The sequence below is a fragment of the Variovorax davisae genome (assembly GCF_030316845.1).
GTDB lineage: Bacteria > Pseudomonadota > Gammaproteobacteria > Burkholderiales > Burkholderiaceae_C > Variovorax > Variovorax davisae.
Genome location: NZ_JASZYS010000013.1, coordinates 1 through 55,455 on the forward strand (window position 1 = coordinate 1; position 55,455 = coordinate 55,455).

54 protein-coding genes (1 of these 54 only partly in view) are annotated in these 55,455 nt (G+C 70.7%); 35 read left to right on the top strand and 19 right to left on the bottom strand.

The annotated features are described in order from the left end of the window. Positions 1-116: 116 nt before the first annotated feature. From QTI33_RS25710 to QTI33_RS25740, 7 genes are all read left to right on the top strand, one after another. Complete coding sequence (locus QTI33_RS25710) at positions 117-566, top strand: DUF1810 domain-containing protein (RefSeq protein ID WP_286509198.1); 450 nt, start codon at positions 117-119, stop codon at positions 564-566. A gap of 34 nt (positions 567-600) precedes the next feature. Beyond that, complete coding sequence (locus tag QTI33_RS25715; RefSeq protein ID WP_286509199.1) at positions 601-1,005, top strand: hypothetical protein; 405 nt, start codon at positions 601-603, stop codon at positions 1,003-1,005. Positions 1,006-1,140: 135 nt separating this feature from the next. Next, complete coding sequence (locus tag QTI33_RS25720) at positions 1,141-1,386, top strand: hypothetical protein (protein WP_286509200.1); 246 nt, start codon at positions 1,141-1,143, stop codon at positions 1,384-1,386. Then, positions 1,383-2,762, top strand: a complete 1,380-nt coding sequence (locus tag QTI33_RS25725) for a TolC family protein (protein WP_286509201.1) — start codon at positions 1,383-1,385, stop codon at positions 2,760-2,762. Before QTI33_RS25720 ends, QTI33_RS25725 begins: the two co-directional genes overlap by 4 nt. 5 nt (positions 2,763-2,767) lie before the next feature. Beyond that, positions 2,768-4,180: a multicopper oxidase family protein gene (locus QTI33_RS25730; RefSeq protein WP_286509202.1), complete on the top strand. Its 1,413-nt coding sequence runs from the start codon at positions 2,768-2,770 to the stop codon at positions 4,178-4,180. Positions 4,181-4,208: 28 nt separating this feature from the next. Further along, positions 4,209-4,562 (top strand): copper-binding protein, encoded by a 354-nt coding sequence (locus tag QTI33_RS25735; protein WP_286509203.1) that lies wholly within the window; start codon positions 4,209-4,211, stop codon positions 4,560-4,562. A gap of 23 nt (positions 4,563-4,585) precedes the next feature. Further along, the gene (locus QTI33_RS25740; RefSeq protein WP_286509204.1) at positions 4,586-5,365 is read left to right on the top strand and encodes an exodeoxyribonuclease III; all 780 of its coding nucleotides are present in this window, start codon (positions 4,586-4,588) and stop codon (positions 5,363-5,365) included. 64 nt (positions 5,366-5,429) lie between these two features. On the opposite strand, the gene QTI33_RS25745 is transcribed toward QTI33_RS25740, so the two are convergent. Next, positions 5,430-6,338, bottom strand: coding sequence for a hypothetical protein (locus QTI33_RS25745; protein ID WP_286509205.1), 909 nt, complete (start codon positions 6,336-6,338; stop codon positions 5,430-5,432). A gap of 140 nt (positions 6,339-6,478) precedes the next feature. On the opposite strand from QTI33_RS25745, the gene trxC reads away from it, so the two are divergent. Together trxC and QTI33_RS25755 are read left to right on the top strand one after the other, a co-directional pair. After that, positions 6,479-6,916, top strand: coding sequence for a thioredoxin TrxC (gene trxC, locus QTI33_RS25750; RefSeq protein WP_286509206.1), 438 nt, complete (start codon positions 6,479-6,481; stop codon positions 6,914-6,916). A 98-nt stretch (positions 6,917-7,014) separates the two neighbouring features. Further along, the gene (locus QTI33_RS25755) at positions 7,015-7,572 is read left to right on the top strand and encodes a hypothetical protein (RefSeq protein WP_286509207.1); all 558 of its coding nucleotides are present in this window, start codon (positions 7,015-7,017) and stop codon (positions 7,570-7,572) included. Here QTI33_RS25755 and QTI33_RS25760 read toward each other — a convergent pair. The 3 genes from QTI33_RS25760 to QTI33_RS25770 are packed head-to-tail and all read right to left on the bottom strand — an operon-like array spanning position 7,494 to position 9,244. Then, on the bottom strand, positions 7,494-7,925 hold the full coding sequence (locus QTI33_RS25760) for a hypothetical protein (protein WP_286509208.1): 432 nt from the start codon (positions 7,923-7,925) through the stop codon (positions 7,494-7,496). The two genes, QTI33_RS25755 and QTI33_RS25760, sit on opposite strands and share 79 nt — an antisense overlap. A gap of 46 nt (positions 7,926-7,971) precedes the next feature. Beyond that, positions 7,972-8,352, bottom strand: coding sequence for a glutaredoxin domain-containing protein (locus QTI33_RS25765; protein ID WP_286509209.1), 381 nt, complete (start codon positions 8,350-8,352; stop codon positions 7,972-7,974). Between the two features lie 43 nt (positions 8,353-8,395). Continuing rightward, positions 8,396-9,244, bottom strand: a complete 849-nt coding sequence (locus tag QTI33_RS25770) for an IclR family transcriptional regulator (protein ID WP_286509210.1) — start codon at positions 9,242-9,244, stop codon at positions 8,396-8,398. Positions 9,245-9,342: 98 nt separating this feature from the next. Here QTI33_RS25770 and QTI33_RS25775 point away from each other — a divergent pair, with 98 nt between their 5' ends. The 3 genes from QTI33_RS25775 (at position 9,343) to QTI33_RS25785 (ending at position 14,553) form a co-directional block, all read left to right on the top strand. Continuing rightward, positions 9,343-10,311 carry a Bug family tripartite tricarboxylate transporter substrate binding protein gene (locus QTI33_RS25775; RefSeq protein WP_286509211.1) on the top strand — a complete coding sequence of 323 codons (969 nt, stop codon included), beginning with the start codon at positions 9,343-9,345 and terminating at the stop codon, positions 10,309-10,311. A gap of 11 nt (positions 10,312-10,322) precedes the next feature. Further along, positions 10,323-12,671, top strand: a complete 2,349-nt coding sequence (locus QTI33_RS25780) for a cytochrome P450/oxidoreductase (RefSeq protein WP_286509212.1) — start codon at positions 10,323-10,325, stop codon at positions 12,669-12,671. 172 nt (positions 12,672-12,843) lie between these two features. Beyond that, positions 12,844-14,553, top strand: coding sequence for a uracil-xanthine permease family protein (locus QTI33_RS25785; RefSeq protein WP_286509213.1), 1,710 nt, complete (start codon positions 12,844-12,846; stop codon positions 14,551-14,553). A gap of 18 nt (positions 14,554-14,571) precedes the next feature. Here the strand turns inward: QTI33_RS25785 and QTI33_RS25790 are convergent, their stop codons facing one another. Both QTI33_RS25790 and QTI33_RS25795 read right to left on the bottom strand, forming a co-directional pair. Continuing rightward, positions 14,572-15,720: a Kelch repeat-containing protein gene (locus QTI33_RS25790; RefSeq protein WP_286509214.1), complete on the bottom strand. Its 1,149-nt coding sequence runs from the start codon at positions 15,718-15,720 to the stop codon at positions 14,572-14,574. A 25-nt stretch (positions 15,721-15,745) separates the two neighbouring features. Then, complete coding sequence (locus tag QTI33_RS25795) at positions 15,746-16,720, bottom strand: Bug family tripartite tricarboxylate transporter substrate binding protein (RefSeq protein ID WP_286509215.1); 975 nt, start codon at positions 16,718-16,720, stop codon at positions 15,746-15,748. A gap of 234 nt (positions 16,721-16,954) precedes the next feature. Here QTI33_RS25795 and QTI33_RS25800 point away from each other — a divergent pair, with 234 nt between their 5' ends. The 11 genes from QTI33_RS25800 to QTI33_RS25850 all read left to right on the top strand — a co-directional run bounded on the left by QTI33_RS25800 (position 16,955) and on the right by QTI33_RS25850 (position 27,647). Then, entirely contained in the window at positions 16,955-17,674 is a 720-nt protein-coding gene (locus QTI33_RS25800; RefSeq protein ID WP_286509216.1) for an IclR family transcriptional regulator, read from the top strand. 92 nt (positions 17,675-17,766) lie between these two features. Beyond that, the gene (locus QTI33_RS25805; protein ID WP_286509217.1) at positions 17,767-18,543 is read left to right on the top strand and encodes a PAS domain-containing transcriptional regulator; all 777 of its coding nucleotides are present in this window, start codon (positions 17,767-17,769) and stop codon (positions 18,541-18,543) included. Between the two features lie 65 nt (positions 18,544-18,608). Further along, a complete protein-coding gene (locus QTI33_RS25810) occupies positions 18,609-19,361 on the top strand; it encodes a GNAT family N-acetyltransferase (protein WP_286509218.1) in 753 nt (250 codons plus the stop codon). Positions 19,362-19,558: 197 nt separating this feature from the next. Beyond that, on the top strand, positions 19,559-20,422 hold the full coding sequence (locus QTI33_RS25815; RefSeq protein WP_286509219.1) for an FAD binding domain-containing protein: 864 nt from the start codon (positions 19,559-19,561) through the stop codon (positions 20,420-20,422). A gap of 22 nt (positions 20,423-20,444) precedes the next feature. After that, a complete protein-coding gene (locus QTI33_RS25820) occupies positions 20,445-20,936 on the top strand; it encodes a (2Fe-2S)-binding protein (RefSeq protein ID WP_286509220.1) in 492 nt (163 codons plus the stop codon). Further along, on the top strand, positions 20,933-23,347 hold the full coding sequence (locus tag QTI33_RS25825; RefSeq protein WP_286509221.1) for an aerobic carbon-monoxide dehydrogenase large subunit: 2,415 nt from the start codon (positions 20,933-20,935) through the stop codon (positions 23,345-23,347). Before QTI33_RS25820 ends, QTI33_RS25825 begins: the two co-directional genes overlap by 4 nt. Before the next feature lie 8 nt (positions 23,348-23,355). Next, entirely contained in the window at positions 23,356-23,964 is a 609-nt protein-coding gene (locus QTI33_RS25830) for an SRPBCC family protein (protein WP_286509222.1), read from the top strand. Positions 23,965-23,971: 7 nt separating this feature from the next. Beyond that, positions 23,972-24,889 (top strand): AAA family ATPase, encoded by a 918-nt coding sequence (locus QTI33_RS25835; protein WP_286509223.1) that lies wholly within the window; start codon positions 23,972-23,974, stop codon positions 24,887-24,889. Beyond that, positions 24,886-26,052 carry a VWA domain-containing protein gene (locus QTI33_RS25840; protein WP_286509224.1) on the top strand — a complete coding sequence of 389 codons (1,167 nt, stop codon included), beginning with the start codon at positions 24,886-24,888 and terminating at the stop codon, positions 26,050-26,052. Before QTI33_RS25835 ends, QTI33_RS25840 begins: the two co-directional genes overlap by 4 nt. A 31-nt stretch (positions 26,053-26,083) precedes the next feature. Beyond that, the gene (locus QTI33_RS25845; protein WP_286509225.1) at positions 26,084-26,971 is read left to right on the top strand and encodes an XdhC family protein; all 888 of its coding nucleotides are present in this window, start codon (positions 26,084-26,086) and stop codon (positions 26,969-26,971) included. Between the two features lies 1 nt (position 26,972). Next, positions 26,973-27,647, top strand: coding sequence for a nucleotidyltransferase family protein (locus tag QTI33_RS25850; RefSeq protein WP_286509226.1), 675 nt, complete (start codon positions 26,973-26,975; stop codon positions 27,645-27,647). 158 nt (positions 27,648-27,805) lie between these two features. Here QTI33_RS25850 and QTI33_RS25855 read toward each other — a convergent pair whose 3' ends face one another. Next, positions 27,806-29,452 (bottom strand): alpha/beta hydrolase, encoded by a 1,647-nt coding sequence (locus QTI33_RS25855; protein ID WP_286509227.1) that lies wholly within the window; start codon positions 29,450-29,452, stop codon positions 27,806-27,808. A gap of 164 nt (positions 29,453-29,616) precedes the next feature. Here QTI33_RS25855 and QTI33_RS25860 point away from each other — a divergent pair, with 164 nt between their 5' ends. From QTI33_RS25860 to QTI33_RS25885, 6 genes are all read left to right on the top strand, one after another. Then, positions 29,617-32,859: a tetratricopeptide repeat protein gene (locus tag QTI33_RS25860; protein WP_286509228.1), complete on the top strand. Its 3,243-nt coding sequence runs from the start codon at positions 29,617-29,619 to the stop codon at positions 32,857-32,859. A 138-nt stretch (positions 32,860-32,997) separates the two neighbouring features. After that, entirely contained in the window at positions 32,998-33,651 is a 654-nt protein-coding gene (locus QTI33_RS25865; protein ID WP_286509229.1) for a hydrolase, read from the top strand. A 16-nt stretch (positions 33,652-33,667) separates the two neighbouring features. Then, positions 33,668-33,961, top strand: coding sequence for a XapX domain-containing protein (locus tag QTI33_RS25870; protein ID WP_286509230.1), 294 nt, complete (start codon positions 33,668-33,670; stop codon positions 33,959-33,961). Positions 33,962-34,065: 104 nt separating this feature from the next. After that, the gene (locus tag QTI33_RS25875) at positions 34,066-35,955 is read left to right on the top strand and encodes an amidohydrolase (protein WP_286509393.1); all 1,890 of its coding nucleotides are present in this window, start codon (positions 34,066-34,068) and stop codon (positions 35,953-35,955) included. After that, on the top strand, positions 35,955-36,356 hold the full coding sequence (locus QTI33_RS25880) for a DoxX family protein (protein ID WP_286509231.1): 402 nt from the start codon (positions 35,955-35,957) through the stop codon (positions 36,354-36,356). The genes QTI33_RS25875 and QTI33_RS25880 overlap by 1 nt, the downstream gene beginning before the upstream one ends. After that, positions 36,343-37,980, top strand: coding sequence for an MFS transporter (locus tag QTI33_RS25885; protein WP_286509232.1), 1,638 nt, complete (start codon positions 36,343-36,345; stop codon positions 37,978-37,980). Before QTI33_RS25880 ends, QTI33_RS25885 begins: the two co-directional genes overlap by 14 nt. On the opposite strand, the gene QTI33_RS25890 is transcribed toward QTI33_RS25885, so the two are convergent. Together QTI33_RS25890 and QTI33_RS25895 are read right to left on the bottom strand one after the other, a co-directional pair. After that, positions 37,977-38,258: a hypothetical protein gene (locus QTI33_RS25890; protein WP_286509233.1), complete on the bottom strand. Its 282-nt coding sequence runs from the start codon at positions 38,256-38,258 to the stop codon at positions 37,977-37,979. The genes QTI33_RS25885 and QTI33_RS25890 overlap by 4 nt on opposite strands. A gap of 107 nt (positions 38,259-38,365) precedes the next feature. After that, complete coding sequence (locus QTI33_RS25895) at positions 38,366-39,319, bottom strand: GlxA family transcriptional regulator (protein ID WP_286509234.1); 954 nt, start codon at positions 39,317-39,319, stop codon at positions 38,366-38,368. 106 nt (positions 39,320-39,425) lie between these two features. On the opposite strand from QTI33_RS25895, the gene QTI33_RS25900 reads away from it, so the two are divergent. After that, positions 39,426-40,421, top strand: a complete 996-nt coding sequence (locus QTI33_RS25900) for an SLAC1 anion channel family protein (RefSeq protein ID WP_286509235.1) — start codon at positions 39,426-39,428, stop codon at positions 40,419-40,421. Positions 40,422-40,532: 111 nt separating this feature from the next. Then, positions 40,533-41,261 (top strand): oxygen-binding di-iron domain-containing protein, encoded by a 729-nt coding sequence (locus QTI33_RS25905; protein ID WP_286509236.1) that lies wholly within the window; start codon positions 40,533-40,535, stop codon positions 41,259-41,261. Between the two features lie 15 nt (positions 41,262-41,276). Here the strand turns inward: QTI33_RS25905 and QTI33_RS25910 are convergent, their stop codons facing one another. Beyond that, positions 41,277-42,308: an RNA methyltransferase gene (locus tag QTI33_RS25910; protein ID WP_286509237.1), complete on the bottom strand. Its 1,032-nt coding sequence runs from the start codon at positions 42,306-42,308 to the stop codon at positions 41,277-41,279. An 87-nt stretch (positions 42,309-42,395) separates the two neighbouring features. On the opposite strand from QTI33_RS25910, the gene QTI33_RS25915 reads away from it, so the two are divergent. Next, on the top strand, positions 42,396-42,764 hold the full coding sequence (locus QTI33_RS25915; RefSeq protein ID WP_286509238.1) for a hypothetical protein: 369 nt from the start codon (positions 42,396-42,398) through the stop codon (positions 42,762-42,764). Positions 42,765-42,788: 24 nt separating this feature from the next. Here QTI33_RS25915 and QTI33_RS25920 read toward each other — a convergent pair whose 3' ends face one another. Beyond that, positions 42,789-43,076: an acylphosphatase gene (locus QTI33_RS25920; RefSeq protein ID WP_286509239.1), complete on the bottom strand. Its 288-nt coding sequence runs from the start codon at positions 43,074-43,076 to the stop codon at positions 42,789-42,791. A 13-nt stretch (positions 43,077-43,089) separates the two neighbouring features. After that, positions 43,090-43,809 (bottom strand): pirin family protein, encoded by a 720-nt coding sequence (locus tag QTI33_RS25925; protein ID WP_286509240.1) that lies wholly within the window; start codon positions 43,807-43,809, stop codon positions 43,090-43,092. 139 nt (positions 43,810-43,948) lie between these two features. Between QTI33_RS25925 and QTI33_RS25930 the strand changes: the two genes are divergently transcribed. Beyond that, positions 43,949-44,857, top strand: a complete 909-nt coding sequence (locus QTI33_RS25930; protein ID WP_286509241.1) for a LysR family transcriptional regulator — start codon at positions 43,949-43,951, stop codon at positions 44,855-44,857. Positions 44,858-44,863: 6 nt separating this feature from the next. On the opposite strand, the gene QTI33_RS25935 is transcribed toward QTI33_RS25930, so the two are convergent. Genes QTI33_RS25935 through QTI33_RS25945 form a run of 3 tightly spaced genes read right to left on the bottom strand, consistent with a single transcriptional unit; the run spans position 44,864 to position 47,837 of the window. Continuing rightward, complete coding sequence (locus QTI33_RS25935) at positions 44,864-45,769, bottom strand: helix-turn-helix transcriptional regulator (RefSeq protein WP_286509242.1); 906 nt, start codon at positions 45,767-45,769, stop codon at positions 44,864-44,866. After that, positions 45,769-46,854: a maleylacetate reductase gene (locus QTI33_RS25940; RefSeq protein WP_286509243.1), complete on the bottom strand. Its 1,086-nt coding sequence runs from the start codon at positions 46,852-46,854 to the stop codon at positions 45,769-45,771. The genes QTI33_RS25935 and QTI33_RS25940 overlap by 1 nt, the downstream gene beginning before the upstream one ends. Further along, a complete protein-coding gene (locus QTI33_RS25945) occupies positions 46,851-47,837 on the bottom strand; it encodes a tripartite tricarboxylate transporter substrate binding protein (RefSeq protein WP_286509244.1) in 987 nt (328 codons plus the stop codon). Before QTI33_RS25945 ends, QTI33_RS25940 begins: the two co-directional genes overlap by 4 nt. A gap of 101 nt (positions 47,838-47,938) precedes the next feature. On the opposite strand from QTI33_RS25945, the gene QTI33_RS25950 reads away from it, so the two are divergent. Then, positions 47,939-48,871: a LysR family transcriptional regulator gene (locus QTI33_RS25950; RefSeq protein WP_286509245.1), complete on the top strand. Its 933-nt coding sequence runs from the start codon at positions 47,939-47,941 to the stop codon at positions 48,869-48,871. Positions 48,872-48,890: 19 nt separating this feature from the next. Here QTI33_RS25950 and QTI33_RS25955 read toward each other — a convergent pair whose 3' ends face one another. Continuing rightward, positions 48,891-51,026 (bottom strand): putative bifunctional diguanylate cyclase/phosphodiesterase, encoded by a 2,136-nt coding sequence (locus QTI33_RS25955; RefSeq protein WP_286509246.1) that lies wholly within the window; start codon positions 51,024-51,026, stop codon positions 48,891-48,893. A gap of 141 nt (positions 51,027-51,167) precedes the next feature. On the opposite strand from QTI33_RS25955, the gene QTI33_RS25960 reads away from it, so the two are divergent. Then, complete coding sequence (locus tag QTI33_RS25960; protein ID WP_286509247.1) at positions 51,168-52,355, top strand: lipocalin-like domain-containing protein; 1,188 nt, start codon at positions 51,168-51,170, stop codon at positions 52,353-52,355. 5 nt (positions 52,356-52,360) lie between these two features. Here QTI33_RS25960 and QTI33_RS25965 read toward each other — a convergent pair whose 3' ends face one another. The 3 genes in view from QTI33_RS25965 to QTI33_RS25975 are tightly spaced (at most 26 nt apart) and all read right to left on the bottom strand, a layout consistent with a single transcriptional unit that may run on beyond the window. After that, positions 52,361-53,686 (bottom strand): aspartate aminotransferase family protein, encoded by a 1,326-nt coding sequence (locus tag QTI33_RS25965; protein ID WP_286509248.1) that lies wholly within the window; start codon positions 53,684-53,686, stop codon positions 52,361-52,363. A gap of 26 nt (positions 53,687-53,712) precedes the next feature. Further along, complete coding sequence (locus QTI33_RS25970; protein ID WP_286509249.1) at positions 53,713-55,257, bottom strand: amidase; 1,545 nt, start codon at positions 55,255-55,257, stop codon at positions 53,713-53,715. Positions 55,258-55,261: 4 nt separating this feature from the next. Continuing rightward, positions 55,262-55,455 carry the 3' end of a Bug family tripartite tricarboxylate transporter substrate binding protein gene (locus QTI33_RS25975; RefSeq protein WP_286509250.1) on the bottom strand. 790 nt of this gene lie beyond the right edge of the window, so 194 of the gene's 984 nt are visible here — the last part of the coding sequence; its start codon lies beyond the right edge, outside the window; the stop codon is at positions 55,262-55,264.

The following is a 55,455-nucleotide window of genomic DNA, read 5'->3' on the forward strand; positions in this document are numbered from 1 at the left end:
CCAAGCTGCGCGAGAAGGTCAAGCCGGTGATCGACAAGCACGCCGCCGCGGTCGGCGAGCCGACCGTCAAGGAGCTGATGGCGGAGATCGCCAAGGTGCGCAAGTAGGGGGCGGCCATGCCGGCGCCGCCGCGTCCTGCCGCCGACGGCCTGCAGCGCTTCGTCGAGGCGCAGGCGCCGGTCTACGACGCCGTCTGCCGCGAACTGAGGGCAGGGCGCAAGACCAGCCACTGGATGTGGTTCGTCTTTCCCCAGCTGCGCGTGCTGGGGCGCAGCGCCACCGCCCATTTCTTCGGCCTCGAGGACCTTGCCGAGGCGCAGGCCTATGCCGCGCATCCGCTGCTCGGCCCGCGCCTGGTCGAATGCAGCGGGCTCGTGCTCGCCACCTCGGGCCGCAGTGCACGCGGGATCTTCGGCACGCCGGACGATCTCAAGCTGTGCTCGTGCATGACGCTGTTCGAGATGGCCGCGCCCGCGCCTGTCTTCGCGCTTGTGATCGAGCGCCTGTATGCCGGCGGCCGGGACCCGCTCACGCTGGCCGCACTCGGGGCCGGCGATCCCCCCTGAAAGGGCCCTGCGCCTTGCCTCTAGAATGCGCTGCATGCACCGGCTGCGCCTGTTCGCCCTCTGGATCGTGATGCTCGCCGTGCCCTTCCAGGGGTACGCGGCGGTCGCCATGGTCTTCTGCGGACCGGTGTCTTCGGGCGCCATGGCGGCGGTGGCCACCCAGGCTGCCGGCGCGCATGACCATGCCGCCCACCACCACGGCGACGGGCACGACGACGCCCAGCATGCCGCGCATGGCAGCACCGACAAGGGCTCCTCCGGCGCGCAGCCCGATGGCATGCACAAGTGCGGCACCTGCGGCGCCTGCCATGCCTGCGCGCTGATCGGCAGCTTGCCGTTGGCCGTGTTCCACGACCTCCCCGCCGCCGGCCTGGCGGAGCCGGCGATCGCGTGGACCGCGGTCGTCCCGCACGTTCTCGACAAGCCTCCTCGCGCCTAGGGCGGAAACGCCCCGAGACCTGTTCGTGCGGCCGTGATTTCCACGGTCTGGCGGACGTTCGTTCATGCATCGCCTGCGTCGCGCCCTTGCGGGGGCCGCTTCGACGCGATCCGTCCATGACCTTGCGAGGACTCCATGCCCCATTCATCGCCGGCCCGTTGGCTGGCCGTTCCCTGGGCCGTCGCGGCGTTGTCCGCCATGGCTCAACCGGTGCCCGCGCCGGCCGGCACACCGCCCACCGCGAACCCGCCGATCCCGACCTACAAGTCCGCGTTCGAGGGCTATCGGCCCTTCGCCGACGGAAAGCCCATCCCCTGGAAGGAGGCCAACGAGCGCGTGCGGCGCGGCCAAGCGGCGCCGCCGGCGAAGGCGCGGCCATGAAGCACGCGATTCGCCGCCCGGCCATGGTGGTCGCGGCGTCCCTGCTCGTCGGCTGCGCTTCGGTCGGCATCGACGACGCGCTGCAGGAGGCCAACACCCGGGCCGGGCCTTTCACCGAGGGCCGGCTGGAACTCGGCCGCACGCAGGATCAGCGCGCGCGACGGTCGGCCCTGACGCAGGCGCTGCTGTCCAGGCCGCTGTCGCAGAACGACGCGGTGCAGGTCGCCCTGGCCAACAGCCCCGCCGTCCAGGCGCTGATCGCCGAGCACTGGGCCGCCATCGCGGCGGCCGACCAGAGCGGCCGGATGCCGAACCCGATCTTCAAGTTCGAGCGTCTGCGCATCGACAGCGAACTCGAACTGGGACGCCTGCTGTCCTTCGGCCTGGTCGACCTGATCCTGCTGCCGCAGCGGCTGGAGGTCTCGCGCAGCCGGTCGAGCGAGGCCAGGACGCAGCTCACCGGCGCCGTGGTCGAGCAGGTCACGCAGGTGAGGCAGGCCTGGGTCCGCGCGGTCGCCGCGCAGCAGGCGCTTCGCTACGCCGAACAGGTCCAGCGCTCGGCCGAGGCCAGTGCCGAGCTGGCGCGCCGGATGCAGCAGGTGGGCAATTTCAGCAAGCTGCAGCGCGCGCGCCAGCAGGTCTTCTATGCCGACGCCACCACCCGGCTGGCCGCCGCGATGCACGCCGCCACCGCCACGCGCGAGGAACTGGTTCGCGCGCTGGGCCTGGACGATGCCCAGGCGGCCGGGCTGGCGCTGCCCGAGCGATTGCCCGAGCTTCCGAAAGCGCCCCGCGATCCGGCCGACGTGGCCGCGACCGCGACCGCGCAGCGTCTCGACGTCCAGCTCGCGCGCGCCCGGCTCGACGTCGCGGGCAAGTCGCAGGGGATCAACCTGCTGTCGACCTTCACCGAGGCCGAGATCGGCGGCCGGCACGACACGGTGTTCGACGACGCCCAGGGCACGCAGCGCACGCGCCGCGGCTGGGAGCTCGACATCCGGCTGCCCTTGTTCGACTGGGGCACGGCGCAGCGCGATGCGCTGAATGCGCAGTCGCTGACGGCGGCCAACCGCTACGACGCCACGGTGCGGGGGGCGTCCTCGCAGCTGCGCGAGAGCTACTCGGGCTACCGCACGGCCTACGACATCGCGAAGCACTACCGCGACGAGGTCGTCCCGCTGCGCCAGACGATCGCCGACGAGAACCTGCTTCGCTACAACGGGATGCTGATCGGCGTCTTCGAGCTGCTGGCCGAGGCCCGCGACCAGGTCGCGAGCGTGACCGGCGCCATCCAGGCCCAGCAGCAGTTCTGGCTCGCGGACGCTGCCCTGGCCGCCTCGGTCATCGGCAAGCCGACGGCCCCTTCCACCCCCTGAACGACATGACCCACAGACGCAACTTCCTGAGCGGCGCCGGTGCCATCACCGGCGCCATCGCCGCCGCGAGCGTGAGCCGGGTGGCGATGGCCGCACTGCCCGAACCCGCGATCCAGACCCGGCCCGACACCATGCCGCCGCTGGCGCCTGCCAGCGGACGCCCCTACGACCCGGTGGTCACGCTCAACGGCTGGACGCTGCCCTGGCGCATGAACAACGGCGTCAAGGAATTCCACCTGGTCGCCGAGCCCGTGGTGCGCGAGATGGCGCCCGGTTTCAAGGCCAACCTCTGGGGCTACAACGGCCAGTCGCCCGGGCCCACGATCGAGGTCGTGGAAGGCGACCGGGTGCGGATCTTCGTCACCAACAAGCTGCCCGAGCACACCAGCGTCCATTGGCACGGCCAGCGGCTGCCCAACGGCATGGACGGCGTCACGGGGCTGACGCAGCCGCCGATCCGGCCGGGCAAGACCTTCGTCTACGAATTCGTCGCCCGCCGGCCGGGCACCTTCATGTACCACCCGCATGCGGACGAGATGGTGCAGATGGCGATGGGGATGATGGGCTTCTGGGTCACCCACCCGAAAGCCGGGCATCCGCTGATCGACAGGGTCGACCGCGACTTCGTCTTCCTGCTCAATGCCTACGACGTCGAGCCCGGCAGCGCGACGCCGAAGGTCATGACGATGCTGGACTTCAATCTCTGGTCGTGGAACAGCCGGGTCTTTCCGGGCATCGATTCGCTCAACGTCCGGCAGGGCGACCGCGTGCGCATCCGGGTCGGCAACCTGACGATGACCAACCATCCGATCCACCTGCACGGCCATGAATTCCAGGTCACGGGCACCGACGGCGGGCCGACCCCGAAGAGCACGCGCCTGCACGAGGTGACGACCGACATCGCGGTCGGCCAGATGCGCCAGATCGAATTCCTGGCCGACGAGGAAGGCGACTGGGCCTTGCACTGCCACAAGAGCCACCACACGATGAACGCCATGGGCCATGACGTGCCGACCCTGATCGGCGTCGAGCACCAGGACATCGCCCGCCGGATCACGGACCTGGTGCCCGACTACATGGCGATGGGCGAGCGCGGCATGGCCGACATGGGCGACATGGAGATGCCGATCCCCGACAACACCGCGCCCATGATGACCGGCCAGGGGCCGTTCGGTGCGGTCGAGATGGGCGGCATGTTCAGCGTCGTCAAGGTGCGCAAGGGCCAGAAGGCCGGCGACTTCACCGATCCCGGCTGGTTCAGGCACCCCAAGGGCACCGTGGCCTACGAGCTGGACGGCCCCCCGCCCGAGGCGCCGCGCGCACGCGGCGCCGGCCAGGCCGCCATGCCGGCGCGGAACCTGCCCGCCCGCGACATCGAGGTCCGGATCCGCAAGCCCACGGGCCACGCGGGCCACTGACACCTCTCTCTTCATGCCAAGGAATCCAATGACTCACGCACTCCGAAACATCGCGCTCGCCGCACTCCTCGCCCTGGCGGCCGCAGGCGCCGGCGCCTCCGGCAGCCATGCCGACGACCACCACGCCGACGACGCGAGCGGGCAGGCCGCCGCGCCGACGGAGCTGTCCGACGGGGAGATCCGCAAGGTCGATCCGGACAGCGCGAAACTCACGATCAAGCACGGTCCGCTCAAGGGCCTGGACATGCCCGGCATGACGATGGTGTTCCAGGTCAAGGACGGCGCGATGCTCGACCGGCTCCAGGTCGGCGACAAGGTCCGGTTCCGGGCCGAGCGGATCAGCGGCAGGCTCACCGTGACCGAGATCGAATCCGTGCACTGATTCGAGTGACATGATGGCGGACCATGAAGATCGCCACCTTCAACGTCAACGGCGTCAACGGCCGCCTCGCGCGGCTGCTCGAATGGCTGGCCGAGTCGAAGCCCGACGTGGCCTGCCTGCAGGAGCTGAAATCGCCGGACGCCAGCTTTCCGGCGGCGGCGATCCGCGCCGCCGGCTACGGCGTGGTCTTCCACGGCCAGCCGGCCTGGAACGGCGTCGCGATCCTGGCGCGCGGGCGCGAGCCGATCGAGACCGGCCGCGGCCTGCCCGGCATGGCGGACGACCCGCAGAGCCGCTACCTCGAGGCCGTGGTCGACGGCGTGGTGATCGGCTGCCTCTACCTGCCCAACGGCAACCCGCAGCCGGGCCCGAAGTTCGACTACAAGCTGGCCTGGTTCGCTCGCCTCGAAGCCCATGCGAAGCAGCTCTTCGGCTGCGGCCTGCCGGTGGTGCTGGCGGGCGACTACAACGTGGTGCCGACCGATGCCGACATCTACAACCCGGCGTCGTGGCGCGACGACGCGCTGCTGCAGCCTGAAAGCCGGGCCGCCTTCCAGGCGCTGCTCGACCAGGGCTGGACCGATGCCATCCGGGCGCTGCACCCGCAGGAACGCATCTACACCTTCTGGGACTACTGGCGCCAGCGCTGGCCGCGCAACGCGGGCCTGCGCATCGACCACCTGCTGCTGAACCCGGAATCGGCGCCGCTCTTGCGGGCGGCTGGCGTGGACCGGGAAGTGCGCGGGCGGCCCGGTGCCAGCGACCATGCGCCGGCCTGGGTCGAACTCGCGCTGCCGCGCTGAAGGCGCCGGCCGTGGCGGAGTTGCGATGGGCCGCCGCGGCCGGGTGGCGCCGATCAGCCAGCGATCAGCGGTAGCCGGTGTCGCTCGCGTTGTGGATGATCCAGACCAGGTTGCCGCCGGAGATGTTGCCCAGGTTGCCGCCGGCGAAGATCAGCCGCCCCTGGCCCTTGTAGGCGAGTTCGATCCGCGTGCGGTCGCCGCCGAAATAGAACGGAATGAAGGCCTTGCCGGTGACGTAGGCGCCCGAATCGGTCGGCTGGCCCGCGATGTCGGTGACCTGCTTCAGGCTCATGCCGATCTGCAGCTGGGTGAACTTGGTGTTCGGCGCCGGGTTGCCGGTGATCTCGCCCTCGTAGTCGTTCATGCCCTTCACGGTGCGGCCGCTGCCGGCCTCGATCTTGCTCGAGTCGATGACGTTGCCCTGGGCGTCCATGCCGGGCTTGGCGCCGGCGCGGGCGGCGGGTGCGGCCGCCGGTGCCGCTGCGGCGGCTGCGGGCGCCGCGGCCGCGGGCGCGGCCTTCGGTGCAGGTGCCGGTGCCGGTGCCGCCGCGACCGCCGCCGGGCCGCAGCGGTCGAGCTGCAGCAGGGCGCGCTTGGTGTCGGCCGACCAGTCGACGCCGACGATGCGGGCGGACACCTGGCCACCTGCGAAGGACTCGCCGTCGTCGCAACGGAAGCGCACCGGATCGGCCGGCCGCACCGCGAAGTCGTCGCCCGCGCCCTTGACCTTGGCGACGCGCGCGCTCAGGTCCTTGCCGACCAGCGCCTTGTCGAGCTTGGCCTCGTCGCCGCGCGCACCGCGAACCAGCTTCAGGACCTGGTCGTAGGTGGTCTTGCCGGTGCTTGGCACCTCGGGCTTGGCCGGGGCGGGCGCCGGGGCGGCGGCGACGGGCTCGGGCTTGGCCGCGGCCGCGGGCTCGGCCTGGTTCTTGGACTGGCCGGCGCAACCGGCCAGGACGGAGAGGGCAGCCACGACGGCGAGGGCGGACGAAGAGGTTCTCAAGATCACGAAATAAGACTCCTGTAACTAAGTGTTCATTATTTCAGGTCTTGCAGCCGACGGATCGCGTCCCCAGCTGACTTCGATCCGCCCCGCCCACCGATGGAGATTCCATGACCGACAAGCTGCACATCGTCTGCCCGCACTGCCACACCACGAACCGCGTGCAGGCGGCGCAGCTGGCCAGCGCGCCCGACTGCGGCCATTGCCACCAGCCGCTGTTCGCCGGCCGGTCGACCGCGCTGGACGAGGCCGCCTTCGATCGCCACATCGCGCGCAACGAGATCCCGGTGCTGGTCGATTTCTGGGCGCCCTGGTGCGGCCCGTGCCGCCAGATGGCGCCGGGCTTCGAGCAGGCGGCGGCCCGGCTGGAGCCGCGGGTGCGGCTGGCCAAGGTCGATACCGAGGCGGTTCCGGCCCTGGGCGCACGATTCGACATCCGCAGCATTCCGACCCTGGCGCTCTTCAAGGGCGGGCGCGAGGTGGCGCGCCAGGCCGGGGCCATGGGCGCGGCCGACATCGTTCGCTGGGCCGAAGCGCACAGCCGCTGAGCCGGCGCCAGTGCCGCAGGCGACAGCGCGGGCGCCTCGCCGCCTTGAAAGCCGGATGGCGGCGAGTACAGTTCGTACACGGCCATCCGTCTCAATTCATGACCTTCCAGCGCTTGCACCTGACCGGCCCGCAGGGCCGTCCCTACGTTCTGGGCGAGCGCATCGAGGTGTATGACGGGCCCATGCTGATCGGGCGGGTCCAGTCGGTCACGCCGAGCCCGGGCGGCGACGAAGTGCGGATCGAGAATTTCCTGACCACCGACTTTGCCGATTTCCGCGCCAAGGCGCTGCCGAAGCTGGTGCTGGCCGAGGTGGTGAGCTTCATCGCCGAGCGCTATGCCTCGATCCATGCCATCGGCATCGAACTCAGCCGCGACATCGAGGGCTACGAAGGGCGGGAGGCGACGCTGGCCAGTGCCCGCGCCGAGATCCTGCAAAGCATCGGCACCAGCGGCGTGCGGATCCATCCCAAGCCGCATCCCGGCCAGGCCGGCCATTTCGCGGTGACGGGCGTGTGGCGCTACGACAAGGCGAGCGTCTCGGCGCTGGCTGCCGTGCTGCAGGCCCAGCGGGCCGCCTACCGCGAGCGGACGGAGGAAGCCGCGAAGCCGGTGACGCGGCCGACGCTGAGGCAGTTGCTGCGGAAGGATCGCTGAGCGCTCCGCGCCAGGAGGCGGCGGCGCAGGTCGCCGTCTTCCATGGCGTCGGCGAGGGTGGCGTGCAGGTCCCGGGTGTCGAGGTCGAGCAGGGCCTCGATGCAGGTGGCTTGCGCCCGCGAGCAGCGCGCCGGGGTCCAGTCGCAGAGGATCTGCGTCGCGCGGCTGCGGTCGCGGGCAGCCAGCCTGTGCAGTGCGAGGATCCACTCGGCCTGCTGTTGCGTGAAGGTCGCCGGGATGTCGAAGGCCGCGGCGCTGGCGATCGCCGCAGACGATGCGACATGCTTCGGCCCGCGCAAGACGCCGAAGCCGAACAAGCTGCCGAGCGAAGAGAGGGGGGAGGTGTTCTGCATGCCTCGATCGTAGGAACCGCGGCCGATCGGGGCCATGAGAGCCGTCTCAAAAGCGCGCGCCCTGGTCGAGCATCGCCTTCAGCCCGCCGCTGTCGATCAACTGCTGCAGGTCGTTGGCGCCGCCGATCAGAACGCCCTTGACGAAGATCATCGGAAAGGTCGGCCAGCCGGTCCACATCTTGAGCGCGTTGCGATCGCGCCAGCGGCTCAGGTAGCTGCCGTACTGGAGGTAGCGGTGGGGCAGCCCGGCGTCTTCGAGCAGCTTGCGCGCCTTGCGCGGGAACGGGTTGATCGCCATGCCGACCACGACGATGTCGCTGGCAGCGATGGCCGCCATCACCTCGCGCACGATGGCCTGCCGGCTTTCGGCCAGCCGGGTGCGGATGGCGGGGTGGATGTGGGCTTCGTCGAGGACGGGGCGGGGCATGGAGGAGTTCTTCCAGGGTTGGCGACGGGCGGCTGATTCTGCGTCATCCGGCCGCGGGCGCCGGCCCGACGTAGCCCAGCTTGAGGCTCGTGGCATGCGCTTCGCGGCACACGGCGAGGGCGATGCTGCCATCGACCGAGGGATCGAAGCCGCCGCTGGCGCCCAGGGCCGTGATCACCGCGCAAACGCGGCCGGTGAAGTCGAACACCGGCGCGGCCACCGCGCTGATGCCGCGCAGGTAGGTGTCCCGCACGCTCGCGCAGCGCGCGGCGCGGACCTCGCGCTGCAGCGTGCCGACCGGGTCGGGTGCGGGCAGCAGCGCGCGCATGTCGTCGGTGGCGGCGGCCAGTTCCGCCTCGGCCATCTGGCGCACGCTGGCTTCGTCCAGCAGGCCCAGGAACACGCGCCCGGTCGCCGACCACAGCATCGACATCACCGAGCCGGCGCGGACGTTCACGGTGACCGGCAGGCCCGGCTCCTCGATCCGCATGATGGTCGGCCCCCGGTTGCCCATGACGGCGACAAAACAGGTGATCTCGAGGCGCTCGCGCAACCGGATCAGCGCCGGTTCCGCATGCCGGATCGGTTCGGCCTGGCGCATCGCTGCCAGACCGATGCGGATCAGCTCGGGGCCCAGGAAGTAGCGTTGGGTCGCCGGATCCTGGTCGACCAGACCCTCCTGCATCAGGCTCACCAGGTAGCGGTGCACCTTGGCAGGGCTTTCACCGACACGGGCCGCCAGCGCGGTCAGGCTCGCATCGCCGCCGATGTGGGCCAGACCCTTGAGCACCACCATGCCGGTCTGCGCCGACTGCACGCTCTGACGGCGGTCGGGCAGGCGCGGCATGGCCGGCTCGGCGGAAGGCGGGCGGGGGTCGGGGCTGGATTTCATGGCGGGACGATCCTAACCATCGCGCTCGGCCGGGGAAAACCCGGAGTTGGCGATTACGCATAGCGTATAACAATTACGCGACATTTTGGAGACCCCACATGAAGCACGTTCTCGCCGTGGCCCTGGCTGCCCTGTCGCTGGTGGCGACCCCGTCGACCGCCCAGCAGGCCTTTCCGACCAAGCCGATCCGCTGGCTGGTGCCGTATGCGGCCGGCGGCGGTTCGGACTTCCTGGCCCGTACGATCGGCCAACGGCTGTCGACCCAGGTCGGCCAGCCGGTGCTGGTCGACAACAAGCCCGGTGGCAACACGGCGCTCGCGGCGGCCGAGATCGCGCGTGCGGCGGCGGATGGCTACACCGTGCTGTCGGCCGACAACGGCACCATGGTCTTCAACCCGGCGCTCTACAAGAGCCTCTCCTACAGCCCCGCCAAGGACCTGGCGCCGGTGACGCTGATGGGACGCTTCCCGATGATCCTGGTGGTCGGCCCGGCCAGCGACGCGACCGGCGCCAGGGACTTCATCGCCAAGGCCAAGGCCAAGCCCGGCGGCACCAATTTCGCGTCCGCGGGCGCCGGCAGTCCGCACCACCTGGCGATGGAACTGCTCAAGGTGGAAGCTGGCCTGTTCATGGTCCACGTGCCCTACCGGGGCGCCGCGCCCGCCTTGGCCGACGTGGTCGGCGGGCAGGTGCCGGCGATGATGGTCGACCTGGCGGCGGGCGCGGGCTTCATCAAGGGCGGCAAGGTCAGGCCGCTGGCGGTGGCCAACCCGACCCGGCTGCCGCAACTGCCCGACGTGCCGACCTTCGCCGAATTGGGCTTCAAGAACGTCGAGGCGGCCGCGCTGGTCGGCATGGTGGTGCCGGCGGCGACCCCGCCCGAGGTCATCGACACGCTCAACAAGCAGGTGGTGGCCGCCATCCGCGACCCGGCGGTCCACCAGCGGATGGTCGACTTCGGCGTCGAGCCGGTTGGCAACACGCCGGCCCAGTTCGCCGCGCTGCTGCAGAGCGAGACCGCGCGCTGGCAGAAGCTCATCCGCGACCTCAAGATCACGCTGGACTGAGGACGACCCCGATGACCACCCCGCCATCCGCGGCGCCTGCCACCGGCTGCCCCTTCGCGTCCTCGCCGCTGTCGACCCACACCACGCCGACCGGTTGCCCGGTCAGCCAGCGCGCCGCAGAATTCGATCCCTTCGAGGACGCCTACCAGCAGGATCCGCCCGAGTCGCTGCGCTGGGCGCGCGAGCAGGAGCCGATCTTCTGGAGTCCGCGGCTGGGCTATTGGGTGGTCACGCGCTACGAGGACATCAAGTCGATCTTTCGCGACAACATCACCTTCAGCCCGTCGATCGCGCTCGAGAAGATCACCCCGACCGGCGAAGAGGCCAACGCGGTGCTGGCTTCCTACGGGTTCGCGCTGAACCGCACCCTGGTCAACGAGGACGAGCCGGCCCACATGCCGCGCCGGCGCCTGTTGATGGAGCCGTTCACGCCCGACGAACTGCGCCATCACGAACCGCTGGTGCGCAAGCTGGCGCGCGAGTACGTCGACCGCTTCATCGACGACGGCCGCGCCGACCTGGTCGACCAGATGCTGTGGGAGGTGCCGCTGACGGTGGCGCTGCATTTCCTCGGCGTGCCCGAGGAGGACATGGACACGCTGCGCAAGTACTCGATCGCCCACACGGTCAACACCTGGGGCCGGCCGAAGCCGGAAGAGCAGGTGGCGGTGGCGCATGCGGTCGGCAACTTCTGGCAGTTCGCGGGCCAGGTGCTCGACAAGATGCGCCAGGACCCGTCGGGCCCGGGCTGGATGCGCTACGGCATCCGCAAGCAGGTCGACCATCCGGAGGTGGTGACCGACTCGTACCTGCATTCGATGATGATGGCCGGCATCGTGGCGGCGCACGAAACCACCGCCAATGCCACGGCCAATGCGATGAAGCTGCTGCTGCAGCACCCCGACACCTGGCGCGAGATCTGCGAGGACCCGAGCCTGATCTCCAACGCGGTCGAGGAATGCCTGCGCCACAACGGCTCGGTGGCGGCCTGGCGGCGGCTGGTCACGAAGGAGGTCGAGGTCGGTGGCGCCCGGCTGCCTGCGGGCTCGAAGCTGTTGATCGTGACCTCGTCGGCCAACCACGACCCGCACCAGTTCGCCGATGCCGACCTGTTCGACATCCGGCGCGACAACGCCAGCGAGCATCTCACCTTCGGCTATGGCTCGCACCAGTGCATGGGCAAGAACCTGGCGCGCATGGAGATGCAGATCTTCCTGGAGGAGTTCACGCGCAGGCTGCCGCACATGCGCCTGGCCGAGCAGGCCTTCAGCTATGTGCCGAACACCTCGTTCCGGGGGCCGGAGCACCTGTGGGTCGAGTGGGATCCTGCGCTCAACCCGGAGCGAGCCCGCCCGACACTGCTGCAGGCGCAGACGCCGGTGCGCATCGGCGAGCCGTCGCGCCAGGCCGGGGCCCGCACGGTGATCGTCGACAGCGCGACGCCGGTGGCCGAAGGCATCGTCAGGCTGCGCCTGGTCGCGCCGGACGGCAAGGCACTGCCGCGCTGGACGCCCGGCGCGCACATCGATGTCGAATGCGGCGGCCCCGAGTTGTCGCGCCAGTACTCGCTGTGCGGCGACCCGGACGACACGCGGGCCCTGGAGATCGCGGTGCTGCGCGAAGCCGAAAGCCGCGGCGGCTCGGCCTGGATCCACGGCCAGGTCCAGGCCGGTGACCGGCTGCGCATCCGCGGGCCGCGCAACCACTTCCGGCTCGACGAAGGGGCGCGCCGGCTGATCCTGATCGCCGGCGGCATCGGCATCACGCCGGTGAGCGCCATGGCGCGCCGGGCCCGCGCGCTCGGGCTCGACTACGCGCTGCACTACAGCGGGCGCCGGCGCGCCACCATGGCCTTCGTCGACGAGCTGGCTGCCTTGCACGGCGAGCGCCTTCATCTGCATGTCGGCGACGAAGGCCGGCGCTGCGACTTCGATGCCCTGCTGGCGCGTCCCGAGCCCGGGACCCAGGTCTATGCCTGCGGCCCGCAGCGCATGCTCGACGCCCTGGAGGCCGGCTGCGCCGGTTGGCCCGAGGATGCGCTGCGGATCGAGCACTTCGCATCGACCGTGGGCACGCTGGACCCGAGCCGCGAGCACGCGTTCGAAGTGGAGCTCAAGGATTCGGGCATCACGGTCATGGTGGCGGCCGATCGCACCGTGCTGAGCGCGCTGCGCGCCGCCAACGTCGACATCCCGAGCGATTGCGAGGAAGGCCTGTGCGGGACCTGCGAGGTGCGCGTGCTCGGCGGCGAGGTCGACCATCGCGACCTGGTGCTGACCCGCGCCGAGCGCGAGGCCCAGTCGCGCATGATGACCTGCTGCTCGCGGGCGCGCGGCGGGAAGCTGGTGCTGGAACTCTGAGCGCCGGACCCGCGTGGCGTGGGGCACGAGCCGATTCCATCGGCAGCGGGCCGAGCGTCTCCCGCCGTCTCGCCCGCTATGATGCGCGCGGCCCTCGGCAAACCAAGCCCGGCGGCCGCGCGTCTCAACCATCGGCTCGACGGACACATCGAGCCTCCAGGATTGGAAGCCGATGTCGCACAAGCCTGCCGGGCTCATCTATGGCGTCGACGACACGCCGCCGCTGGGCGTCAACATCCTCAGCGGACTGCAGCATGTCGGGCTGATGTCGATCTACCTGGTCTACCCGGTGCTGATCGCGCAGGCGGCCGGTGCATCGGCCGAGGTCGCGGCCTCGCTGGTCAGCGCCACGCTGATCGCGCTGGCCGTCGCGACCCTGCTGCAGGTCATCACGATCGGGCCGATCGGCTCGGGCTTCCTGTGCCAGCCGACCTCCAGCGTGGTCTACATCGTGCCTTCGCTGGTGGCGGCGCGCAGCGGCAACCTCGCCGCGGTCTTCGGGATGACCATGCTGGCCGGCCTGTTCGAGGTCGCGCTGGCGCGCGTGCTGCCGCGCCTGCGTCCGGTCTTCACGCCCGAGATCACCGGCCTGGTGGTGCTGCTGACCGGCGTCTCGGTGGGCGTGGTCGGCCTGCGCACCGCGCTCGGCGGCGGCCCAGCCGCCACCGACCCGGCCGAGGTCGACTTGCTGCTGGGCCTGGGCACGCTCGGCCTGATGGTGGCGCTGAACGTGTGGGGCCGCGGTGCGCTGCGGGTGTTCAGCGTCCTGATCGGGCTGCTGGCGGGCTGCGCGGCCGGCTGGATGCTGGGGCGCTTCGAGGCCCAGGAGGTCGCCCGCCTGTCCGCCGCGCCCCTGTTCGCGACGCCCCTGCTGGGCCACGTGGGCTGGTCCTTCGATGCCGCCCTGGTGCTGCCGTTCCTGATCGGCGCGGTGGCCGCGGTGCTGAAGGTGATCGGCAATGTCACGACCTCGCAGAAGGCCAACCAGGTGGGCTGGGTGCGCGCCGACATGCGTTCCATCAGCCGCGGCGTGCTGGCCGACGGGCTCGGCTCGGTCGTCGCCGGCGCGATCGGCGCGCCGGGCATCAATTCATCGAGCAGCGCGGTCGGCCTGGCGACGGCCACCGGGGTGGCCAGCCGGTGCGTCGGCTGGTCGGTGGCCGCCATCCTGCTGGTGTTCGCCTTCGTGCCGAAGCTGGGCATGCTGTTCAACCTGGTGCCGCGGCCGGTGCTCGGCGCGGCGCTGGTGTTCTCGTCGACCTTCATCGTCACCAACGGCCTGGTCATCATGACCTCTCGCCTGCTCGACGCGCGCAAGACTCTGGTGATCGGGCTGGCGATCGTCTTCGGCCTGGCGGTGGAGATCTTCCCGGGCCTGCTGGTGGTGCTGCCGCCGGCGCTGCGGCCGTCGTTCGGCAACTCGCTGGTGTTCGGCACGCTGGTGGGCCTCGGCCTCAATCTGCTGTTCCGCATCGGGCTGCGGCGCAGCGTCTCGATGAGCGTGGCGCCCGAAGCGATCGACCCGGAGGCGCTGGAGGAGTTCCTCGACGGCCAGGGCGCGGCCTGGGGGGCGCGCGCCGACGTGATCGAGCGGGCCAAGTTCAACCTCGTGCAATCGATCGAGACCCTGGCCGGCAGCGGCGTCGCCTCGGGGCCGCTGCACGTCGAGGCCTCGTTCGACGAGTTCAACCTCGACCTGCGGGTGTCCTATGTCGGCGACCAGCTCGAACTGCCGGAACAGCGGCCCTCGATCGAGGAGATCATCGAGTCCGACCACGGCGAGCGCCGGCTGGCCGGCTTCCTGCTGCGGCGCTTCGCCGACCGCGTGACCTCCCGGCGCGCGGGCGAGCGGGCGACGGTCGGGTTTCACTTCGATCACTAGGGCGCCCGAGGGCCCGCGTCAGCCCGGCGTGAAGGCTTCGTGCACCGCGGACTGCACCGCGCCGCCCAGCACGGCGCCGCCGCCCGCGACGTAGATCCGGTCGCCGATCGCGGCCGCGCCGACCGCGTGCCGGGGCGTCGGCATCGGCGCGTGCCGCTGCCAGCCGTCGGTGGCAGGGTCGTAGCTTTCCATCTGGCCGAACACGGTGGCCTGGCGCGGCACGCCGCCAGCCAGGATGCCGCCTTCGCCGCCCATGGCGTAGAAGCGCCCGCGCAGCACCACCAGCCCGTGGCCCGAGCGCGCCGTCGGCAGCGGCGCGCGCAACTCCCAGGTGTCGCGCGCCGGCAGGTAGACATGGTGCAGGTCGGTGTTGTATTCGAAAGTGTTGAAGCGCCCGCCGATCACGTGGATCAGCCCTGCGTGGGCGACGCAGCCGACGTGGTCGCGCGCGCCCGGCAGCGGCTTGCGCTGGCTCCAGGCATCGGCTTGCGGATCGTAGACCTCGTGCCAGCCGACGCTGGCGCGTTCGCTCGCGGGCTCGGAGGCGCCGCCGACCAGGTGCAGCTTGCCGTCCAGCATGACGGCCGCCGCGGCGCCGCGCGGCCGCCGCAGCGGTGCGATCTCGCGCCAGCGATCGGCCGCCAGCTCGTAGGCATAGGCATGGGTGTCCGACAGGCGGTTCTGCTCGACGAAGCCGCCGAGCGCGTAGACGAAGCGCGCGTCCGAGGCCACCGCCACGTGGTTGGCGCCGCGCGGCAACGGCGCTCCCTGCAGCCAGCGGTCGAGCGCCGGGTCGTAGATGTGGTGATAGGCGCGGTTGACCGCGCCCTCGCCGTAGCCGCCGACCACATGCATGCGCCCCGCGGTCGCCGTGGCCCAGGCCATCTCGCTGCGCGGCAGCGGCAGCGCGGCACGCGCCGCCCACTGGCCGGGCGGGCCGGCGGGCGCGGGGCTGTCGGTCCGGCGCTGCGATTCCTGGTCGGGCGTGAGGTGGTGCGGCACGCCGCCCTGCAGCCGGGCATACGGCTCGGCGGATGAAGGTGCGGCGGGGAGGGCGGGCGGCCCCGCATGCCCGGCGTGCGCCGCAGCGGGCGTGCGGCCTGGCGAAGCGGCGCAGCCCGCGAGGGTTGCGCCGGCGGCGCAGAGCAGGAGCTGGCGGCGTTGCATGCGCGCAGCTTAGCGCCCCCGACGCTCAATCCAGCTTGATGTTGGCTTCGCGGATCACCTTGCCCCACATCGCGCGGTCGGCCTCGATGAAGGCGGTGAACTCGGCCGGCGTGTTGCAGCGCAGCGCGCCGCCGTACTCGGTCCAGCGCTGTGCCAGCTCCGGCGACTGGCAGGCCTTCTGCATCGCGGCGCTGAGCTTGTCGAGGATCGGCTTGGGCGTGCCGGCCGGCGCCAGGATGCCCTGCCAGGCGATCGGCGCGTAGTCGGGCAGGCCGGCTTCGGCGAAGGTCGGCACGTCCGGGAAGCTCGGGTGGCGCTGCTTGCCGGTGATGGCCAGCAGCTTGAGCTTGCCGGCGCGGATGTTGCCGGCCGCCGCCGGCAGGCCGTCGAACATGGCCTGCACCTGGCCCCCCATCAGGTCGGTGTAGGGGCTGTTGCTGTTGTAGGGCACCAGGTTGGTCTTGACGCCCGCGGCGTTGTTGAACCACACGCCCGACAGGTGCGAGTAGCTGCCGATGCCGGCCGTCGCGACGGTCACTGAATCGGGCTTGGCCTTGAGTTCGGCGATCAGCGCGCGGGCGTCCTTGACCGGCAGGCTCGGGTTGGCGATGAGGCCGGTGTTGAGCACGCCGAGCAGGCTCACCGGGGCGAAGTCCTTCTCGGCATTGAAGGGCAGCTTCGCATAGAGGTGCGGCACGACCGACAGCGAGCTGGTGGTGCCGATGTAGAGCGAATAGCCGTCCGCCGGTGCCTTGGCGGCGACTTCGGTGCCGATGATGTTCGAGGCCCCGGGGCGGTTCTCGACGAAAAAGGACTGGCCCAGGATCTTCGTCAGCTCGGCGGCGATCTCGCGCGCATTGGCATCGGGCCCGCTGCCGGCCGGGAAGGGCGCGATGATCCGCACCGGCTTGGTCGGGTAGTCCTGCGCGTGGGCCGTGAGCGCGGCGACGGCGGCCGTGGCCGCCAGCAGGCGGCGGCCCCAGGTCTGCAAATCGATCATCGAATGTCTCCTTGTGATAGCGGCGCGGCTGCACCACGTCGCAATGGTACTTAGAATGCTTGAATTGTCAAAATACGATAATAAAAGGAGCGAATATCTTCGGAAGACGGCGGATGGGCCGCAGCGGATCGATATATCGTCGGAGCCGCGCGCGCACCGGCCGGTTCGCGCCGTGAAGCAACGAATGAACGAAGGACTCTGGTGGCGGAAAAATCAACATCCAGCCTGGGACGCATGCTCGATGTGCTCGACCTGTTCGACGACCACTGCCTGACGCGGACCGCGGAGGACATCGCGACCGAGCTGGAGGTGTCGCTGCCGACCGGCTACCGCTACGTGCGGATGCTGGTCGAAGCCGGCCTGCTGCAGCGGGTCGAGAACTCCTGCTACACCCTGGGGCCGCGCATCATCCTGCTCGACCACTACATCCGCAAGGCCGACCCGGTGCTGCGCGAAGGCATTCCGGTGATGCGCGAACTGGTCCAGCAGACCGGCTTCGACTGCGTCAGCTCGGGCCTGTTCGGCACCCAGCTGCTCGACACCCACCGGGAAGCCGGCAGCGCGCCCGCGGCCCTGGCCTACGGCCGCGGCCGGCCGCGGCCGCTGTTCCAGGGCGCGGCGCCCAAGGTCATCGTCGCCAGCTTCGCGCCGGCGCCGCTGCACAAGCTCTTCGACACCCGGCAGGCGGAAATCGTCCGCTGCGGGCTGCCCTCGGAGTGGAGCGATTTCAGGCGCTACTACGCGGCGATCCGCAAGGCCGGCCACTACCTCTCCGTGGGCGAGCTCGAACCCCAGCTGGCGGCGCTGGCGGCGCCGATCGAGAAGTCCGAGGGCGGCGTCTGGGGCGCGATCTCGCTGGTGCTCGACACCGCCCGCCTGGCGATCGTCGACACCGACCGGCTGGCGCACCTCGTCAAGGACGCCGCCAGGCGCATCGGCGAGCGGCTGGCCTGAGGCGACCTGAGCCCGGGGCAACCCCGGTCGACGGGCCGCAGGGCGCGTGCTTCAATCGCGCCAAGGCGGATCACACGCCGCTGGAGACCTCGATGCCCGTGCGCAGCCCGCTCTACCTGTTGGAACGATTCGACCCCGGCGTGGTCGAGCTCGACCGCGAGCTGCGGGTCGTCGCCATGAACAGCCTGGCCCGGCGCGTGCTGCCGGTCGAGGACAAGGAGCCGTTCGAGAAGATGGTGCTGTCCTTCCACCCGGAGCGTTCGGTGGCCAAGGTCAAGTTCCTGCTCGACCAGGCCGAATGCCCGGTCAGCAACCCGCCACCCATGACCATGATCATCAACATCCCCGAGCGGGTGCTGCTGATCAAGGTGACCAAGCTGTCCGACTTGCGGGGCGACACCACCGGCTACACCCTGATCTTCTACGACATCACCGAACTGGTGAGCGGCGAGGCGCCGGTGCAGCCGGCGATGCCGGCCAGCCTTTCGGCCGAGAAGCCGGCGCCGGTCAAGCGCCAGCTGCACAAGATCCCGACCGTGTCGCAGAACCGGATCGTGCTGGTCGACGTCCAGACCGTGACCTACATCCGCTCGGAGGGCCACTACACCTGGGTCAGCACGGCGCAGGGCGCGAGCTTCTGCAACCTCAACATCAGCGACCTGGCGGAGCGGCTCGACGGCGCCTCCTTCCTGCGCATCCATCGCAGCTACCTCGCCAACCTGGACTTCGCCGAGCAGATCCTGCGCGACGAAGGCAGGATCAGCCTCAAGCTGCGTGGCGAGACGACGCCGCTGCCGGTGGCGCGCACCAGCGTGTCGCGGCTGCTGGAGCAGCTGGGCATCGGCGAGGCCGACCCGCTCAGGCTCTAGCAGACGGGGCGCGGCGGCTGGCGCCCGGCGCTTTGCGAGAATGGCCGGGCCACCGATTTCCCACGATGACTTTGCCTGACCCGACCACCGTCCGCGCCCTCGAAGAACGCAGCTTCAACGCCTGGCCGGCGCGCCAGACCGTCCTCTTCGATGGCTGGCTGTTTCGCCTGTCGGGCGGCTATACCAAGCGGGCCAATTCGGTCAACGCCGTGCAGCCCGGTGCCTCGTTCGAGGGTGTGCGCCGCGCCGCCGAGGCCTTTTATGGGCGGCACGGCCTGCCGGCCGTGTTCCGCCTCTCCCCGCTGGCGCCGCCCGAGGCGGACCGGGAGCTCGCGCAGGCGGGCTATGCCTTCTTCGACCCGACGCAGGTCGCGTGCGCATCGCTGGCAGGCGCGGCGCCGCAGCCTGGCGTGCGCATCGACACCGCGCCGTCTGCGGCCTGGCTGGAAGGCATCGCCACGGCCCAGGGCGTGGCGCCGCCGCAGGACCAGCTGCACCATGCCATGGTGCGCGCCATCGCCTGGCCGGCCGCCTTCGCCACCCTGCACGCAGAGGGCGAAGCGATCGGCTTCGGGCTGGCCGTGCTGGAGCGCGGCGCGCTGGGTTGCTACGACATCGTGGTGAGCCCGGACCACCGCGGACGCGGCCATGGTCGCGCCCTGACGCAGGCGCTGATGCACTGGGGCGGCGAAGCGGGCGCGACCTGGGCCTACCTGCAGGTGCGGGAGCAGAACGAAGCGGCGCGCCGCCTGTACGCGACGCTGGGCTTCGAAGACCGCTATCGCTACCACTACCGGGTGCCGGCCGACGGGCCCTGACGCAGAGCTTGCTCGCGACGCCCGGCCTGCGCCCCGGGCGGGTCCGGGATAACCCGGGGCGGCGTTCCGGCCCCCGCCGTTCATGCGCACGGCGCCGCGCTTCGTGCACGCCCAGGCCGCGTTCGTGCGGCCGGCCGGACTGGCGGATCCCCTCGTCTTATGTTCGGCTGGTGCCCCCACGACTGGAGACAAGAACGATGATCCCATCCGGATTCGACTACCACGCGCCCCGTTCCGTGGGCGACGCGATCGCCCTGCTCGGGCAGTACGGCGGCGACGCCAAGCTGCTGGCCGGCGGCCACAGCCTGCTGCCGATGATGAAGCTGCGCTTCGCCCAGCCGGCCCACCTGATCGACCTGAACCGCATCGACAGCCTGCGCGGCATCCGGGAAGAGGGCGCGACGATCGTGATCGGCGCGATGACGGTCGAGAACGAGCTCATCCGCTCGGCGCTGCTGCAGCAGAAGCTTGCGCTGCTGCCCGAGGCCGCGAAGCAGATCGCCGACCCGCAGGTGCGCAACCGTGGCACCATCGGCGGCGACATCGCGCATGGCGACCCTGGCAACGACCATCCGGCGCTGTCGATCGCGCTGGACGCGACCTTCGTGCTCCAAGGCCCCGACGGCACGCGCCAGGTCGCTGCCGACGGCTTCTTCCAGGGCACCTACATGACCGCCATGGCCGAGGACGAGGTGCTGACCGCGATCCGCATGCCGGCCTTCGCGCCCGGCACCGGCTACGCCTACCAGAAGCTCAAGCGCAAGACCGGCGACTGGGCCACCGCCGCAGCCGCGGTGGTGCTGCGCCTGGACGGCGGCAACGTGAGCCACGTGCGCATCGCGCTGACCAACCTGGCGCCGACCGCCCTGCGTGCCGCGGACGCCGAAGCCGCCTTGCTGGGCAAGCCACCGACCGACGCCGCGATCGCCGATGCCGCTGCGCGTGCCATGGCGATCTGTGACCCCGCCGAGGACCTGCGCGGCGACCGCGAGTACAAGACCGCGATGGCCGGGCAGATGGTGCAGCGCGCGCTGCGCCTGGCGCTGTCGCGCTGCAAATAAAAACGACCAAGGAGCAGACCCCATGGGCAAGCAGATCATCAGTCTCACCCTCAACGGCCAGCGCGTGGAGAAGGCGGTCGAGCCGCGTACGCTGCTGGTCCATTTCCTGCGCGAGGACTGCCACCTGACGGGCACCCACATCGGCTGCGAGACCAGCCACTGCGGTGCCTGCACGGTCGACCTCGACGGCCAGTCGGTCAAGAGCTGCACCCACCTGGCGATCCAGTGCGACGGATCGGAGGTGCTGACGGTCGAAGGCCTCGCCCAAGGTGCGCTGCTGCACGCGGTGCAGGAGGGCTTCTACAAGGAACACGGCCTGCAGTGCGGCTTCTGCACCCCGGGGATGCTGATGCGCAGCTACCGCTTCCTGCAGGAGAACCCGAACCCGACCGAAGAGGAAGTGCGGGCCGGCATCGGCGGCAACCTGTGCCGCTGCACCGGCTACCAGAACATCGTGAAGGCGGTGCTGCATGCGGCGGCCAAGCTGCAGCAGACCGAGAAGGTGGCCGCATGAACGCCCCGATCAACCCCGAACTGCTCGAACGCGCCGCCGCGCTGCAGGGCCTGGGCGACAGCCGCCTGCGCAAGGAAGACGCGCGCTTCATCCAGGGCAAGGGCCACTACGTCGACGACATCCAGATGCCCGGCATGCTGCACATGGACATCGTGCGCTCGCCGGTGGCGCATGCGCGCATCAGGAAGATCGACAAGAGCGAGGCGCTCAAGGTGCCGGGCGTGATCGCGGTGCTGACCGCCGACGACCTCAAGCCGCTCAAGCTGCACTGGATGCCGACCCTGGCCGGCGACGTGCAGGCGGTGCTGGCCGACGAGAAGGTGCACTTCCAGATGCAGGAAGTGGCGGTCGTGGTCGCCGAGGACCGCTACGCGGCCGCCGATGGCGTCGAGGCCGTGATCGTCGAGTACGACGAACTGCCCGTGGTGCTCGACCCCTACGCCGCGCTGGCGCCCGATGCGCCGGTGCTGCGCGAGGACCTGGCCGGCAAGACCGAGGGCGTGCACGGCCAGCGCGACCACCCCAACCACATCTTCACCTGGGAAGCGGGCGACAAGGCCGCCGCGGATGCGGCCTTCGACACTGCGCCGGTGAAGGTGGCCGAGCGCATCTTCTACCCGCGCGTGCATCCGTGCCCGCTCGAGACCTGCGGCTGCGTGGCCTCCTTCGACCCGGTGCGCGGCGAGCTGACGACCTGGATGACTTCGCAGGCGCCGCACGTGGTGCGCACCGTGGTGTCGCTGCTGTCGGGCATCCCGGAGTCGAAGGTGCGGATCGTCTCGCCGGACATCGGCGGCGGCTTCGGCAACAAGGTCGGCGTCTATCCGGGTTATGTCTGCGCGATCGTCGCCAGCATCGTGCTGGGCAAGCCGGTGAAATGGATCGAGGACCGGATCGAGAACATCTCCAGCACCGCCTTCGCCCGCGACTACCACATGGACGGCGAACTCGCCGCCACGCCAGACGGCCGGATCCTCGGCCTCAGGGTCAACGTGGTGGCCGACCATGGCGCCTTCGACGCCTGTGCCGACCCGACCAAGTACCCGGCCGGCCTGTTCCACATCTGCTCGGGCTCCTACGACATCCCGGCCGCCTGGTGCAGCGTGAAGGGCGTCTACACCAACAAGGCGCCCGGTGGCGTGGCCTACCGCTGCTCGTTCCGCGTGACCGAGGCGGTCTACCTGATCGAGCGCATGGTCGACATCCTGGCCCAGCAGCTGGGCATCGACAAGGCCGAGATCCGGGCCAGGAACTTCATCCGCAAGGCGCAGTTTCCCTACACCTCGGCTTTCGGCTTCGAGTACGACTCGGGCGACTACCAGACCGCGCTCGACAAGGTGCTGGCCGCCTGCGACTACCAGGCCCTGCGGGCCGAGCAGGCCGCCCAGCGGGCCGACCCGGCCTCGCCGACGCTGATGGGCATCGGCCTGGTCGCCTTCACCGAAGTGGTCGGTGCCGGGCCGAGCAAGATGTGCGACATCCTCGGCGTCGGCATGTTCGACAGCTGCGAGATCCGCATCCACCCGACCGGCAGCGCGATCGCCCGCATGGGCACGATCACGCAGGGGCAGGGCCACCAGACCACCTATGCGCAGATCATCGCGACCGAGCTGGGCATCCCGTCGGAAGTGATCCAGGTGGAAGAAGGCGACACCAGCACCGCGCCCTACGGCCTCGGCACCTACGGCTCGCGTTCGACGCCGGTGGCCGGCGCGGCCATCGCACTGGCGGCGCGGAAGATCCATGCCAAGGCGCGCAAGATCGCGGCCCACCTGCTGGAGGTCGGCGAGAACGACCTCGACTGGGAGATCGACCGCTTCAAGGTCAAGGGCGACGACGCCCGCTTCAAGTCGATGAAGGACATCGCCTGGGCCGCCTACCACCAGGCGCCTCCGGGGCTGGAACCGGGGCTGGAGGCGGTGCACTACTACGACCCGCCGAACTTCACCTTCCCCTTCGGGATCTACCTCTGCGTGGTCGACATCGACCGAGGCACCGGCGAGACCAAGGTCCGGCGCTTCTATGCGCTGGACGACTGCGGCACGCGCATCAACCCGATGATCATCGAAGGCCAGATCCACGGCGGGCTCACCGAAGGCTATGCGGTCGCGATGGGCCAGCAGATGCCTTTCGACGCCCAGGGCAACCTGCTGGGCAACACGCTGATGGACTACTTCCTGCCCACCGCGGTCGAGACCCCGAAGTGGGAGACCGACCACACGGTGACGCCGTCGCCGCACCATCCGCTGGGCGCCAAGGGCGTGGCCGAGTCGCCGCATGTCGGCTCGATCCCGACCTTCACCTCGGCGGTGGTCGATGCCTTCGCGCATGTCGGCGTCCGCCAGATGGTGATGCCGCACAGTGCTTACCGCGTGTGGCAGCAATTGAAGCAAAGCGGCCTGGCGCTCTGAGGAACCCGATGGAAGTCAAACTCGACAAACGCTATCCGCTCGACGTCGATGCCGGGCGCGCCTGGGCCTTGCTGGCCGACGTGCCGGCCACGGCCGGCTGCATGCCGGGCGCGGCCATCACCGAGAAGCTGGACGACAGCCACTACAAGGGCACGGTCAAGGTCAAGGTCGGCCCGGCCAATGCCGCCTTCGCGGGCGACATCGAGGTGCTGGCGCTCGACGCGCCGACCCGCACGCTGCAGCTGCTGGGCAAGGGCTCGGACCGCGGCGGCTCGTCGGCATCGATGAACCTGAAGGCCACGATCGAAGACGGGGAAACCGCCGGCAGCGCGGTGCTGGTGGGCCATGCCGAGGTCATCGTCAACGGCAAGTTCGCGCAGTTCGGCGGCCGGCTGATGGTGCAGGTGTCGGACATGCTGCTCGGGCAGTTCGTCGACAACTTCCGCGTCGCGGCGGCGGCCCTGCCGGTGGCGCAGGCCGCGCCGACGCAGGTGGCGGCTGCCCCCGCGCCGGCGGCCCCGCCCGCCCCGGCCCAGGCCAGCGAGATCAACGCGCTCGCGATCTTCTGGCAGCTGGTCAAGGGCTGGGTGGCCGGCCTGTTCGGCAAACGTGCCTGAGTCCTCCATGACCGAAGCCGAGCTGCGCGAGTCGCTGCACCGGGCCGGCTACATCGCCGACGAGAGCCTCGCGACCACCTTGTGGCTGGCCGGCGAACTGCAGCGGCCGCTGCTGGTGGAGGGCGATGCCGGCGTCGGCAAGACCGCGCTCGCCGCCGCGCTGGCGCGCGCCCGGGGCCAGTCGCTGGTGCGGCTGCAGTGCCACGAAGGCCTGGACCTGTCGCAGGCCGCCTACGAGTGGAACTACGGCCGGCAGCTGCTGGCGATCCGCCTCGGCGAGACGCAGGACCGGGGCCTGACCGAGTCGGACCTGTTCGGGCGCGACTACCTGCTCGAGCGGCCGCTGCTGCAGGCCATCTCGAGCGAAGCCCCCTGCGTGCTGCTGATCGACGAGATCGACCGCGCCGACGAGGCCTTCGAGGCCTTCCTGCTCGAGGTGCTGGCCGACTACCAGATCACCGTGCCCGAGCTGGGCACCGTGCATGCGAAGCACGTGCCGCAGGTGGTGCTGACCAGCAACGGCACGCGCGAGCTCTCGGATGCGCTGCGCCGGCGCTGCCTGTACCACTACCTCGACTATCCCAGCCTGGCGCGCGAGATCGCGATCGTGCGCGCCACCCTGCCGGAGGCCGAGGGCGCGCTGGTCGAGCAGGCGGTTGCCTTCGTGCAGCGGCTGCGGCGCGAGGACCTGGCCAAGACGCCCGGTGTGGCCGAGACGCTCGACTGGGTGCGGGCGCTGCACCGGCTGTCTTTCAAGCAGCTGCCCGACGATGGCCAGGCGCTCGCCGCCACCCTGGCCTGCCTGCTCAAGACGCGCGAGGACCGGTTCCAGCTCGGCGAGGACCGCGTGCGCCAGCTGCTCGAGGGCCGGCGCACGGTCGGCGTCGCCGAGAAGGCGCCGCAACCGACGCCGGCATCGCCATGAACACCGTGGCCCGCCCGCTGGAGAGCATCGCCGGCTTCGCGGCGCTGCTGCGCGACCACGGCATGAAGGTCGGCATCGCCGAGCAGCAGGCCTTCGTGCAGGCGGCGCTGCGGCTGCCGGTGGAGTGCGCCGCCCGGCTCGATCCGGCCTGGCGCGCGATCGCCTGCCACGACGTGCGCGACTGGCAGCGCTGGCCCGAGCTGTTCGCCAGCTATTGGTATCCGGACCGCACCCGCGGCCGCACGCGGGTCGGCGGCCAGACCCGGCCCAGCCGCAACCTGCAGCAGCTGGTGCAGAGCCTGCACGCGCGCATGGCGGGCGAGTCGCCGTCGGCCCGGCCCGGCCAGGCCGATACCGCGCTGGCCGCGCCGCCCGTGGCCGCGGACGACGCGGCCCTGCAGCGTGCCCGGGGCGGCGCCAGCCGCACCGAGGCGCTGCACGACCGCTCGCTGGCGCAATGGCTGCCGCAGGACCTCGCGCTGCTGCAGAGCCTGGCCGAGCAGATCGCCCGCCGCCTGCGCAAGCGGCTCACGCGGCGCTGGCACGACGACGCGCACGGCCACCGGCTCGATGTCCGGCGCACGCTGCGCGCCAGCCTGCGCACCGGCGGACTGCCGATCCATCCGGTGTGGCGCGCGCCGCGGCGCGAGCGGCCGCGGCTGTTCATCCTGGTCGATGTCAGCCGCTCGATGGAGACCCATGCGCAGCTGTTCCTGCGCATCGCGCGCGCCTTCGTCGCCGCCATGAACGCCCGCGTGTTCGTGTTCCACACGCGGCTGGCCGAGGTCACGCCGCTGCTGCGCAGCGATTCGGCCGCGGTGCAGGAGAAGGTCAACGCGGTGACGGCCGGCTTCGGCGGCGGCACCCGCATCGCCAGCAGCGTGGCGGACTTCCATGCCGTGCATGCACGCGCGCAGCTGCAGCGCCATGCGCGCGTCTGGGTGCTGTCCGACGGCTTCGACGCCGATCCGCCCGAGCGGCTGGCCGCGGAGCTGGCCCGGGTGCGGGCCCGGGGCGCGCGGCTGCACTGGTTCCATCCGTCCGAGGCGCCGCCGGCATCGCAGGCCATGCAGGCGGTGATCGGGCAGCGCACCCTGGTCGACGGCTTCTCGCGGCTCGACAGCCTGCGCGATCTCGCCGACCTCGCGAAGCACCTGCGCTGATTCGCAGGGCCACCGCACGAAGGAGAACGACATGAGCAATGCAGACACCGTCTTCGAGACCGCGCGCCGGCTGCAGCAGGCCGGCACGCCCTGTGCCCTGGTGAGCGTCGTCAAGGCGCTGGCGCCGGCGTCCGCGCATGCGGGCGACAAGGCGATCGTCACCGCCGATGGCGAGATGCACGGCTGGGTCGGCGGCGGCTGCGCCCAGCCGGCCGTGGTGCGCACGGTGCGCCAGGCGCTGGCCGACGGCCGGGCCCGGATGATCCGCATCGCGCCGGCCGAAGAGGGCCACGAGCGCGAGCTCGACGACGTGCTCGAGTTCGGCATGGCCTGCCATTCGGGGGGCACGCTGGAGCTGTTCGTCGATCCGCTGCTGCCGCGCGCCGAGCTGGTGGTGATCGGCAGCTCGCCGGTGGCGGCCAGCCTGGTGCAGCTGGCGCCGCGCGTCGGCTTCGCGGTGACGCTGGTGGCCCAGGGCGCGCGGGCGGCGGACCATCCCGATGCGTACCGGGTGATCGACCGCGACGATGCCGCCACCGTGCTGCCGCAGGTTGGCACCGGAGCCTGGGTCGTGATCGCGACCCAGGGGCGCCGCGACCTGCAGGCGCTGGGGCTGGCGCTTTCGCTGAAGGCCAGGCAGGTGTCCTTCGTGGCCAGCGCGCGCAAGGCGCAGGTGCTCAAGGACTCGTTGATCACCGCCGGTTCGGACCCGCAGGCGGTGGCCGGGATCGTCGCGCCGGCGGGCTATCCGATCTCGGCCTCGACGCCGGAGGAGATCGCGCTGTCGGTGCTGGCGGCGGTGGTCGCGAACCGGCGCCGGGCGGCGGCGCCGCCCGCGGTGCAGGTCGCAGCCGGGCCGGCGGGCACCGCATCGCTGGCCACCGCGCTGCCGGCCCGGCCGGCCTGTTGCGGAGGCTGACATGGGCTGCATCCTCAAGGGCGGCGGCGGTCTTTATTCGCGCCTCGTGGTGGGCGCCGTGCTGCTGGCCGCGGGCTCGGGCAGCCGGCTCGGCGGGCGGCCCAAGTCGCTGCTCGAACTCGGCGGCGTGCCGCTGATCCGGCGCCAGCTGATCGCGCTGTCGGGCGCCGGCGTCGACGAGGTGGTGGTGGTGCTCGGCCACCATGCAGAGGCGATCGAGGCGGCGGTGCGCGAGTTTCCGGTCACGCTGGCGCGCAACCCGTCGCCCGACGACGGCCAGCCCTCGTCGGTGCGCATCGGCCTGCAGGCCCTGACCGGAAAGCTCGACGCGGTGGTGGTGGCACTGGCCGACCAGCCGATGATCAACGCGCAGGACATCACGGACCTGATCGGCGCCTTCAAGAAGCGCGGCGATGCGTCGATGGTGGTGCCGCGGGTGGCGGGCGCGCCCGGCAATCCGGTCATCTTCGAGGCCGCCCTGCGCGACCACTGGCTGGCCGGGGACGTCAATGGCGCCTGCCGGCGCTGGCGCGAAGCCAACCCCGAGCGGGTCTGCTGGCTCGACACCGACAACCAACGCTTTCGGGTCGACATCGACACGCCGGAAGACCTGGTGCGGTTCACCGAGCGCACCGGTCACATCCTGCGCTGGCCCGCGGCGCCGGCGGTGGCTTGATTGGCGGCGGGCGGCGGGCGGCGACCCGGCCTCGAAGAAGCCAGCTTGCGGGCGGGCGGCGGTGCTTTGAGCCTGCGTTCGGCCCGCAAGGCATCGGGCTTGCTTGCCTGTTCGCGAGCCGGAACCCATGCAGCCGATGGGGGCCGGCCGCCGGCAGCTCAACGAGCCAAGGTCCAGTACTGGCGACCCGCCTCATTCTCGATGGACCGCAGGCGGATTCGGCTCGCGGGCATCAGGTCGTTGCGGAGCAGGCCGCCGATGTCGTAGAGCAACGGTTCGGCCTGCGCGTAGGCTCCGTGCCCGAGCTGGCTGAAATCGATGGCGGACACCTCGATCGTGTCGATCCCATCCATCACCGTTACCGGCGGCGCATAGCCTACGCGCGGAAACTGGTGCAGAAACAGGGACAGCCAGACAGCGCGATCGCGCCGCGAGACGTAGAGGGTGGTGCGGTCGGAGAGCTTCGGATACACCGCAGCCAGCCGACTGAAGAGTTCGACGTCGATGTCCGGTGCCGCAAGGAAAATCTGGCCGATGCGCAACAGGCCTTTGGCCCGTTCTGAACCCTCCAACTGGGCGAGGGCTCGCAGCAGGCCCCGGTTTCCCATGCTGTGCGCAATCACGTGGACACGACCAGCATCGATCCGGGTGCAAAGGGAATGGACGAATTCCGCGAGGTGCGTCTCGCTGGCATCGATCGCCGCTTCGTCGGCGAAATAGCCCATGAGGTTGGCACGCGAGGGCCAACTGTAGAACGCAGTCACGCCTGGAACCCCGAGATCCACATGCAGCTGAGCCGCCCTCACGGCCGCTTGCTCGAAGCTGGTGTTGTAGCCGTGGACGTAGAGCAGCACGTCGCGCCGCCCGATGCTCGACTGGGTGGTCGTCAGCGCGTCGCTCATCTCCTGCCACTGCCTCTGCTGGGCGAGCGGCGTCGTTTCCCTGAGTCGGATGCGGTCGTCCGTGCGCTTCAGCCAGCGAAGCAGGGCGGAGGATCCGGTCGAGCCGAACGCGCGGCTCGACGGCACCGACACGACACAGCGTCCCACCTCCAGTTTCGGCCCTCGCGCCTTGGCGTATCCCTTCGATCCGTCGTCCGGATCCACGGCTTGGCGATTCGTGCCGTACCACACGGTGCATTCGACGGCCTGTCCCGCGCGATCCGCTGCAGCCGGATCCCCGACGTGCAGTCGGGCAACTCCGCTCTCGAAAGTCTCGAACGCTGGCGGCAGGGGGGGCCACAGCGGCGGCTCGTCCTGTTCGCTCAGCCGTGTCACTTCCGTCGCGAGCGTCGAGGCTGCAAGCTGCGCGCAAGCACCTTCGAAACGGGCAAGATGGGCGATGCGCTGGCGCACTGTCCCGACGTCGGCACGGCCCAGGGTCCAGGCCAACTGGGCCAGGAGGACCCCGGACGGGCTGCCAGTCGAATCGAGGTCGCCTCGGGCGTCGAATGGCCAGTGACGGAAGTAGGCGCGAACAAGTTCGTCGATCGGAACCGGAGCGGGAGCAGCGCGGGCCGCGAATGCGATGACCAGCCGATCCGCCTCCGCCCGCAGGGTGGCGCCGAGTATCGAACTCTGCAGGAAAAGTTCGAAGGCGGTCGAGACGAGTTCCATGCACAACTCGGGTTCCATGTCATCGAGCGCTTGGGCCTGGATGGCAAGGGTCAGGTCCGGGGCTTGCCCGAGGCGCATGCGGCAGATGCAAGCCTTGCCGCGCATATTCGCAGTCAGCCGGCGCGTGGCGGTATCGACACGCGCGTCGATGCCAGGACCGTCGCCAATGGCGCGATGATCGTCGTTCATGGGCGACCTCATGAATTCATTGCCCGCAATGAAAAACGGGTGGCCGATTGTCAGGTAGAAGCGACCGCAAGGCGAAAATGTCTTCCCTGGATCGACCCTCGGCACCCGCCGTGCCGTGCGATCGTCTCCTGCAGCCACCCGACGACCTGAGCGAGGACCGATGCATGAACTTGGACGAGCCGGACGTACTGAGGGATTGGCGACCGAACGTGCCGATCACAGGCGAGGAAGACGCATTGCTTCAGGCCAACGATGGGCCACCCTCGTGCGAAGGGATCCGCACCCATGCCCGGGAAGGATCGCGCTATCTGGACGCTCGCGGCGCAGGCATGCCCCCGGCGCTGCGGGCGCGACGGGCACTGGGCCTGCTTCGATTCGGGAAAGAGTCTCTCCAGGACGGGCGCTACCGACCCGCGGCCGGTGCCTTCGCGCTGGCGATGAGGTTGCGGATCTTCGACCACGAGGATGAATCCGAACCGATTCTGGAACTCGCGCACGAGATTGCGGTGGCTTCGGCCTACCTCGATGAGCTGGAACGTGCACACCGGCTCTTCGTTTGGGTCGTGGAACTCCGGACACGCACATTGGGCGCGTCCCACGTCGACACCATCAAGTCGACCGGCGGCCTCGTCGCCACGTTGTTGCGGCGGGGACGGGCACAAGAAGCTGAGTCCTTGGCCGTGGACTTGCTGAGGATCTGTCAGGAGGCACGCGGAGTGGACGACCTCGAGACCTTGGATGTCTGGAATGCCTGCGGAGCCTCCATGGCGGCGGCCGGCCATCTGGATGAAGCGTGTCGCACCCTCGACGAAGCACTTGAGATCGCCCGGGAACGCTGGGGTCCGGACAACTCGAAATCGCTGCAAATCGCACACTCCCTGGGCATCGCACTGTTCGAGCGCGGCGATTTCACGCGCGCCAGCGAGTTGGAGAGGCAGGTGCTTCTGGTGCGCGAGCGGGTTCTCGGACCCGATCATCCCCTCACTCTCGCGACGGCAAACAACCTCGCGCATTCTCTCGCGGCGATCGGTCGAGAGCGGGAGTCCCGAAGCATGTTTGGCGACCTGCGTCGCCGAACCGAGGCGTTGCATGGCGCCGATTCGCTCAAGGCCTTGCGAGCCAGAAAAATGGACCCCTCGTCAGAGCCGGAATCCGGCGACGACGTCGCGTTGAGCCAGGCGATATACGAGAAGCTGCGCGACCTGGGGGACGACCACCATCCCGAGACGCTGCTGGCCTCGCTCAACGTGGCCGAAGCACAAGCCGCGGCTGGCCAATGGGGCGCTGCCCGTTCCATGTTCGAGACGGCATTCGATTCACTGGAGTCGCTCAACGGGCTCGACCATGCAAGCACGTTGAATGCGGCCGGCCGCTTCCTGGCTGCGGCTTCGATCCAGCGCGATTTCGATTGCACCCGTGCGCTCTCACTTCGCCTGCTGGCTTCGATTGGAACGATGAGGCAGGCCAAGCGCGAGGTCTTCGGCATCGCGAAAGAGTGCGTGGAGACATGGATCGATGAAGTCATGCAGATGCGATCTGACGGCGAGGAGGACCGAGCGCCAGCGCGCTTCGAGGAATTGCCGCCGCTGCTGCGCGAGACGAGCAGGCATCTGCAGGAGCTGCGCGAACTCGGTTCAAGCGACAGCGTGCGCAATTCGAGCGAGGATTTCGCCGCTTTTCACCATTGGTGGGTGCACTTGAGCCTGAACTTGGCGCCGGACGAGGTCACCGTGGCGCTGGCGCCGCTTCACGGCCTGCAATCCTGGACCCTCGCCAGCGGAGAGACATCGAGCCTGTCTTCGACGGAATCAGCAACGCGTGTTCTGGCCTCCGTTCGGCATGCGCTTGCCGATGTTCGCGGCCAGATCGGGGAGGCGCAGGCCCGTGCGAACGCAGATCGAACGCCTGCCGCCTGGGCGCAGGTCCGGCGTCTGCAGGCGCATGAGAACACGCTGCTTGCCAGCTATCGGGAGGCGCGCGACGAAGCGAGGGCGCTCGATCCCGCCTTGGCGGCAATGGACTTCTCGCACGCGGAGCTCACGGTCTCGAAGATTGCCGCGCAGATGGCGCCCGGGGAGGGGCTCGTCGTGCTCTACACACTGGGCGGCATGGAGACGCCGCTGGCCATCATCGTGGCTGACGGGACGCCGGACTTTCGCGAGTTTCCTGGCCTGACCAACGTCCAGGAGCGACTGCGGGCGCTCGCAAAGCCGGGTCGGAATTCGCACAGTTCAGGCGCACGTGATCTTCTGGCGACTGACACGACATCGAGGGACGCGGCGAATTCGGCGAGCGACGATGGTCCGTGGTTCGACGACTGGGAAGTGCTCGTCACCATGTCTTTCTGGGTGCCCCTGCATCTGGCTCACCCTCGAATCGTGCGGTGGCACGTCGTCAGTGGCCCGGGGACGCATGGCTATACCGTGGCGGCGGCGCCCCACTGGGGACAGGCACATTTCTATTGCGGATTGCCGGCCTTTCTGAGACTGCGCGCCATGACTCCACGGAATCTGGCACCGGCGCGCATCGATGTCGTCGTCGAGCCGAGCTGGACCCGGGCACCCATCGCCTTCGTCGAGGCGGAAGCCAGACTGATCGCAAGGCTGCGGATGGGTGCGATCGTGACTCGCTCGGACGTCGACACGTGGCTGAGTCGCAGCGGGCGTGCAGACTCCTGGCTGCTCGCGTGCCACGGGATCGTCGAAGGCGAGGCCGAGTCGCTGCACGGCGCATTGCTGATCGACGCCGATCGGGAGATCCGACTCGACGCCCAGGCCGTTGCGGCACTCTCCCGACGATCACCGGTTTCGGAAGTGTTCCTGTCGGCCTGTGTCGGCGGTCTCGTGGGCAATTCCCATACGGGCGACGCGATGGGTATCGTGGCGGCGTTGCAGCTCCATGGTGTACGAGCCGTCATCGCCTGCGTGGCGCCGGTCAGCGACTTCTACATGCCGCTTCTGTCGGCTGCCTACGCCCTGGCTCGCCGGACCGAGACGCCATCAGCGGCCCTGCAGCAGGCCAGGACCCAGCTTCGATCCGGGGCTTGGCCTCGCCGAATGGTGACGGCAGTGCAGGACATCTATGCCGAGCAAATCATCGACGTCCTGGGGCGTATTGCACGCTTGGGCGCCTTGGCGTCTGGCGATGCACGAGCCCTGGTTTCGCTGGTGGGAACCCTTCGGGGCTGGCTTCTGCCCGACGACTTTCGAGAAGCGTGGTTCGGCTCCGAAGTGACTGCGAGTTCGGCCCTGTGCTTCGCCGTCAGCGAGTGGTGCACCATCATGGAGCGCCGCGCGTCTCTGGCGGCGCAGGTGGTCGCGCGCCTGGTCGACGAGCGCGCCGACCTGCCTGCGGATGCGCATCGCGCGGTGGAGCACCTGTGCGCATGCACGGTTTGCTTTGGATGAGGCCATCGAGCGTCGGCCGCGACAACCGTACAAATAGCAAAATTCTCGCCTCATCGTTCAAGCCAGCCGGGTCGACGTCCATTAACCTCGGGCGGCTTCACTCCGCGGACGCGCTCCGCTTTCCGAAAGGTCACCGCCATGCCCATCACCGCCAAGCCCGCCCCGGGTGCCAAGCTGCTCACTCCCACCGACCACACCCTGGTCATGATCGACTTCCAGTCGCAGATGGCCTTCGCCACGCACTCGATCGAGGCCGTCACGCTGCGCAACAACGCGGCGCTGGTGGCGCATGCGGCGGCTGGCTTCGGCGCCTCGACCATCCTCACGACCGTGGCCGAGAAGAGCTTCTCGGGCCCGATGTTCGACGAGATCAAGGCCGCCTTCCCGGGCCAGGCGATGCTCGACCGCACTTCGATGAACACCTGGGAGGACGCCGCCGTCATCAAGAAGGTCAACGAGATCGGCAAGTCGCGCATCGTGCTGTGCGGGCTCTGGACCGGCGTCTGCATCGTCGGCCCGGCCCTGTCGGCGCTCGACCAGGGCTTCGAGGTGTACGTCATCGCCGACGCCTGCGGCGACGTCTCGGCCGAGGCCCACGACCGCGCCATGGACCGCATGGTGCAGGCCGGCGCCCAGCCCATGACCTCGCTGCAGTACCTGCTGGAACTGCAACGCGACTGGGCCCGCACCGACAGCTACGAGATGACCACCGGCATCGCCAAGAAGTTCGGCGGCGCCTACGGACTGGGCATCGTCTACGCCCAGTCGATGTTCGGCGCCCACGAAGGCTGAGCGGGTGGGGCGGGCCATGAAGCCTTACCTCGTCTCGCTGGCCCTCGGCGTCCTGGTCGGCGTGATCTATGCGCTGTTCAGCGTGCGCTCGCCGGCGCCGCCGATCATCGCGCTGGTGGGCCTGCTCGGCATCCTGGCCGGCGAGCAGCTGCCGCCGCTGGTCAAGCGCCTGTTCGAGCCGTCCCACGCGGCCAGCTCGTGGCTGCAGCACCAGGTCAAGCCCCACATGTTCGGCGAGCTGCCGCAATGCGCGAAGCCGGTGGACGTCGCGGCGGCCGACGCTGCGGCAGCGCACCGCGACACCCCATGACGGCCGACTTCGATCCCCGACGCCGCCGGCTCTTCCTCGGCACGCTCGGCGCAGCGCTCGGCGGCCAGGCCGCGGCCCAGCAACTCTCTCCCAGGAAACCCGACATGGTCGACACCCGAGCCCCCGAGCTCATCCTGCACAACGGCCGCTTCACGACCCTGGCGCGCAACAACCCGACGGCCAGCGCGGTCGCGATCCGCGACGGCCGCTTCACCCATGTGGGCCGCAGCGAGGACCTCCTGCCGCTGGCCGGCGCCGGCACCCGGGTCGTCGACCTCCATGGCCGCCCGGTGCTGCCCGGGCTGATCGACAACCACCTGCACATCATCCGCGGCGGCCTCAACTACAACCTCGAACTGCGCTGGGACGGCGTGCGCAGCCTGGCCGACGCCATGGCCATGCTGAAGCGCCAGGTCGCGATCACGCCGGCACCGCAATGGGTGCGGGTGGTGGGCGGCTTCACCGAGCACCAGTTCGCCGAGAAGCGGCTGCCGACCATCGCCGAACTCAATGCCGTGGCGCCCGACACGCCGGTGTTCCTGCTGCACCTGTACGACCGCGCGCTGCTCAACGGCGCCGCGCTGCGGGCCGTCGGCTACACGAAGGAGACGCCGGCCCCGCCCGGCGGCGAGATCGTGCGCGACAGCGCCGGAAACCCGACCGGGCTGCTGCTGGCCAAGCCGAACGCGAGCATCCTCTATGCGACGCTGGCCAAGGGGCCGAAGCTGCCCTTCGACTACCAGCTCAATTCGACCCGGCACTTCATGCGCGAGCTGAACCGGCTCGGCGTCACCGGCGCCATCGACGCCGGCGGCGGCTTCCAGAACTTCCCCGAGGACTACCAGGTGATCCAGCAGCTGGCCGACGCCGGCCAGCTCACGATCCGCCTGGCCTACAACCTGTTCACGCAGAAGCCCAAGCAGGAGAAGCAGGACTTCCTGAACTGGACCGCGACCTCGAAATACAAGCAGGGCGACGACTACTTCCGCCACAACGGCGCCGGCGAGATGCTGGTGTTCTCGGCCGCCGACTTCGAGGACTTCCGCCAGCCGCGCCCCGACATGGCGCCCGAGATGGAGGGCGAACTCGAGGAGGTGGTGCGGGTGCTGGTGCAGAACAAGTGGCCCTGGCGCTTGCACGCGACCTACGACGAGACCATCGAGCGCGCGCTCGACGTCTTCGAGAAGGTGAACCGCGACACGCCGCTGGCCGGGCTGAACTGGTTCTTCGACCACTGCGAGACCATTTCCGAGAAGTCGATCGACCGCATCGCGGCGCTCGGCGGCGGCATCGCCGTGCAGCACCGCATGGCCTACCAGGGCGAGTATTTCGTCGAGCGCTACGGCGCCGCCGCGGCCGAGGCGACGCCGCCGGTAAAGCGGATGCTCGAAAAGGGCGTCAAGGTGTCGGCCGGCACCGACGCGACCCGCGTCGCCTCCTACAACCCGTGGGTGTCGCTGTCGTGGCTGGTCACCGGCAAGACCGTCGGCGGCCTGCAGATCACGCCCCAGCGCAACTGCCTGGACCGCGAAGCGGCGCTGCGCATGTGGACCGAGAACGTGACCTGGTTCTCCAACGAAGTGGGCAAGAAGGGCCGCATCGAGGCCGGGCAGCTGGCCGACCTGGTGGTGCCCGACCGCGACTTCTTCGCCTGCCCCGAATCCGAGATCGCCGACACCACGGCCCTGCTCACGATGGTCGGCGGCAAGGTGGTCTGGGGCGCCGGCGAATTCGCCGGGCAGGACGAGGGCGCGCCGCCGCCGGCCATGCCCGACTGGTCGCCGGTGCGCAGCTTTGGCGGCTACGCGGGCTGGGGCGACAAGGAGGGCCGGCCGCTGCAGGCGACCGTGCGCCGCCTGGCGGCCGACTGCGCCTGCGCCAACGACTGCAACCTGCACGGCCACCAGCATGCGACCGCGTGGTCGAGCCGGCTGCCGGTGGCCGACCTCAAGAGCTTCTGGGGCGCCCTGGGCTGCGCCTGCTGGGCGGTGTGATGCAGCGGATCTTCACGCATCCCGCCGTGCGCTGGCTGGCGCTGCTGTTCCTGTGCGCGGCCTATCTGCAGGGCGGCTTCAACAAGGCGACCGATTTCGCCTCGGCCGTCGCCGAGATGAACCATTTCGGCCTGTCGCCGGCCGGGCCGCTGGCGGCGGCCGTGATCGTCTTCGAGTTCGGTGCCGCGCTGATGATCCTCACGGGCTTCCACCGCTGGCTCGGCGCCCTGGGCCTGGCCGGCTTCACGCTGATGGCCACCTTCGTCGCCAACCGCTTCTGGGAGCTGGCGATGCCCGAGCGCTTCATGGTCGCCAATGCCTTCTTCGAGCATTGGGGACTGGTCGGCGGGTTCCTGCTGGTCGCCTGGCACGACCTGAGGGAGCGCCATGAGCGCCGATAAAGCGGCGGGCGCCTCCGGCAGCTTCGCGCCGCTGCGCCAGCCGGTGTTCGCGGTCCTGTGGGCGGCCACCGTGCTCGGCAATGTCGGCAGTTTCATGCGCGACGTCGCCAGCGCCTGGATGGTCACCGAGCTGTCGGCCAGCCCGACCGCCGTGGCGCTGGTCCAGACCGCGGCCACCCTGCCGATCTTCCTGCTGGCGATCCCGGCCGGCGTGCTGTCGGACATCCTCGACCGGCGCCGCTTCCTGATCTTCATCCAGCTGGTGCTGGCGGCGGTCAGCGGCACGCTGCTGCTGCTGGCGAGCACCAAGTCGCTGACCGTCGAGTACCTGATCGCGCTGACCTTCGTCGGCGGCATCGGCGCCGCGCTGATGGGGCCGACCTGGCAGTCGATCGTGCCCGAGCTGGTGCCGCGCGCCGACCTCAAGAACGCGGTGGCGCTCAACTCGCTCGGCATCAACATCGCGCGCGCCATCGGGCCGGCGGCCGGCGGCCTGCTGCTGGCGAGCTTCGGCGCCGCCACGGCCTACGGCGCCGACGTGCTGAGCTATGTGTTCGTGGTCGCCGCGCTTTTGTGGTGGAAGCGGCCGCCGACGCCCGACACCGGGCTGTCGGAGCAGTTCTTCGGCGCCTTCCGGGCCGGCCTGCGCTATGCCCGCGCCAGCCACGAGCTGCACGTGGTGCTGCTGCGCGCGGCGGTGTTCTTCCTGTTCGCGAGCTCGGTCTGGGCGCTGCTGCCGCTGGTGGCGCGCCGGATGCTCGGCGGCACGGCGGGCTTCTACGGGCTGATGCTGGGCGCGGTGGGCGTCGGCGCGATCCTCGGCGCCTTGCTGCTGCCGCGGCTGCGCGCCAGGCTCGACGCCGATGGCCTGGTGCTGCTGGCCTCGCTGCTGTCGGCGCTGGTGATGGCGCTGCTGGCCGGCGCGCCGCCGCAATGGGCGGCGGTGCTGCTGATGTTGGTGCTGGGCGGCGGCTGGATCATCGCGCTCACCACGCTCAACGGCGTGGCCCAGGGTGTGCTGCCGAACTGGGTGCGCGGCCGCGGCCTGGCGATCTACCTGACGGTCTTCAACGGCGCCATGGCCGCCGGCAGCCTGGGCTGGGGCCTGGTGGCGCAGAAGATGGGCGTGCCGGCCACCCTGCTGGTCGGTGCCGCTGGCTTGACGGTGGTGGCCTTCGTCTTCCACCGCGTGCGGCTGCCGACCGGCGAGGCCGACCTGCAGGCCTCCAACCACTGGCCCGAACCCCTGCTCGACGCGCCGGTGGCCAACGACCGCGGGCCCGTGATGGTGCAGATCGAATACCGCATCCGCAAGGAAGACCGGCCGGCCTTCTTGCAGGCCCTGAAGGCGATGTCGATGGAGCGCCGCCGCGACGGCGCCTACGCCTGGGGCATCACCGAGCACACCCACGAGCCCGAGCGCCTGATGGAGTGGTTCCTGGTGGAATCGTGGGCCGAGCACCTGCGCCAGCACCAGCGGGTGTCGAAGGCCGACGCCGACCTCCAGCACGAGGCGGTGCGCTTCCACATCGGGCCGGAGGCGCCGGTGGTGCATCACTTCCTGGCGCTGGAACTGGACGCCGTGCGCGACGACCACGCCGCGGCGCCGGCTGCCGCGGCCTAGCCTGGATCGGCCGCCGCGCCGGGCCCGCCGGGGTCCGGCGTCGACGGTGCCGTGACCTGCTCCACGACACGGATGCGGCGAACCACGAGTTCGTCGATCTCCAGGCGCCGGATGCGGGCCCGGCCGACGACGAGCCGGCCGACGGACAAGGCGCCGATGGCCAAGGCACCGAAGGCCAGGGCGCCGACCGCGATCGAGCCCAAGGCGGTGGTGCCGATGGCCTGCGCGCCCGTCGCGGTGGCCGGGACGGCCCGGGCGCGGGCGGACCTGCGCTTCATGGCGATTCGCCTTCCGACAACGGCGCTGGGGGGCATCGGTTCCATGGCAACTCCTGGAGCAAACGTGGGCTGACCCGCATTCTGACGCGCGCGCACGGCGGCGGCCGTCAGGTCGCGAAGCGCCGCCTGTATTCCACCAGGCTCACGCCCAGACGCCGGCCGAAGGCGCGCCTGAAACCGTCGACGCTGGCATAGCCCACCGCATCCGCGAGCCGCTTGGCGGGCAGGTCCGACGCTTCGGCCAGGCGGCGGGCGGCGTCGATGCGCGCGTTCTCGACGAACTCGGCCGGCGTGGTCCCGGCCTCGCTGCGGAAGGTCCGCGCGAAGCTTCGCTCGCTCATGCCCGCATGGCGGGCCAGGGCGGGCACGGACAGGTCGTCCTTCAGGTTCGCCAGCACATGCGCCTGCACCTCGCGCACGCTGGAGCGCTCGGCCGTCTGCGCCGCCAGGTGGGCGCTGAACTGGCTCTGGCCGCCGGGGCGCTTGAGGAACATCACCAGTTCGCGCGCCACGCGCAGCGCGAGTTCGCGGCCGTGGTCGTCCTCCACCATCGCCAGGGCCAGGTCCATGCCGGCCGTCACGCCGGCGGAAGTGAAGAGCTTGCCGTCCTTCACGTAGATGGCGTCGGCCTCGACGCTGGCCAGCGGGCAGGCCGCCGCCAGCCGGGCCGTGGCGTTCCAGTGGGTCGCCACCCGCTTGCCGTCGAGCAGCCCGGCCGCCGCCAGCACGAAGGCGCCGCTGCAGACCGAGCCATAGCGCCGCACGGTGCGGGACTGGCGGCGCAGCCAGTCGTACAGCGCCGGGTCGCCGGCCATGTCCTCGATGTCGGGGCTGCCCGCGACCAGCAAGGTGTCGATGCGCCCGCGCTGGGTCGCCACGGTCGCGTCGACGGCCAGGCGCAAGCCGTTGCTGCTCCTGAGCAGGCCGGCGCCGGTGCCGATCACCTGCACCCGGTAGGCGGCGGGCCGGCCGAGCTGGCGCGCCGCCTCGGCGAACACGTCCGCAGGCCCGGCCACGTCGAGCAGCTGGACCCGGGGAAAGGCGAGGATGGCGATGCGCATGGCGGGAAAAGCCCGATGTTTGGCAGCAAACGCCCGCAGCGGGGCATGAAGCACGTCGGAGTTTGGCAGAAACTAGCAGCACCTGCAAATTCTGCCAAAGGACCCCATGCAAGCCCCGTCGATGGACCCCTCGCACCCGATCGCTGAACCGTCCAGAAAGTCCTCGGTTCGGAACCTGCCCGTCAACCTGTTCGCCTCGGTCATGGGGCTCTCGGGCCTGGCCCTGGCCTGGCGCCTGGCGCACGACCGCTTCGGTGCGCCGGGCATCGTCGGCGAGGCCATCGGCGCCTTCGCGCTGGGCGTCTTCGTGCTCGTCGCGCTGGGCTACCTGACGAAAATCGCCAGGCATCCGCAGGCCGTGCGGGCGGAGTTCCATCACCCGGTGGCCGGCAACTTCTTCGGCACCATCGCGATCTCGGTGCTGTTGCTGTCGGCGGTCGTCGAGCCCTACAGCGCGCCCGCGGCGCGGGCGAGCTGGACCGTCGGCGTGCTGGCGGCCTTTGCGCTCAGCTTCGTCGCCGTGTCGCGCCTGCTCAAGGGCCAGGTCGACGCCTCGCACGCGATGCCGGCCTGGCTGATCCCGGGCGTCGCGACGCTGGACATCGCCGTCACCGGCGGCCGCATGCCGATGGCCTGGGCCCCCGAGATCAACCTGTTCGCCGGCGCCGTCGGCGCCGTGCTGGCGCTGGTGCTGTTCGCGATGATCGTCAGCCGGCTGGTGCATCGCGACCCGCTGGCGCCGGCCATGACGCCGTCGCTGATGATCCTGGTGGCGCCCTTCGCGGTCGGCTTCCTCGCCTACGTCAACATCGTCGGCGGCATCGACCGGTTCGCCGCATTGCTCTTCTACTTCGCGCTGTTCATGTTCGCGGTGGTGGCGCCCAAGGTGTTCCGCCGCGGCATCGGGTTTTCTGCGGCCTGGTGGGCGATCGGCTTCCCGATGGCGGCGCTGGTCAACGCGGCCCTGAAGTACGCGGACTTCCGCGCCAGCGGGCCGCACGGGGTGCTCGCCGCGGTGCTGCTCGGCCTGCTGAGCCTCGCCTTGGCGGTTCTCACGGTGCGCACCGTGCGCAGCGCGCTCGACGGGGCGCTGTTCGCCTGAGCCGGGTCCGAGATCGGGCAGGGCCCTGCTCCAGGGCCCGCTGGGGTTGCATGGCGGCCGAGATGGGGTGCAGCATGGCGGTCCGGCCGACTTTCACCCAAGGAGCCCCGCATGATCACGAACGCCACCGCCGGCACCAACGTGCAGGAAATCGCCACCGGCATCTACCGCATCAACACCCCCGTGCCACTGCCCGATGGCCAGCGCTTCAGCTTCAACCAGTACCTGCTGGTGGACGACGATCCGCTGCTGTTCCATACCGGCCCGCGTCAGCTGTTCCCGCTGGTGAGCGAGGCGATCGGCCGCGTGGTGCCGATCGAGCGGCTGCGCTACCTGGCGCTGTCGCACGTGGAGGCCGACGAATGCGGCGCGATCAACCTGCTGCTGGCCGCCGCCCCGCGCGCGGTGCCGCTGTGCGGGCAGGTCGCGGCCATGGTCTCGATGGGCGACCTGGCCGACCGGCCGCCGCGTGCGCTGGCCGATGGCGAAGAGCTGGCGCTGGGGGCCCACACGGTGCGCTGGTTCGACATGCCCCATGTGCCGCACGGCTGGGAATGCGGGCTCATGATGGACACCCGCACCCGGACCCTGTTCTGCGGCGACCTGTTCACGCAGTCGGGGCCGAGCGAGCAGGCCTTGACCGAGGCCGACATCCTCGGCCCCAGCGAGGCCTTCCGCCAGCAGATGGACTATTTCGCCCACGCGCCGCAGACCGCGGCGCTGCTGGCCGGTCTGGCCGCGCATGCGCCGCAGGTGCTGGCCTGCATGCACGGCAGCGCCTGGCAGGGCGACGGCGGCGCGCTGCTGCGCCAGCTGGCGGAGGCGGTCGCGCCGCATTGAGCGCCGACGACGGGCCTACGGCGCCCTGTGCAGCAGCACCGGCACCGGCACCCGGGCGGCGCGCGCGCGCAACTGGCCGCAGCCGCCATCGACGTCCTGGCCGGCCGAATAGCGCAGCTTGGTGAGGACGCCGCGCGCGTGCAGCGTGCGGGCGATCTGCTGGCAGCGCTCCCACGACGGGCGGCCGAAGGGCACGCCGTCGACCGCGTTGAAGGGGATCAGGTTCAGCACGCCGTACTTGCCGGCGAGCAGGCCGACGATCCCCTCCATCTCGTCCTCGCCGTCGTTGACGCCTTCCAGCAGCGTCCACTGGTACTGGATCGGGTAGCCGGTCGCCCGGGCATAGCGCTCGCCGGCGGCGACCAGTTCCGCGGGCGTCAGGTTCGGCGCCCGCGGCAGCAGCTTCCTGCGCAGCGCGGCCTTGGTGGTGTGCAACGAAAGGGCCAGCGCCGGCCTGACGCGTTCCTGCTGCAGGCGCTCGAACACGCGCGGATCGCCAACGGTGGAGAACACCAGGTTCTTGTGGCCGATGTCGCCGGCGGTGCCGAGCAGGTCGATCGCCTCGATCACGTTGTCCAGGTTGTGGGCCGGCTCGCCCATGCCCATGAACACCACCTTGCGCACCGGGCGCCGCGCCCGTGCGAGGGCGACCTGGGCGACGATCTCGGCGCTGCCGACCTGGCGCAGCAGGCCGTCGCGGCCGGTCATGCAGAACTGGCAGCCGACGGCACAGCCGACCTGCGAGGAGACGCACAGGCCGTCGCGCGGCAGCAGCACGCTCTCGACGGTCTGGCCGTCCGCCAGGGCGACCAGCAGCCGCTCGGAGCCATCGGCGCCGGGATGGACCGCGTGGATGCGCGCCAGCCCCGCCAGCTCGGCTTCGATGGCCGGCAGGGCGGCCAGCAGCGAGGACGGAAAGAAGGTGTCCGGGCGGCGCCGGCCGCTGTCCCGGGGCAGGGCATGGGACCACAGCCGCAGGATCCGGTGCTCGTGGAGGGGGCCGGCGCCGGCATCCCGCATTCGCCGTTGGAGTTCGTGGATTCGCATGCGCTGCCAGGAAGAAATGGACAGATTGTGCAATGGGATCGCGAGGGTCCCTTCCCGCCCCGGCGCGAAGCTCATAGACTCGCCGCCATGCATATTGACAAGCGGGAACTTCTCACGCGGCCGCGCAAGCTGCCGGCGTTTTCGGTCGAGCTTCGCGCCCCGGTGGGCTTCGAATTCAAGATCGGCCAACGGTTCATGCTGGGCCTGCCGGACATCGACAAGCACATCGAGGCGCCAGGCGACGACGTGCCCCTCAAGCCGATGGACGGCGTCGAAGTCCGCGCCGTCACGGCGGCCACCCAGCGCAAGGTGCTGCTGCGCGCCCACTACAGCGGGGCCACCGTCAATGTGCTGGTCGTCGCGGTCGCGCCGACGCCGACCTATTCGGGCAATCGCGACGCGGTCTGGAAAGAGGCTGCCGCCACCGCCCGGGTCGTGTTCGGCGAGGCGGCGTAGCCGGCCGTCGAGCCTCCATCGCGTCTAGACCGTCGCGCGCTGTTCGAAGCCCGCGGGCGCCGGGGCCGGTCCGGGCGGCGCCAGCACATCCACCCGATCGACGCGCGCCTGCGGCGGGCCGCGCTGCGCCCACTGCACCAGCGCCTCCACCGCCGGGGCATCGCCGACCGCCAGGGCCTCCACCGTGCCGTCGCGCCGGTTGCGCACCCAGCCGCGCACGCCCAGCGCCTCGGCGGCCTGGGCCATCGACCAGCGGTAGCCCACGCCCTGCACGGCGCCGTGGATGAGCAGGTGCTTCTGGACGGCGGACATCCCGGCACTCTAGCTACATCGAAGGCCGTTCGCGCGGCCGCAGGTCGAACACCAGCACCTCGGCCTGGTCGCCCTTGGCGAACCGGAGCTGCCGCTCGTCGCGGATCCGGGCGCCGTCGCCCTGGCCGAGCCGCTCGCCGTTGACCTCGACGCTGCCGCGCGCCACGTGCACGTAGGCATAGCGGTCGGGATCGAGCTGCAAGGTGGCGCTCTCGGCACCATCGAAGAGGCCGGCATGGACGCGGGTGTTCTGGTGCACCGACAGCGAGCCTTGCGCGCTCTCGGGCGAGACGATCAGGCGCAGCTTGCCGCGCTTCTCGGCGGCGCTGAAGTGCACCTGCTGGTAGCGCGGCACCGCGCCGCGGACCGAGGGCACGAGCCAGATCTGCAGGAAGTGCACCGGGTCGGTCTTCGAATGGTTGAACTCGCTGTGGCGCACGCCGGTGCCGGCCGTCATCAGCTGCACGTCGCCGGGGCGGATGACCGAGCCGGTGCCCATCGAGTCGCGGTGCTCCAGCGCACCGTCGAGCACGTACGACATGATCTCCATGTCCCGGTGCGGGTGGGTGCCGAAACCCTGTTCGGGCGCCACCCGGTCGTCGTTGATCACCAGCAGGTCGGAAAAGCCCTGCTGCTTCGGGTCGTGGTAGTGGCCAAAGGAGAAGGTGTGGCGCGACTTGAGCCAGCCGTGGTCGGCGAGGCCGCGTTGGTCTGCCTTGCGGAGTTCGATCATGGGCGTTCCTTTTGGGTGGTTTGTTCGATTAAATTCACGATTCAATACGCCTAGTATCTCGCTCGCTCATCGGTATTATGCTGACATTTTTTCGCTTCTATGATCGATAATTTCGATCATAAAAAGCGAAGGAGCCCCCGTGCTGAAACTCAGCCTCGAAGCCATCGAACTGGTGGATGCGATCGCCCGCCATGGCTCGTTCGCCGCCGCCTCGGAGCGCCTGCACAAGGTCCCCTCGACCATCTCGTACGCCATCGGCCGGCTCGAGGAACAGCTGGGCATCGCGCTGTTCGTGCGGCAGGGCCCGCGCGTCAGCCTCACGGCCGCGGGGCACGAGATGCTGCGCGAAGGCCGCTGGCTGGTGGCGGCCGCCGCCGACCTCGAATCGCGCATGCGCCAGATCGCCACCGGCTTCGAGGCCGAGCTGCGCCTGGTGCACGACTCGCTGATACCGACTTCGGCGTTCAGCCACGACATCCGGGCCTTCGAGGACCTGAATTGCGGCACCCGGCTGCGCATCGCCTGCGAGACGCTGACCGGCACCTGGGAGGCGCTGCGCGATGGCCGGGCCGACCTCATCGTCGCCGCCGGCGACGGCCCGGGGGGCGGCGGCTACAAGGCGGTGTCGGTGGGCAGCCTCGACTTCGCCTTCTGCGTCGCACCCACCCACCCGCTGGCGATGCTGAGGCGGCCGCTGACCCGCGCCGACCTGCTCGACCACACGGCGGTGGTGGTCGGCGACGGCGCCCGTTCGATGTCCGACCGCACCATCGGCCTGCTGGCCGGGCAGCGGCGCATCACGGTGCCGTCGATGGCAGCCAAGATCGCCCTGCAGGCCGAGGGACTGGGCCACGGCTTCCTGCCGCGGGCCTGCGTGCACGCGGCACTGGCGCGCGGCGAGCTCGTCGAGCTGACGCTCGAAGAGGCGCGGACCGAAGAAGGCTTCTGGCTGGCCTGGAAGACCGGCACCGGCGCCGGGGAGGCGCTCAAGTGGTGGCGCGCCCGCCTGCAGCGGCCGCTGCTGCCGGACATCCTGCCGGCGGGCTGAGCGCGGTCAGTGGCGGCGCAGCCGCCGCCACTGCGCGGGCGAGTTGCCCGTGCGGGCGCCGAACACCCGCGTCAGGTGGCTCTGGTCGGCGAAGCCGCAGGCGATGGCGATCTCCGACAGCGAGGCCGACGAGGCCAGCAGCATCTGCCGCGCCGCCTCGATCCGGCGCTCGATCAGCCAGGCGTGCGGCGATTGACCGGTGGTCGCCTTGAAGGCCTTGCTGAAGTGGCCGCGCGACAGCGCGCACTCGGCCGCCACTTCCGCCAGCGGGACATGGCGTGTCAGGTTGCCGCACAGCAGCTCCTTGGCGCGCCGCTCCTGCCAGGGCGCCAGGCCGGCCACGGTCGCCGGCCGGCTGCGGGCGCCGCCGTAGGTGCTGGCGAGGTGCGCGCACAGCGCCAGCGCCATGTGGTCGAGGAACAGCCTGCAGGTCTCGGCCGGCCGCTCCAGCGCCGGCAGCAGCGCCGCGGCGATGCCGGCCAGCACCGGGTCGGTCACGCCCGGCGTGCAGGCCAGCGAGGCGAGCGAGAGGCTGCCGCTTTCGCGCGCGAAGTCGTCCAGGGTGGCGCGCGGCAGCCGGAACAGCACCGAATGGAAGGGACTGCACACGTAGGCCGACGGCCGCTCGGCGAGGTCGGCGATATGGACCGCGCCGCGCTCCAGCAGGCCGAGGTAGGTCTGGGCATTGCCCTGGAAGAAGCGTCGGCTGCCGGCCCGTGCCAGCTCGACGCTGACGACGAAGGCGTCCTCGGCCGGCAGCGGGTCCAGCACGAACAGGTGCGGCTGCGCGTGGTGCATGCTGGCCATGTCGAGCGACAGGCCGGGCGAGCGCGAGGCCGGCACGTCGTCGAGCCCGTACTGATGCGCGAGCTGGCGCGCGAACGGGGTGGGCGCAGCATCCAGCGAGGCCATCAGATGCGGGGTGCCACGCCGTCGAAGGCATCCTGCAGCAGTTGCCGCAGGGCGCGCGCCTCGACCGGGCGCGGGTTGGCATAGGCGTTCTGCGCCAGCTCGCAGGCCCGGTCCAGGTCCTGCGCACGCATGCCGATCTGCTGCAGCCCGACCGGTGCGCCGTTGGCCAGCGCCAGCGCATGGACGGCCTGGGGCGCGCTGCCGGCGTCCAGCGCCGCGGCGATGCGCTGCATGGCGCCGGCCGCGGCCGCGGCGTTGTAGGCCAGCACGTGCGGCAGCACGATGGTGTGGGTTTCGGCATGCGGCAGGTTGAAGCTGCCGCCCAGCGTATGGCAGAGCTTGTGGTGCAGCGCCATGCCGACGCTGCCCAGCACGGTGCCGCACAGCCAGGCGCCGTAGAGCGCGTCGCGGCGGGCCTGGGTGTCGGCCGGGTCGGCATGGATGCCGGGCAGGGCGCGCCCGAGCGCGGCGATGCCCTCGACCGCCATCAGGTCGCAGACCGGGTTGCCGTCCACCGCGTAGAGGCCTTCGGCCGCGTGGGCGATGGCGTTGATGCCGCTGACCACCGACAGGCCGACCGGCAGGCCGAGCGTCAGCGCCGGGTCGTAGATGACGGTGCGCGGCAGCACCCGCGGGTCCTTGCCGGTGCGCTTGAGCCCGTTCTCGGTGAGGCCGTAGATCGGCGTCATCTCCGAGCCCGCGTAGGTGGTCGGGATGGCCAGGATCGGCAGCCCGGATTCGAGCGCGATGGCCTTGCCCAGCCCGACGGTGGAACCGCCGCCGATCGCCACCGCGGCGTCGGCGCCGAGGCGCGCGGCGGCCTCGCGCGCGGCGCGCGCGCTTTCGATCGGCACGTGCATCACGGCGCCGTCGAAGATGCCCGCCGCGCTGGCGCCGAGCAGGTCGGCCACGCGCTCGGCCTGGGCGCGCTGGGGCGGCGTGCACAGCACCAGCGCCTTGCGCGCGCCCATCCGGGCGAGCTCCTCGGCGACCTGCGACAGGGCGCCATGGCCGAACAGGACGCGCTGCGCGCGGCTTTCGAAACTGAAGGACTGGAGACGGCCAGCGCCCGCATCGGTGCTCATTCGGCGACTATCTTACGAGCCTGGATCAGGCGGCCCCAGCGTTGGCTCTCGCTCCGGATCAGCTGGTTCATCGCCTCGCGGCCGCCGGCCACCACCTCGAAGCCGCCGTCCGCCAGCCGCTTGGCGACCTCCGGCTCGCGCAGGGTGGCGCTCATGTCGGCGGACAGCCGGTCGAGCACCGGCGCCGGCGTCTTCGCGGGGGCCACCATCCCGACCCAGGAATAGACCTCGAAGCCCTTGTAGGTCTCGGCCACCGCCGGCACCTCGGGCAGCGCCGGGTTGCGCTTGGGCGAGGTCACGGCGAGCGCCCGCAGCTTGCCGCTCTGCACCTGCTGCAGCACCAGCGGCAGGCTGGCGATCATCGAATCGACATGGCCGCCCATGAGGTCGGTCAGCGCCGGGCCGCCGCCCTTGAAGGGCACGTGCAGGCCCTGGCTGCCCGCGGTCTCGTGGAACAGTTCGGCCGCCAGGTGGTTCGAGCTGCCGGCGCCGACCGAGGCGTACGACACCGCGCCCTTCGCCTTGGCCGCCGCCACGTAGTCCTGCAGGGTCTTGTAGGGCGAGGCCGCCGGCACCACCAGCACCATCGGCGAGCGGGCCACGTAGCTCACGCCGCTGAAGTCGCGCAAGGTCGCGTACGGCAGCTTGGGGTAGATGTGCTGCTCGGTCGCGTAGGAGTCGAACACCAGCGCGACCGTGTAGCCGTCGGGCGCGCTCTTGGCCAGCGCCGCCATGCCGATGGTGCCGCCGGCGCCGCCCCGGTTGTCGATCAGCACCTGCTGGCCGAGCCGGGCCCGCAGCGGCTCCTGGACCTGCCGCGCCACCTTGTCGACGGTGCCGCCGGCCGCGAAAGGCACGATCACCGTGACCAGCCGGGAGGGAAAGGTCTCCGCCCGGGCCGGGCCGGCCAGGGCCAGCGCCAGGCCGAGCAGCAGGCCGGCGGGGATGAAGGCGGGGCGGGGTGTTGTCTCGGTTCGGGTCATGCAGCAGTTCCTCGTGATGGTGGCGCCCGCCGATGCTATTCTTTGCGCTTCATCATGGGAATCCGGCACGAAGGCCAAATGCCTTTGCGCCCGCTGCACAAATGGAATCCATCCGCTTTGCCGAAAGCCTCTCCATGTTCGTCGACGTGGCGCAGGCCGGGAGCTTCTCGGCCGTGGCCCGGCGCAAGGGCCTGGTGGCGTCGTCGGTGGCGCGCCAGATCGACGCCCTGGAGCAGGACCTGAACGTGCCCCTGTTCACGCGCTCGACCCGGGCCCTGGTGATGACCGAGGCCGGTTCGCTGCTGTTCGAGCGGGCGGTGAAGATCCTGCACGACATGACCGATGCCCGCAGCGAGGTGGTCTCGCTCGACGGCAGCGTGCAGGGGCTGCTGCGGGTGAGCTGCGTGCCGGCCTTCGGCCGCCGCCACGTGGCGCCGCACCTGGGCTCGCTGTTCGAGAAGCACCCGGCGCTGAACGTCGAGCTGGAGCTCACCGAGCGCGTGGTCGACCCGGTGCTGGAGCGCTTCGACATCGTGATCCGCATCGGCGACCAGCCCGACAGCAGCCTGATCTGCCAGCGCATCGGCAGCCAGCGCTACATCATGGGCGCCTCGCCGGCCTACCTGCAGCGCCATGGCCGGCCGCGGACCTTCGAGGACCTGTCGGGCCACCGGCTGATCGACCGCCAGCACAGCACCAGCGCGCGCGGCTGGCGCGAGCTCGACGGCTTCGACTGGCGCCGCCCGCCGCAGTTCGCGCTGGAGAGCAACGACTGCGACGCCCGCCGCATGTGCGCCGCCCAGGGCCTGGGCATCGCGCTGATGCCGAACTGGGCCATCGGCGAGGACCTGGCCGCCGGCCGCATCGTCGAGCTCGACCTCGAAGGCACGCCGCGGCAGGAGCCGAGCGGCATCTTCCTGGTGCGGGCCGCGCCGCGTGCCAGCGTCAAGGTGCGGGCCTTCACCGCGCACCTGCTCGAGAGCATCGGCCGCTCGGCCAGCTGGGTCAGCGACGCGGCAACGGCGGCGGAGTGAGGCCGCCCGCGCGCCGTGGCTAAGGCGCCGGCGCCAGCCCCGCCGCCTCGTCCAGCGACCACCCCAGCACCGCGTTCGCCCGCATCGGCCGCGCATAGAAGAAGCCCTGCAGCTCGTCGCAGCCGAGCCGCAGCAGCACGTCGCGCTGCCCCTGCGTCTCGACCCCTTCCGCCACCACCGTGAGCCGCAGCGCATGCGCGAGCTTGATGACGGCCTCGACCACGGCGCGCGCATCCTCCTTGGATTCGATGTCCTTGACGAAGCTGCGGTCGATCTTGAGCTGCCGCGCCGGCAGGTCGCGCAGCTGGCTGAGGCTGGAGTAGCCGGTGCCGAAATCGTCGATCGACAGGTGGACGCCGATGCGCGCCAGGCCTTCGAAGGTCCGGGTCGTGACTTCGCGCTCCTGGATCGCGACCGACTCGGTGATCTCGCAGATCAGCTGCGACCCGAGCAGGCCGTAGCGCCTGAGCGCCTCCTCGACCGAATCGACCAGCGAGGCCTCGCGCAGCTGGTGCACCGACAGGTTCACCGCCACCCGCATGTGGCGGCCCTCGGCGCTCCAGGCCGCGACCTGCCGGCAGGCCTCGTTGATGACCCAGTGGCCGAGCCGCACGATCAGGCCGAAGCGCTCGGCCAGCGGGATGAAGGTGTTGGGGCCGACGATGCCCAGCCGCGGGTGGTTCCATCGCACGAGCGCCTCGAGGCCGCTCATGCGGTGCCGCCGGCCATGGATCTTCGGCTGGTAGTAGAGCTCGAACTGGTTGTCTTCCAGCGCCTGGCGCAGGTCGCTCTGCAACTGCAGGTGGTCGGCCGTGTCGATCGCCATGTGCGGCTCGAAGAACGCCAGGCTGGAGCCGCCCGTGCGCTTGGCCGCGTACATCGCGGCGTCGGCGTGGGCGACCAGCTTCTCGGGGTCGCCGCGCAGGGCGTGGGTCGCGATCCCGATCGAGCACGAGATCCGCAGCTGCCGGTCGGCCAGCTCGAAGGGTTGGGCGAAGGCGCGCAGGATCCGGTTGGCCACCTGGACGCAGTCCTCGATGGCGTCCAGCCCTTCGAGCAGCAGCAGGAACTCGTCGCCGCCGACCCGCGCCACCGTGTCGCCCGCGCGGGCCTCGGTGATCAGCCGCTGCGCGGTGGCGATCAGGATCTGGTCGCCGGCGCCGTGGCCGAAGCTGTCGTTGACCGGCTTGAAGCCGTCGAGGTCGACGAACATCACGGCCAGGTGTTCGATCACCGCCTTCTGGTTGACGCGCTCCAGGCGGTGCACGGCCTGGCGCAGCCGGTCTTCGAACAGCTTGCGGTTCGGCAGTCCCGTCAGCGGGTCGGACAGGGCGCGCTGGAGCAGTTCGTCGTTGGCGCTCTGCAGCCGCGCGTTCGACTCCTGCAGCGATTGCGACAGCAGGCGCGCGACCCGCTGCAGCCGGGCTTCCAGGATCGACGCGAGCAGCGTGCCCAGCAGCAGCACCAGGGTCGCGATGGCGACCGCGGCACCCAGGCTGCGCCCGCCCAGCGCGCCGGCGCTCAGGCAGACCGAATCGGCCGGAAAGCCGGCCGCGGCCATGGCGGTGTAGTGCATGCCGCAGATCGCGGCGCCCATCAGGGTGGCGGCCAGCAGCTGCATCGCGAAGCGCCGCCGCGCATGCACGCGCTGCAGCAGCCGGAAGATCAGCAGGGCGGCGGCCGAGGCGGCCACCGCGATCGCCGCCGAGGCGGCGACCAGGCGCCAGTCCCAGACGATGCCGGGTCGCAGGTCCAGGGCCGCCATGCCGATGTAGTGCATGGCGCAGATGCCGGCGCCCATCGCCAGCGATGCCAGCGCGATCGAGCGGCGGCTGTACCGGCCGCCGCTCGCCATGCCCAGGGCGATCACCGAAGCGCCGACCGCGGCGAGCCACGAGAGGATGGTCAACGGGGTGGTGAAGCCGATGTCCATCGGCAGCGAGAGGGCCAGCATGCCGACGAAGTGCATCGACCAGATGCCGGTGCCCATGACCAGCGAGCCGGCGATCCACCACAGGCGATTGACGGCGCCCTCGGGCGTGCGGACCTTCAGCGACAGGTCGAGCGTCACGTAGGACGCCAGGATCGCCACCGCCACCGAGGCGAGGACGACCCACGGATCGTGATCCGCGGCAAGAAAGCTGAGATCGTTCATGGAGGCGCGCCGGAATTGAATCCCGGTCTATCGGCCGTTCCCGGCAAAAGTTGAGGGAGGGCGGCATTTTTTGTCGGTTGGCGACGGATGCAGCTGATACGCTCGGTCACCGCCTGACTTCACGACCCAGGACACCCTGACATGAACGCCGACGATCTCCCCCGCAGTTCCCGACGGTCCGGCCCGGGCCGCTGGCGCAGCAGCCGCTCGCGGCGCGCGCGCAGGAGAGGCCTGTGGATCTTCTTCGCCACCCTCGTGGCGGTGGCGGCCGTGGTCGGCACGGTCCTGTCCCACCTCCTGGACTCGGAGCCGGCGCCGCTGGCCGCATCGGGGGCGGCCGCCGCCGGTGCACCGGGGCAGCCGGCCGAACGCACCGCCGCCCTGGCGCCGCTGAACCTGCCGGCCGACGACCGGGCGCACGGCTCGGGCATGGAATGGTGGTACTACAGCGGGATCCTGAACGCCACCTCGGGCGAGCGCTATGCCTTCCACGTCGCCGTCTTCGTGGCCAACGGGCTGATCAAGCACACGGTCATGCACGGCGCGCTGACCGACCTGCAAACCGGCCGCCGCTTCACCAGCCAGAGCCGCACCGGCGGCATGCCCGCGAATGCCGCCGGCAAGGGCTTCGATTTCAGGCCGGAGGGCTGGCAGGTCTCCGGCACGGGGCCGGCCCACGTGGTGCGCGCGGCACTCGACGGGGCCTGGCTCACGCTCGACCTCCAGGACAGCCACCCGGTGGTCGCCCATCGCGCCGCCGATTCCGGCACGCCGGGCCTGCTCGATTTCGGCCAGAGCGGCATCAGCTACTACTACTCGCGCCCGCGCATGGCGGCGCAGGGCGAGGTCTCGATCGACGGCAAGCAGGTGCCGGTGCGCGGCGACGTCTGGTTCGACCACCAGTGGGGCGAGTTCGACGTCCTGACCCTGGGCTGGAACTGGTTCGCCCTGCACCTGGCGGATGGCTCCGACGTGATGCTCTATGCGCTGTTCGACATGGACGGCCGCAAGGTCATGACCGCCGGCACGGTCTCGGGTGCCAACGGGTCGGTGCCGCTGAAGGACGGCGACGCCACGTTGACCCCCGTCGGCACCTGGACCAGTCCGCGGACCCGGATCGGCTATGTCGTCGAATGGGATCTGAAGCTGCCTTCGGGGGTCTATCGCGTCAAGCCGTACTTCGCCGACGCCGAGTTCGACGCCGCCACGACCACCGCCAACGTCTACTGGGAAGGCCCGGTCAAGGTCAGCGGCGGCGCCGGCGGCGAGGGCTTCATGGAGCTGAGCGGCTACGACCGGGTCGACGCGGCCAAGCTGGCGCGCAAATGAACGCCTCAGCGCGCCATGCGCCGCGGCAGCAGCGGCGCGAAGCGCGCCAGGAAGTCCGCCACCGCCTGCTCCAGGCGTGCGATCGCGGCGTCGTCGAGCGGTAGCGACAGCACGATGAAGCCGCGCGGCGAGGCGTAGATGCCTTGCGCGAGCAGGTGGAAGAAGAACAGCTGGCGCAGCCGCGCGTCGACCGCCGCCAGGTCTTCCGGCCGCCGGATCTCGCCGTCGGCGAAGTGGGCGTTCATCACCGAGCCGATGCCGGTGAACTGCAGCGCCACGCCGGCTGCCGCGCAGCGGGCATTGAGCCGCCCGCGCAGCGCGGCGCCGCGCGCCGCCAGGGCCGCGGCGGCTTCGGGCGGAAAGAGCCGGGTCAGGCCCGCGTGGCCGGCGGCCATGGTGACCACGTTGTTGTTGAAGGTGCCGGAATGGGCGAGCGGCCCGCTGCGCGGATCGAACAGGGCCATGATGTCGGCGCGGCCGCCGAAGGCGCCGAAGGGCATGCCGCCGCCGAGGTACTTGCCCAGCGTGGTCAGGTCCGCCCGGATGCCGTGCTGCGCCGCCAGCCCGTGCGCCGCCAGGCGCGAGGTCATCACCTCGTCGACGATCAGCAGGGCGCCGGCCTCGGTGGCCTGCGTTCGCAAGGCCTGCAGGAAGGCGGGCCGGCCCGGGATGCAGCCGCTGGCGCCGAGCATCGGCTCGACCAGCACCGCGGCGATGTCCGGCCCCTCGCGCGCGAAGGCGGCGCGCGCCGCCGCTTCGTCGTTGTAGGGCAGCACCAGGAAGTCGAAGGGCACGGTGGTCGGCGCCGGCTCGGCGCCGAAGCCCAGCACGCCGCCGTGGTAGCCGCCCGAGAAGACCACGATCCGCCGCCGCCCGGTGAAGCGCAGCGCTGCCGTGATCGCCATCAGGTTGGCTTCGGTGCCGGAGTTCGTGAAGCGCACGCGCTCGATCTGCGGAAAGCGTTCGCAGATCAGTTGCGCGAGCCGGCCTTCGCGCAGGTTGTGGCCGGTGAGGTTGATGCCGCCTTCCATGGCCTCGACCACGGCCGCGCGGATCTCCGGCGCCGAGTGGCCGTAGACGCCGGCCGTGTACTCGGCGATGAAGTCGTCGTAGCGGTGGCCGTCCAGGTCCCACAGCACGGCGCCTTCGCCGCGCGCCATCGTCAGCGGGAAGGGCGCATAGAACAGCACCGAGCGGCTGTTGGCGCCGGGCAGGTAGCGCGCGTGGCTGTCGAAGCATTCGCGGCTGGCCGGGTTGGAGGCGGCGAACGCGTCCAGCAGCTGCGCCAGCGCAAGGTCGAGGGTCGGGGGGGTGGGCGAGGCAGGTGTCATGTTTTCGAGTCTCCGGAAGCTGGAATCTAGACCACCGAGGTGGCGCTGCCGCCGCCAAAGCCGGGCTCGCGCCAGTTCGCCGGCGGCGGCGCCGTGACGATCGAGTCCAGCGCCGGCTGCGGCATCCGCAGCGCGCCGAGGTCCGGGCGCGGCCGCCGCAGCACCGGGTCGGCGGCGAAGGCCTGCTCCAGCGCGAGCGCGGCCGAGAGCACCTGCAGGTCGCCGCGGAACGGCCCGACCACCTGCAGGCCGAAGGGCATGCCCTTGGCATCGGTGCCGCACGGCAGCGTGAGCGCAGGGTGGGTGGTCAGCGTCGTCACGTAGGTCAGGGCCAGCCAGCGGTAGTAGTTGGACTGCGCCTTGCCGTCGATCACCTGGGCATGGGACTGCGTCCACGGAAAGGGCGAGACCGGCGTGGTCGGCGCCAGCACCAGGTCGTAGTCGGCGAAGGTGGCCTGGAAGCGCTGCAGGATGCGGGTCTGCTCGGCCTGCGCCCAGGCGCTGTCGAGCAGGCTCATGCGGGCCCCCATCTCGTAGTTGGCACGCGGGTTCTCGCCCAGGCTCGCCGGGTCCTTCTCGTAGGCCTCGCGCATGCCGGCGACGAAGGCCTCGGCGCGCAGCACGTCGAAGCAGCGGTGGACCTCGCCGAGCTCGAAGCGCACCTCGTCGCAGCGCGCGAACAGGTGCCGCATCGCCGCGATCCGGCCGGCGAAGGTGGCGCGGATCTCCGGCTCGACGTCGCAGCTGCCGAAGTCGGTGGTGAAGGCGACCCGCAGGCGGCCCAGCTCGGCGGCCTGCGGCTGCAGGAAGGCCAGCGGGTCGAGCGGGTAGCTGAGCGGGTCGCCGGCATGCATGCCGGCCGTGGCGGCCAGCTGCAGGCAGGCGTCGCCGACGCTGCGCCCCATGGGACCGACGACCGAGATCGGCGTCCAGCCCAGCAGCTTGCGCACGCTCGGCACCACGCCGGGCGAGGGGCGGAAGCCCACCACGCCGCACTTCGATGCCGGGATGCGCAGCGAGCCGCCGGTGTCGGAGCCGGTGCACAGGGGCAGCATGTCGCAGGCCAGGGCGGCCGCCGATCCGCCCGAGGAGCCGCCGGCATTGAGGTGGGGGTCGAAGGGATTGCCGGTGGCGCCCCACACCGGGTTGCGCGAATTGGCGCCGGCGCCCATCTCGGGCACGTTGGTCTTGCCGGCGACGATGGCGCCGGCGCGGCGCAGGCGGGCCACCAGCTCGATGTCCTGGGTCGGCACGTGGCCGCGGAACGCTGGCGAGCCGAAGGTGGTGAGCAGGCCGGCGGTGGGCTCCAGGTCCTTCACGCCCAGCGGCAGCCCGTGCAGCAGGCCCAGCGGCTCGCCTTTCAGCACGGCCCGCTCGGCGGCGCGGGCCTCGTCGCGGGCGCGCTCGAAGCAGGTCGCCGTGATGGCGTTGACGAAAGGGTTGACGGCTTCGATGCGATCGATGCACGCCGCCAGCAGTTCGACCGGCGAGATCTCCCGGCTGGCGATCATCTGCCGCAGCGCGACCGCGGAGTGCTCGACCAGGGCGGTGGGGCGGGACGCATCGCTCATCGGCTCACTCCGGCTGGATGTTGGCGCGCACGGCCACGGCACGCATCAGCGGCAGCTCGGCCTCGAGCTGGGCGGCGGCCTGGGCCGAACCGACGAAGCCGGGCTCCACGCCCTGGTCGGCGAAGCCCTTGCGCACCGCCGGATCGGCCAGCGTCTCGGCCAGCGCCTTCTCGAGCCGGGCGTGCACCACCGGCGGCA

Coding starts and splice junctions, on each gene's coding strand:
- QTI33_RS25710 (WP_286509198.1), top strand. CDS start 117: ATGCCGGCGCCGCCGCGTCCTGCCGCCGACGGCCTGCAGCGCTTCGTC.
- QTI33_RS25715 (WP_286509199.1), top strand. CDS start 601: ATGCACCGGCTGCGCCTGTTCGCCCTCTGGATCGTGATGCTCGCCGTG.
- QTI33_RS25720 (WP_286509200.1), top strand. CDS start 1,141: ATGCCCCATTCATCGCCGGCCCGTTGGCTGGCCGTTCCCTGGGCCGTC.
- QTI33_RS25725 (WP_286509201.1), top strand. CDS start 1,383: ATGAAGCACGCGATTCGCCGCCCGGCCATGGTGGTCGCGGCGTCCCTG.
- QTI33_RS25730 (WP_286509202.1), top strand. CDS start 2,768: ATGACCCACAGACGCAACTTCCTGAGCGGCGCCGGTGCCATCACCGGC.
- QTI33_RS25735 (WP_286509203.1), top strand. CDS start 4,209: ATGACTCACGCACTCCGAAACATCGCGCTCGCCGCACTCCTCGCCCTG.
- QTI33_RS25740 (WP_286509204.1), top strand. CDS start 4,586: ATGAAGATCGCCACCTTCAACGTCAACGGCGTCAACGGCCGCCTCGCG.
- trxC (WP_286509206.1), top strand. CDS start 6,479: ATGACCGACAAGCTGCACATCGTCTGCCCGCACTGCCACACCACGAAC.
- QTI33_RS25755 (WP_286509207.1), top strand. CDS start 7,015: ATGACCTTCCAGCGCTTGCACCTGACCGGCCCGCAGGGCCGTCCCTAC.
- QTI33_RS25760 (WP_286509208.1), bottom strand. CDS start 7,925: ATGCAGAACACCTCCCCCCTCTCTTCGCTCGGCAGCTTGTTCGGCTTC.
- QTI33_RS25765 (WP_286509209.1), bottom strand. CDS start 8,352: ATGCCCCGCCCCGTCCTCGACGAAGCCCACATCCACCCCGCCATCCGC.
- QTI33_RS25770 (WP_286509210.1), bottom strand. CDS start 9,244: ATGAAATCCAGCCCCGACCCCCGCCCGCCTTCCGCCGAGCCGGCCATG.
- QTI33_RS25775 (WP_286509211.1), top strand. CDS start 9,343: ATGAAGCACGTTCTCGCCGTGGCCCTGGCTGCCCTGTCGCTGGTGGCG.
- QTI33_RS25780 (WP_286509212.1), top strand. CDS start 10,323: ATGACCACCCCGCCATCCGCGGCGCCTGCCACCGGCTGCCCCTTCGCG.
- QTI33_RS25785 (WP_286509213.1), top strand. CDS start 12,844: ATGTCGCACAAGCCTGCCGGGCTCATCTATGGCGTCGACGACACGCCG.
- QTI33_RS25790 (WP_286509214.1), bottom strand. CDS start 15,720: ATGCAACGCCGCCAGCTCCTGCTCTGCGCCGCCGGCGCAACCCTCGCG.
- QTI33_RS25795 (WP_286509215.1), bottom strand. CDS start 16,720: ATGATCGATTTGCAGACCTGGGGCCGCCGCCTGCTGGCGGCCACGGCC.
- QTI33_RS25800 (WP_286509216.1), top strand. CDS start 16,955: ATGCTCGATGTGCTCGACCTGTTCGACGACCACTGCCTGACGCGGACC.
- QTI33_RS25805 (WP_286509217.1), top strand. CDS start 17,767: ATGCCCGTGCGCAGCCCGCTCTACCTGTTGGAACGATTCGACCCCGGC.
- QTI33_RS25810 (WP_286509218.1), top strand. CDS start 18,609: ATGACTTTGCCTGACCCGACCACCGTCCGCGCCCTCGAAGAACGCAGC.
- QTI33_RS25815 (WP_286509219.1), top strand. CDS start 19,559: ATGATCCCATCCGGATTCGACTACCACGCGCCCCGTTCCGTGGGCGAC.
- QTI33_RS25820 (WP_286509220.1), top strand. CDS start 20,445: ATGGGCAAGCAGATCATCAGTCTCACCCTCAACGGCCAGCGCGTGGAG.
- QTI33_RS25825 (WP_286509221.1), top strand. CDS start 20,933: ATGAACGCCCCGATCAACCCCGAACTGCTCGAACGCGCCGCCGCGCTG.
- QTI33_RS25830 (WP_286509222.1), top strand. CDS start 23,356: ATGGAAGTCAAACTCGACAAACGCTATCCGCTCGACGTCGATGCCGGG.
- QTI33_RS25835 (WP_286509223.1), top strand. CDS start 23,972: ATGACCGAAGCCGAGCTGCGCGAGTCGCTGCACCGGGCCGGCTACATC.
- QTI33_RS25840 (WP_286509224.1), top strand. CDS start 24,886: ATGAACACCGTGGCCCGCCCGCTGGAGAGCATCGCCGGCTTCGCGGCG.
- QTI33_RS25845 (WP_286509225.1), top strand. CDS start 26,084: ATGAGCAATGCAGACACCGTCTTCGAGACCGCGCGCCGGCTGCAGCAG.
- QTI33_RS25850 (WP_286509226.1), top strand. CDS start 26,973: ATGGGCTGCATCCTCAAGGGCGGCGGCGGTCTTTATTCGCGCCTCGTG.
- QTI33_RS25855 (WP_286509227.1), bottom strand. CDS start 29,452: ATGAACGACGATCATCGCGCCATTGGCGACGGTCCTGGCATCGACGCG.
- QTI33_RS25860 (WP_286509228.1), top strand. CDS start 29,617: ATGAACTTGGACGAGCCGGACGTACTGAGGGATTGGCGACCGAACGTG.
- QTI33_RS25865 (WP_286509229.1), top strand. CDS start 32,998: ATGCCCATCACCGCCAAGCCCGCCCCGGGTGCCAAGCTGCTCACTCCC.
- QTI33_RS25870 (WP_286509230.1), top strand. CDS start 33,668: ATGAAGCCTTACCTCGTCTCGCTGGCCCTCGGCGTCCTGGTCGGCGTG.
- QTI33_RS25875 (WP_286509393.1), top strand. CDS start 34,066: ATGGTCGACACCCGAGCCCCCGAGCTCATCCTGCACAACGGCCGCTTC.
- QTI33_RS25880 (WP_286509231.1), top strand. CDS start 35,955: ATGCAGCGGATCTTCACGCATCCCGCCGTGCGCTGGCTGGCGCTGCTG.
- QTI33_RS25885 (WP_286509232.1), top strand. CDS start 36,343: ATGAGCGCCGATAAAGCGGCGGGCGCCTCCGGCAGCTTCGCGCCGCTG.
- QTI33_RS25890 (WP_286509233.1), bottom strand. CDS start 38,258: ATGAAGCGCAGGTCCGCCCGCGCCCGGGCCGTCCCGGCCACCGCGACG.
- QTI33_RS25895 (WP_286509234.1), bottom strand. CDS start 39,319: ATGCGCATCGCCATCCTCGCCTTTCCCCGGGTCCAGCTGCTCGACGTG.
- QTI33_RS25900 (WP_286509235.1), top strand. CDS start 39,426: ATGCAAGCCCCGTCGATGGACCCCTCGCACCCGATCGCTGAACCGTCC.
- QTI33_RS25905 (WP_286509236.1), top strand. CDS start 40,533: ATGATCACGAACGCCACCGCCGGCACCAACGTGCAGGAAATCGCCACC.
- QTI33_RS25910 (WP_286509237.1), bottom strand. CDS start 42,308: ATGCGAATCCACGAACTCCAACGGCGAATGCGGGATGCCGGCGCCGGC.
- QTI33_RS25915 (WP_286509238.1), top strand. CDS start 42,396: ATGCATATTGACAAGCGGGAACTTCTCACGCGGCCGCGCAAGCTGCCG.
- QTI33_RS25920 (WP_286509239.1), bottom strand. CDS start 43,076: ATGTCCGCCGTCCAGAAGCACCTGCTCATCCACGGCGCCGTGCAGGGC.
- QTI33_RS25925 (WP_286509240.1), bottom strand. CDS start 43,809: ATGATCGAACTCCGCAAGGCAGACCAACGCGGCCTCGCCGACCACGGC.
- QTI33_RS25935 (WP_286509242.1), bottom strand. CDS start 45,769: ATGGCCTCGCTGGATGCTGCGCCCACCCCGTTCGCGCGCCAGCTCGCG.
- QTI33_RS25940 (WP_286509243.1), bottom strand. CDS start 46,854: ATGAGCACCGATGCGGGCGCTGGCCGTCTCCAGTCCTTCAGTTTCGAA.
- QTI33_RS25945 (WP_286509244.1), bottom strand. CDS start 47,837: ATGACCCGAACCGAGACAACACCCCGCCCCGCCTTCATCCCCGCCGGC.
- QTI33_RS25950 (WP_286509245.1), top strand. CDS start 47,939: ATGGAATCCATCCGCTTTGCCGAAAGCCTCTCCATGTTCGTCGACGTG.
- QTI33_RS25955 (WP_286509246.1), bottom strand. CDS start 51,026: ATGAACGATCTCAGCTTTCTTGCCGCGGATCACGATCCGTGGGTCGTC.
- QTI33_RS25960 (WP_286509247.1), top strand. CDS start 51,168: ATGAACGCCGACGATCTCCCCCGCAGTTCCCGACGGTCCGGCCCGGGC.
- QTI33_RS25965 (WP_286509248.1), bottom strand. CDS start 53,686: ATGACACCTGCCTCGCCCACCCCCCCGACCCTCGACCTTGCGCTGGCG.
- QTI33_RS25970 (WP_286509249.1), bottom strand. CDS start 55,257: ATGAGCGATGCGTCCCGCCCCACCGCCCTGGTCGAGCACTCCGCGGTC.